32 protein-coding genes (2 of these 32 running past the window's edge) are annotated in these 57,671 nt (G+C 56.1%); 23 read left to right on the forward strand and 9 right to left on the reverse strand.

Annotated elements, in window-relative coordinates; all coding sequences use genetic code 11:
- The 10 genes from nuoF to ACFL9S_RS10015 all read left to right on the forward strand — a co-directional run.
- A protein-coding gene (gene nuoF / locus ACFL9S_RS09970) for an NADH-quinone oxidoreductase subunit NuoF (protein WP_405261704.1) crosses the window boundary here: on the forward strand, window positions 1–796 show its 3' portion. Its footprint begins 545 nt before the window's first position; the window shows 796 of its 1,341 coding nt (coding positions 546–1,341); the start codon falls outside the window, past its left edge; it ends in the stop codon at window positions 794–796.
- A 50-nt stretch (window positions 797–846) separates the two neighbouring features.
- Window positions 847–3,573 carry an NADH-quinone oxidoreductase subunit NuoG gene (nuoG, locus tag ACFL9S_RS09975; RefSeq protein ID WP_405261705.1) on the forward strand — a complete coding sequence of 909 codons (2,727 nt, stop codon included), beginning with the start codon at window positions 847–849 and terminating at the stop codon, window positions 3,571–3,573.
- A complete protein-coding gene (gene nuoH, locus ACFL9S_RS09980; RefSeq protein ID WP_405261706.1) occupies window positions 3,570–4,547 on the forward strand; it encodes an NADH-quinone oxidoreductase subunit NuoH in 978 nt (325 codons plus the stop codon). The genes nuoG and nuoH overlap by 4 nt, the downstream gene beginning before the upstream one ends.
- A gap of 12 nt (window positions 4,548–4,559) precedes the next feature.
- A complete protein-coding gene (nuoI, locus tag ACFL9S_RS09985; RefSeq protein ID WP_048915455.1) occupies window positions 4,560–5,102 on the forward strand; it encodes an NADH-quinone oxidoreductase subunit NuoI in 543 nt (180 codons plus the stop codon).
- A 10-nt stretch (window positions 5,103–5,112) separates the two neighbouring features.
- Window positions 5,113–5,667, forward strand: coding sequence for an NADH-quinone oxidoreductase subunit J (gene nuoJ, locus ACFL9S_RS09990; RefSeq protein WP_405261707.1), 555 nt, complete (start codon window positions 5,113–5,115; stop codon window positions 5,665–5,667).
- A complete protein-coding gene (gene nuoK, locus ACFL9S_RS09995) occupies window positions 5,664–5,966 on the forward strand; it encodes an NADH-quinone oxidoreductase subunit NuoK (RefSeq protein WP_405261708.1) in 303 nt (100 codons plus the stop codon). Before nuoJ ends, nuoK begins: the two co-directional genes overlap by 4 nt.
- Complete coding sequence (nuoL, locus tag ACFL9S_RS10000) at window positions 5,963–7,801, forward strand: NADH-quinone oxidoreductase subunit L (RefSeq protein WP_405261709.1); 1,839 nt, start codon at window positions 5,963–5,965, stop codon at window positions 7,799–7,801. Before nuoK ends, nuoL begins: the two co-directional genes overlap by 4 nt.
- Window positions 7,802–8,013: 212 nt before the next feature.
- Complete coding sequence (nuoM, locus tag ACFL9S_RS10005; RefSeq protein ID WP_405261710.1) at window positions 8,014–9,534, forward strand: NADH-quinone oxidoreductase subunit M; 1,521 nt, start codon at window positions 8,014–8,016, stop codon at window positions 9,532–9,534.
- Window positions 9,535–9,540: 6 nt separating this feature from the next.
- On the forward strand, window positions 9,541–10,998 hold the full coding sequence (nuoN, locus tag ACFL9S_RS10010; RefSeq protein ID WP_405261712.1) for an NADH-quinone oxidoreductase subunit NuoN: 1,458 nt from the start codon (window positions 9,541–9,543) through the stop codon (window positions 10,996–10,998).
- Between the two features lie 74 nt (window positions 10,999–11,072).
- Window positions 11,073–11,534, forward strand: coding sequence for a GNAT family N-acetyltransferase (locus ACFL9S_RS10015; RefSeq protein ID WP_405261713.1), 462 nt, complete (start codon window positions 11,073–11,075; stop codon window positions 11,532–11,534).
- A 52-nt stretch (window positions 11,535–11,586) separates the two neighbouring features.
- Here the strand turns inward: ACFL9S_RS10015 and ACFL9S_RS10020 are convergent, their stop codons facing one another.
- On the reverse strand, window positions 11,587–13,245 hold the full coding sequence (locus ACFL9S_RS10020; protein ID WP_405261714.1) for a glucan biosynthesis protein D: 1,659 nt from the start codon (window positions 13,243–13,245) through the stop codon (window positions 11,587–11,589).
- Between the two features lie 334 nt (window positions 13,246–13,579).
- Between ACFL9S_RS10020 and elaB the strand changes: the two genes are divergently transcribed.
- From elaB to ACFL9S_RS10060, 8 genes are all read left to right on the forward strand, one after another.
- Window positions 13,580–13,891, forward strand: coding sequence for a stress response protein ElaB (elaB, locus tag ACFL9S_RS10025; protein ID WP_405261715.1), 312 nt, complete (start codon window positions 13,580–13,582; stop codon window positions 13,889–13,891).
- A 159-nt stretch (window positions 13,892–14,050) separates the two neighbouring features.
- Window positions 14,051–15,307: an isochorismate synthase gene (locus ACFL9S_RS10030; protein WP_405261717.1), complete on the forward strand. Its 1,257-nt coding sequence runs from the start codon at window positions 14,051–14,053 to the stop codon at window positions 15,305–15,307.
- 85 nt (window positions 15,308–15,392) lie between these two features.
- Complete coding sequence (menD, locus tag ACFL9S_RS10035) at window positions 15,393–17,060, forward strand: 2-succinyl-5-enolpyruvyl-6-hydroxy-3-cyclohexene-1-carboxylic-acid synthase (protein ID WP_405261948.1); 1,668 nt, start codon at window positions 15,393–15,395, stop codon at window positions 17,058–17,060.
- Complete coding sequence (gene menH, locus ACFL9S_RS10040) at window positions 17,057–17,824, forward strand: 2-succinyl-6-hydroxy-2,4-cyclohexadiene-1-carboxylate synthase (RefSeq protein WP_405261718.1); 768 nt, start codon at window positions 17,057–17,059, stop codon at window positions 17,822–17,824. Before menD ends, menH begins: the two co-directional genes overlap by 4 nt.
- 9 nt (window positions 17,825–17,833) lie before the next feature.
- Window positions 17,834–18,691, forward strand: coding sequence for a 1,4-dihydroxy-2-naphthoyl-CoA synthase (menB, locus tag ACFL9S_RS10045; RefSeq protein ID WP_405261719.1), 858 nt, complete (start codon window positions 17,834–17,836; stop codon window positions 18,689–18,691).
- The gene (gene menC, locus ACFL9S_RS10050) at window positions 18,691–19,659 is read left to right on the forward strand and encodes an o-succinylbenzoate synthase (protein WP_405261720.1); all 969 of its coding nucleotides are present in this window, start codon (window positions 18,691–18,693) and stop codon (window positions 19,657–19,659) included. Before menB ends, menC begins: the two co-directional genes overlap by 1 nt.
- The gene (gene menE / locus ACFL9S_RS10055; RefSeq protein WP_405261721.1) at window positions 19,641–21,026 is read left to right on the forward strand and encodes an o-succinylbenzoate--CoA ligase; all 1,386 of its coding nucleotides are present in this window, start codon (window positions 19,641–19,643) and stop codon (window positions 21,024–21,026) included. The genes menC and menE overlap by 19 nt, the downstream gene beginning before the upstream one ends.
- An 86-nt stretch (window positions 21,027–21,112) precedes the next feature.
- Window positions 21,113–22,303: a nicotinamide mononucleotide deamidase-related protein YfaY gene (locus ACFL9S_RS10060; protein WP_405261722.1), complete on the forward strand. Its 1,191-nt coding sequence runs from the start codon at window positions 21,113–21,115 to the stop codon at window positions 22,301–22,303.
- Between the two features lie 121 nt (window positions 22,304–22,424).
- Here the strand turns inward: ACFL9S_RS10060 and yfaE are convergent, their stop codons facing one another.
- From yfaE to ubiG, 4 genes are all read right to left on the reverse strand, one after another.
- Entirely contained in the window at window positions 22,425–22,679 is a 255-nt protein-coding gene (gene yfaE / locus ACFL9S_RS10065) for a class I ribonucleotide reductase maintenance protein YfaE (protein ID WP_405261723.1), read from the reverse strand.
- Between the two features lies 1 nt (window position 22,680).
- Window positions 22,681–23,811 (reverse strand): class Ia ribonucleoside-diphosphate reductase subunit beta, encoded by a 1,131-nt coding sequence (nrdB, locus tag ACFL9S_RS10070; protein WP_133841419.1) that lies wholly within the window; start codon window positions 23,809–23,811, stop codon window positions 22,681–22,683.
- Window positions 23,812–23,903: 92 nt separating this feature from the next.
- Entirely contained in the window at window positions 23,904–26,189 is a 2,286-nt protein-coding gene (gene nrdA / locus ACFL9S_RS10075; protein WP_405261724.1) for a class 1a ribonucleoside-diphosphate reductase subunit alpha, read from the reverse strand.
- 474 nt (window positions 26,190–26,663) lie between these two features.
- Window positions 26,664–27,395: a bifunctional 2-polyprenyl-6-hydroxyphenol methylase/3-demethylubiquinol 3-O-methyltransferase UbiG gene (gene ubiG, locus ACFL9S_RS10080; RefSeq protein WP_405261725.1), complete on the reverse strand. Its 732-nt coding sequence runs from the start codon at window positions 27,393–27,395 to the stop codon at window positions 26,664–26,666.
- Between the two features lie 202 nt (window positions 27,396–27,597).
- Between ubiG and gyrA the strand changes: the two genes are divergently transcribed.
- Window positions 27,598–30,234: a DNA topoisomerase (ATP-hydrolyzing) subunit A gene (gyrA, locus tag ACFL9S_RS10085; protein ID WP_405261726.1), complete on the forward strand. Its 2,637-nt coding sequence runs from the start codon at window positions 27,598–27,600 to the stop codon at window positions 30,232–30,234.
- A gap of 67 nt (window positions 30,235–30,301) precedes the next feature.
- Here gyrA and ACFL9S_RS10090 read toward each other — a convergent pair whose 3' ends face one another.
- Window positions 30,302–31,318: an alpha/beta hydrolase family protein gene (locus ACFL9S_RS10090; RefSeq protein WP_405261727.1), complete on the reverse strand. Its 1,017-nt coding sequence runs from the start codon at window positions 31,316–31,318 to the stop codon at window positions 30,302–30,304.
- A gap of 76 nt (window positions 31,319–31,394) precedes the next feature.
- Here ACFL9S_RS10090 and ACFL9S_RS10095 point away from each other — a divergent pair, with 76 nt between their 5' ends.
- Window positions 31,395–32,378 carry a helix-turn-helix domain-containing protein gene (locus ACFL9S_RS10095; RefSeq protein WP_405261728.1) on the forward strand — a complete coding sequence of 328 codons (984 nt, stop codon included), beginning with the start codon at window positions 31,395–31,397 and terminating at the stop codon, window positions 32,376–32,378.
- 105 nt (window positions 32,379–32,483) lie between these two features.
- Window positions 32,484–35,336, forward strand: coding sequence for a two-component system sensor histidine kinase RcsC (gene rcsC, locus ACFL9S_RS10100; RefSeq protein WP_405261729.1), 2,853 nt, complete (start codon window positions 32,484–32,486; stop codon window positions 35,334–35,336).
- Window positions 35,337–35,472: 136 nt separating this feature from the next.
- Here rcsC and rcsB read toward each other — a convergent pair whose 3' ends face one another.
- The 3 genes from rcsB to ACFL9S_RS10115 are packed head-to-tail and all read right to left on the reverse strand — an operon-like array spanning window position 35,473 to window position 39,952.
- Window positions 35,473–36,120, reverse strand: coding sequence for a response regulator transcription factor RcsB (rcsB, locus tag ACFL9S_RS10105; RefSeq protein ID WP_062742930.1), 648 nt, complete (start codon window positions 36,118–36,120; stop codon window positions 35,473–35,475).
- Between the two features lies 1 nt (window position 36,121).
- A complete protein-coding gene (gene rcsD / locus ACFL9S_RS10110) occupies window positions 36,122–38,782 on the reverse strand; it encodes a phosphotransferase RcsD (protein ID WP_405261730.1) in 2,661 nt (886 codons plus the stop codon).
- 15 nt (window positions 38,783–38,797) lie between these two features.
- Window positions 38,798–39,952: an MFS transporter gene (locus ACFL9S_RS10115; RefSeq protein ID WP_405261732.1), complete on the reverse strand. Its 1,155-nt coding sequence runs from the start codon at window positions 39,950–39,952 to the stop codon at window positions 38,798–38,800.
- Between the two features lie 796 nt (window positions 39,953–40,748).
- On the opposite strand from ACFL9S_RS10115, the gene ACFL9S_RS10120 reads away from it, so the two are divergent.
- Together ACFL9S_RS10120 and ACFL9S_RS10125 are read left to right on the forward strand one after the other, a co-directional pair.
- A complete protein-coding gene (locus ACFL9S_RS10120; protein WP_405261733.1) occupies window positions 40,749–57,215 on the forward strand; it encodes an Ig-like domain-containing protein in 16,467 nt (5,488 codons plus the stop codon).
- Window positions 57,216–57,664: 449 nt separating this feature from the next.
- Window positions 57,665–57,671 carry the beginning of a hypothetical protein gene (locus tag ACFL9S_RS10125; protein ID WP_405261734.1) on the forward strand. Its footprint extends 239 nt past the window's final position, so the window shows 7 of its 246 coding nt (coding positions 1–7); the start codon lies at window positions 57,665–57,667; the stop codon falls past the right edge of the window.

Genomic DNA, 57,671 nt, shown 5'->3' on the forward strand with positions numbered 1-57,671 from the left:
AGAGACGGCGCTGATTAACTCGCTGGAAGGGCGCCGCGCTAACCCGCGTTCCAAGCCGCCATTCCCTGCCTCTGCGGGTGCCTGGGGCAAGCCGACCTGCGTTAACAACGTAGAAACGCTCTCTAACGTACCGGCCATTATCGCCAACGGCGTTGACTGGTACAAAGGCATTTCCACCAGTGAAGATGCCGGTACCAAGATGATGGGCTTCTCGGGTCGTGTGAAGAATCCGGGCGTATGGGAACTGCCGTTCGGCACCACCGCGCGCGAGATCCTCGAAGAGTATGCTGGTGGCATGCGCGATGGCCTGAAGTTCAAAGCCTGGCAGCCAGGTGGCGCAGGTACGGACTTCCTGACCGAGTCGCACCTCGACCTGCCGATGGAGTTTGCCAGTATTGGCAAAGCGGGCAGTCGTCTGGGTACGGCGCTGGCGATGGCCGTCGACCACGAAATCAACATGGTGTCGCTGGTGCGTAACCTTGAAGAGTTCTTCGCCCGTGAATCCTGCGGCTGGTGTACGCCATGCCGCGATGGCCTGCCGTGGAGTGTGAAAATTCTGCGCGCGCTGGAACGTAAGCAGGGTCAGCCAGGGGATATCGAAACCCTGCTGCAACTCTGCCGCCAGCTTGGCCCGGGTAAGACCTTCTGTGCGCATGCACCTGGTGCAGTAGAGCCACTGCAAAGTGCCATTAAATATTTCCGCGAAGAGTTTGAAGCGGGTATGGCGCCACAGGTATTCAGCAACGCGCACGCGATTAGCGGCATCCAGCCAAACCTGTTAAAGGCGCGCTGGTAAGCAAAGTTTAACGCCTGTGTTCGCACGGGCCTTACGGAAGCATGTTCACTATGGCTACAATTCATGTAGACGGTAAAGAATATGATGTTGATGGTGCAGACAACCTGTTGCAGGCCTGTCTCTCCCTCGGCTTAGATATTCCTTATTTCTGCTGGCATCCGGCGCTCGGTAGCGTCGGTGCCTGCCGCCAGTGCGCGGTGAAGCAATTTCAGAATGCCGAAGACACCCGTGGTCGCCTGGTTATGTCCTGCATGACCCCGGCGTCTGACGGCACCTTTATTTCGATCGATGATGGCGAAGCAAAAGAGTTTCGCGAAAGCGTCGTCGAGTGGTTAATGACTAACCACCCGCACGACTGCCCGGTATGTGAAGAGGGCGGTAACTGTCACCTGCAAGATATGACAGTGATGACCGGCCACAGCTTCCGTCGTTATCGCTTCACTAAACGTACCCACCGTAATCAGGATCTCGGCCCGTTCATCTCTCACGAAATGAACCGCTGTATCGCCTGTTACCGCTGCGTGCGTTACTACAAAGATTACGCGGATGGCACCGACCTCGGTGTGTACGGCGCGCACGATAACGTCTACTTCGGTCGCCCGGAAGACGGCGTGCTGGAAAGTGAATTCTCCGGTAACCTGGTTGAAATCTGCCCGACCGGCGTATTCACGGATAAAACGCACTCCGAGCGTTATAACCGTAAGTGGGATATGCAGTTTGCGCCGAGCATCTGCCAGCAGTGCAGCATCGGTTGTAATACCAGCCCGGGTGAGCGCTATGGCGAACTGCGTCGTATTGAAAACCGTTACAACGGTACCGTAAACCACTATTTCCTCTGTGACCGTGGTCGTTTCGGCTATGGCTACGTGAATCTGAAAGACCGTCCACGCCAGCCAATTCAGCGTCGCGGTGACGACTGGATCGCCCTGAATGCCGAACAGGCAATGCAGGGTGCGGCGGATGTACTGCGCCAGGCGAAAAAAGTGATCGGCATTGGTTCCCCACGCGCCAGCGTAGAAAGCAATTTTGCGCTGCGTGAACTGGTGGGCGCAGATAACTTCTCTACCGGCATTCCGGCAGGAGAACAGGCGCGTTTGGATCTGATGCTGAAAGTGTTGCGCGACAGCGGGATTCATACCCCGGCGTTGCGTGAAATTGAAAGCTACGATGCGGTGTTGGTGCTGGGTGAAGATCTGACCCAGACTGGTGCACGCGTGGCACTCTCAGTGCGTCAAGCGGTGAAGGGCAAGTCCCGTGAAATGGCTGCCGCACAGAAAGTGGCTGACTGGCAGATTGCCGCTATCCTGAATATCGGTCAGAACGCCAAGCATCCCCTGTTTGTGACCAACGTTGACCAGACCCGTCTTGATGACATCGCCGCCTGGAGTTATCGTGCCCCGGTGGAAGATCAGGCGCGTCTTGGTTTCGCCATTGCTCATGAGCTGGATGAAAGTGCACCTGTCGTTACGGATATTGATAAGTCACTGGCAGGCAAAATTGACGTTATCGTTCAGGCATTAGCCGGGGCGAAGAAACCGTTAATTATTTCCGGGACTAACTCCGGCAGCGAAGCGATGATTCAGGCGGCCGCTAACGTGGCAAAAGCACTGAAGAATCGTGGTGCTGATGTGGGAATTACTCTGCTGGCAGCCGCCACGAACAGCGTGGGTCTTGGACTGATTGGTGGTAAATCCCTTGATGTAGCCCTGTCCGAGCTGGAAAGCGGTGCGGCAGACGCAGTGATCATCATGGAAAACGATCTCTATCGTCACCTGCCAAAGGCGAAGGTGGATGCTGCACTGGCCAATACACCAAATGTGATCGTACTCGATCACCAGCGTACATCGACCACGGAAAAAGCAGGTCTGATCCTCTCTACCGCCAGCTTTGCAGAAAGCGACGGAACGGTAGTGAATCAGGAAGGCCGCGCACAGCGTTTCTTCCAGGTTTATGACCCGGCTTACTACGACGAAAAAGTCCAGATGCTGGAAAGCTGGCGCTGGCTGCATTCGCTGCAAAGCACCATTAACAGCCGCGAAGTGGACTGGAGCCAACTTGACCATGTGATCGATGCCTGCGTGGCTGCATTGCCGCAGCTGGCCGGAATCAAAGAAGCGGCGCCTGATGCCAGCTTCCGTATTCGTGGTCAGAAACTGGCGCGCTCACCTAACCGTTCAAGTGGCCGTACCGCAATGCGCGCTAACATCGATGTGCACGAACCGCGCCAGCCGCAGGACAAAGACACCATGTTTGCCTTCTCTATGGAAGGGAACAACCAGCCGTCTGCCGCCCGTTCGCAAATTCCGTTTGCCTGGGCACCAGGCTGGAACTCACCTCAGGCATGGAATAAATTCCAGGCGGAAGTGGGCGGAAGCCTGCGTAATGGCGATCCCGGCGTGCGTTTGATCGAAGCGGGAACCGTACAGCTGGGCTGGTTTGATACTGTGCCTGCTGCCTTCACCGGCGCGAATGATGTCTGGCGCGTGGCACCGTATTTCCACCTGTTCGGTAGCGATGAAATGACTCAGCGCGCCCCGGTTATTCAGCAGCGTATGCCAGAAGCTTACCTGATGGTTAACCCGGATGATGCTGCGAAGCTTGGCGTGAATGTCGGCACGGCCGTTGAGTTTACTTGCCAGGGCGAAACACTGCGCCTGCCGGTACGCTTCTCCAGCACGTTGCAGGCGGGGCAGGTCGGTCTGCCACTCGGTTTACCGGGTATTCCACCGTTCCTGGCGGGTAGCAACATCGACAATCTGCGGGAGGCAGTACAATGAGCTGGCTGACACCGGAAGTTATCGACGTGCTGATTGCCGTCGTTAAGGCGCTGATTATCCTGTTTGTGGTGGTCGGTTGTGGCGCATTTATGAGCTTTGGCGAGCGCCGTCTGCTCGGTCTGTTCCAGAACCGATACGGGCCTAACCGTGTCGGCTGGGGCGGTTCCCTGCAGTTGGTCGCTGACATGATCAAAATGTTCTTTAAAGAGGACTGGATCCCGCCGTTTACCGACCGCGTGATTTTTACCCTCGCTCCTATGATTGCTTTTACCTCGCTGTTGCTGGCGATGGCCATTGTCCCGGTGACCTCCACCTGGATGGGCGCAGACCTGAACATTGGTGTGCTGTTCTTCCTGATGATGGCAGGTCTGGCGGTATACGCGGTGCTGTTCGCGGGCTGGTCGAGTAATAACAAATACTCTCTGCTGGGTGCCATGCGTGCCTCTGCCCAGACCCTGAGCTACGAAGTGTTCATTGGCCTGTCTCTGATGGGCGTAGTGGCACAGGCGGGTTCGTTCAACATGGTCGACATCGTGAACAGCCAGACGCATCTGTGGAACGTGATCCCGCAGTTCTTAGGCTTTATCACCTTCTGCATCGCCGGTGTTGCGGTCTGTCACCGTCATCCGTTTGACCAGCCAGAAGCGGAACAGGAACTGGCCGACGGTTACCACATTGAATATGCCGGGATGAAATTCGGTCTGTTCTTCGTGGGTGAATACGTGGGTATCGTGACCGTTTCGTCGCTGATCGTAACGCTGTTCTTCGGCGGCTGGCACGGTCCGTGGCTGCCACCGATTTTCTGGTTCGCGATTAAAACAGCATTCTTCATGATGATGTTCATTCTGATTCGTGCTGCGTTGCCGCGTCCGCGCTATGACCAGGTGATGTCGTTCGGCTGGAAAGTATGTCTGCCGTTGACGCTGTTGAATCTGCTGGGCACTGCCGCAGTGATTCTGTACACGGCGCAGTAAGGGGTTAAGAACATGACATTAAAAGACCTTGTCGTTGGTTTCGGGACAACCGTACGCAGTATCTGGCTGATAGGCATGAATGCCTTCGCCAAACGCGAAACCATGATGTATCCGGAAGAGCCGGTTTATCTGCCACCTCGTTATCGTGGGCGCATTGTGCTAACGCGCGATCCGGATGGTCAGGAGCGCTGTGTTGCCTGCAACCTGTGTGCTGTTGCCTGTCCGGTAGGCTGTATCTCGCTGCAAAAAGCAGAGATGGCTGATGGTCGCTGGTATCCAGAATTCTTCCGTATTAACTTCTCGCGCTGCATTTTCTGTGGCCTGTGTGAAGAGGCTTGCCCGACCACTGCGATTCAGCTTACCCCAGACTTCGAACTGGGTGAGTTCAAGCGTCAGGATCTGGTGTATGAAAAAGAACACCTGTTGATTTCCGGTCCGGGTAAATACCCGGAGTATAATTTCTACCGGATGGCGGGTATGGCGATCGACGGTAAAGACAAGGGCGACGCTGAAAACGAAGCCAAACCTATCGACGTCAAGGGCTTGTTACCTTAAGGAGCCAGGCATGGAATTTGCTTTTTATGTTAGTGGTCTGGTAGCGGTGCTGGCGACGTTGCGCGTCATCACTCATACCAACCCGGTACATGCGTTGCTGTACCTGATTATTTCTTTGCTGGCAGTGTCTGCGGTGTTCTTTTCGCTCGGTGCCTACTTTGCGGGCGCGCTGGAAATCATTGTGTATGCCGGTGCGATTATGGTGCTGTTCGTCTTCGTGGTGATGATGCTGAATCTGGGCGGCCAGGAAGTCGAGCAGGAGCGCCAGTGGCTGAAACCGAGCATGTGGGTGGGGCCAGCTGCGCTCTCCCTGGTGTTGCTGGTGGTGCTGGTTTATGCCATCAGCGGTATTAATGACCAGGGTATCGATGGCACGATGATCGATGCGAAAGCAGTGGGTATCAGCCTGTTCGGCCCGTATGTTCTGGCCGTTGAGCTGGCATCAATGCTGCTTCTTGCGGGGCTGGTGGTGGCCTTCCACATCGGGCGCGAACAGCGTTCTGGTGAGGTGCTGAGCAACCGCCCAGGTGATGCGGCGAAAAGTAATAAAGAGGAGCGGGTATGATCCCTCTACAGCATGGACTTATTCTGGCAGCCATCCTGTTTGTCCTTGGGCTGACAGGCGTGATCATCCGCCGCAATCTGTTGTTTATGTTGATTAGTCTCGAAATCATGATTAACGCCGCAGCACTGGCGTTTGTGGTGGCGGGAAGCTACTGGGGACAGGCCGATGGTCAGGTGATGTTTATCCTGGCAATCAGCCTGGCCGCGGCTGAGGCCAGTATTGGCCTGGCGCTGCTGTTGCAGCTCCATCGTCGCAGCCAGACCCTCAACATTGATAAAGTGAGTGAGATGCGCGGATGAACCTTCTCTATTTAACTATCCTGTTTCCGCTGATTGGCTTCTTACTGTTGGCGTTCTCTCGTGGTCGCTGGTCAGAGAATCTGTCTGCTACCGTGGGGATGGGGTCTGTCGGTTTGGCAGCACTGGTGGCGGCTTATGCCGGCATCGACTTCTTTAATAACGGGCAGCAGGTCTTTAACCAGCCACTGTGGACCTGGATGCAGGTGGGCAATTTCAAAATTGACGTCAACCTGACGCTGGACGGCTTGTCGCTGACCATGCTGTCGGTGGTCACTGGCGTTGGTTTCCTGATCCACATGTTCGCGTCCTGGTATATGCGCGGAGAAGAGGGCTACTCGCGCTTCTTCGCCTATACCAACCTGTTTATCGCCAGCATGGTCGTTCTGGTGCTGGCCGATAACCTGATGCTGATGTATCTCGGTTGGGAAGGCGTGGGTCTCTGCTCTTATCTGCTGATTGGCTTCTATTACACCAACCCGAAAAACGGCGCGGCGGCAATGAAAGCCTTTGTCATCACCCGCGTGGGGGATGTGTTCCTGGCATTTGCGTTGTTCATTCTTTACAACGAGCTGGGCACGCTGAACTTCCGCGAGATGATGGAGCTGGCACCAGCGCACTTTGCTGCTGATAACCACATGCTGCAGTGGGCGACCCTGATGCTGTTAGGGGGTGCGGTCGGTAAATCTGCACAGCTGCCGTTGCAAACCTGGCTCGCCGATGCGATGGCTGGCCCGACGCCGGTTTCAGCTCTGATCCACGCAGCGACGATGGTTACCGCCGGTGTTTACCTGATTGCCCGCACGCATGGCCTGTTCCTGATGACGCCGGAAGTGCTGCATCTGGTCGGCATTATCGGTGCGGTCACGCTGGTACTGGCCGGTTTTGCCGCGCTGGTGCAAACCGATATCAAACGCGTGCTGGCTTACTCCACCATGAGTCAGATCGGCTATATGTTCCTGGCGCTGGGTGTACAAGCCTGGGATGCGGCGATCTTCCATCTGATGACCCATGCGTTCTTTAAAGCGCTGCTGTTCCTCTCTTCTGGTTCGGTGATCCTTGCCTGCCATCATGAGCAAAACATCTTCAAGATGGGCGGTCTGCGTAAAAGTATCCCGTTGGTTTATGTCTGCTTCCTGGTGGGGGGCGCGGCGCTGTCTGCGTTGCCGCTGATCACCGCAGGCTTCTTCAGTAAGGATGAGATCCTCGCGGGTGCGCTGGCTAACGGCCATCTGAATCTGATGATTGCAGGTCTGGCTGGGGCGTTTATGACCTCCCTCTACACCTTCCGTATGATCTTCATTACTTTCCACGGGGAAGAAAAAATTCACGCTCATGCTGGCAAAGGGATCACTCACCATCTGCCGCTGATTGTGCTGTTAATTCTCTCAACCTTTATTGGTGCGATGATTGTTCCACCGCTGAAAGGCGTGTTGCCGGAGACCAGTGAGCTGGCACACGGTAGCGTGCTGACGCTGGAGATTGCGTCTGGCGTGGTGGCAATTGTGGGCATCCTGCTGGCGGCTGCACTGTGGCTGGGTAAACGTACTCTGGTCACGGCAATTGCCAACAGCGCAGTGGGGCGTTTCTTCAGTACCTGGTGGTTTGCTGCCTGGGGCTTCGACTGGTTATACGACAAAGTCTTCGTGAAGCCTTATCTCGGCGTGGCCTGGCTGCTGTCGCGTGACCCGCTGAATTCAGTGATGAATATTCCTGCTTTGCTGGCGCGTGGCGCTAACAAAGGTCTGGTCGTCAGTGAGAATGGCTATCTGCGCTGGTATCTCGCCTCCATGAGCATCGGTGCCGTTGTGGTACTGGCGCTGCTGCTGGTGATCTAAAGGTTAGTGAGTGGGGTGAGCTTACTACTTACCCCGATACAAATACTCGAAAATTGTCTCTGGATTGAGGGCGTTATCGGCGAAGGAAGTTTGTTTACCGCCAGCGCGAAGCAAGCGCAGCATACTGAAGTATGTGAGCATTGCGAGCACTGCCGGGAAGCAAAATTCCGAGCAAGATAGCCCGGACAGAGAATAAAAAGGGAAAGACCGCCATGTTATTACCTTGGCTTATATTCATCCCGTTTGTCGGTGGCTTACTGAGCTGGCAGCTGGAACGCTTCGGGCCTAAGCTGCCACGCTGGATTGCACTGATCGCAATGGGGCTGACGTTTGTACTCTCGCTGCAGCTTTGGCTGCAGGGTGACTACTCTCTGACTCAGGCGGCCGGTTTGCCTCAGTGGCAATCTGAGTTCTCCGTACCGTGGATCCCGCGCTTCGGCATTGAATTCCATCTGGCACTGGATGGACTGTCGCTGCTGATGGTGGTACTGACCGGCCTGCTGGGCCTGATGGCAATCCTCTGCTCGTGGAATGAGATTGAAAAATGGCAGGGCTTCTTCCATCTGAACCTGCTGTGGATCCTGGGTGGCGTGATCGGCGTGTTCCTTGCCATCGACCTGTTCCTGTTCTTCTTCTTCTGGGAAATGATGCTGGTGCCGATGTACTTCCTGATCGCACTCTGGGGCCACAAAGCCTCCGACGGGAAGACGCGTATTACCGCTGCCACCAAGTTCTTCATCTATACCCAGGCCAGCGGTCTGGTGATGTTGATTGCCATTCTGGCACTGGTGTTTGTTCACTATAACGCCACGGGCATTTGGACATTCAACTACGAGCAGCTGTTAAAAACCCCAATGTCACATACCGTAGAGTATCTGCTGATGCTCGGTTTCTTCATCGCTTTCGCGGTGAAAATGCCGGTGGTGCCATTGCACGGCTGGTTGCCGGATGCACACAGCCAGGCACCAACAGCGGGTTCGGTTGACCTTGCCGGTATCTTGCTGAAGACGGCGGCCTACGGTCTGCTGCGCTTTGCACTGCCGCTGTTCCCGAATGCTTCTGCTGAGTTTGCTCCCATTGCCATGTGGTTGGGGATTATCGGTATCTTCTACGGCGCATGGATGGCGTTCTCGCAGTACGACATCAAACGTCTGATTGCTTACTCCTCGATTTCCCATATGGGCTTCGTGCTGATTGCTATCTACACCGGCAGCCAGCTGGCGTTCCAGGGGGCTGTCATCCAGATGATTGCGCACGGTCTTTCTGCTTCTGCGCTGTTTATTCTGTGTGGTCAGCTGTATGAGCGTCTGCATACCCGCGACATGCGTCAGATGGGTGGCCTGTGGTCACGTATCAAATGGCTGCCGGGTCTGTCACTGTTCTTCGCGGTCGCAAACCTGGGGATGCCGGGGACGGGTAACTTCGTCGGGGAGTTTATGATCCTGACGGGCAGCTTCCAGTCGGTGCCAGTGATTATTGTTATCGCGACCTTCGGCCTGGTGTTTGCTTCAGTGTACTCGCTGATTATGATGCAACGCGCTTACTACGGTGCGCCGAAGTCAGACACGTCGCTGCGTAGTATGTCTGCGCGTGAATTCCTGATGATTATGGTGCTGGTGGTCCTGCTGGTGTTGCTGGGTGTTTATCCGCAGCCGATTCTGGATACCTCGCATGCTGCGATGAGCAATATTCAGCAGTGGTTTACTGCTTCAATCTCAACTACAAGGCCGTAATTCGCCATGACAATAACTCCTCAACAATTGATCCCGCTTCTGCCGCTGCTGATCGTCGGATTGACGGTGGTAGTTGTGATGCTGTCCATTGCGTGGCGACGCAACCACTTCGTCAATGCGACGCTGGCCGTCGTTGGTCTTAACCTGGCGCTGTTTTCACTCTATTTTGTCGGCCAGGCAGGGCCAATGGATGTCACTCCGCTGATGCGGATTGACGGCTATGCCATGCTGTATACCGGGCTGGTGATCCTTGCCAGCCTGGCAACCTGTACCTTTGCCTATCCGTGGCTGGCAACCTACCCGGATAACCGCGAAGAGTTCTATCTGCTGGTACTGATCGCCGCTCTGGGTGGCGTGGTGCTGGCCAGTGCGAACCACCTCGCGTCGTTGTTCATTGGTATTGAGCTGATCTCGCTGCCGCTGTTTGGTCTGGTGGGTTATGCCTTCCAGCAAAAACGTTCGCTGGAAGCGGCCATCAAGTACGCCATTCTGTCGGCTGCGGCCTCATCGTTCCTGCTGTTTGGTATGGCGCTGGTCTATGCTGACTCCGGTAGCCTTGATTTTGCGTCACTGGGTAAAAGCCTGAATGACGGCGTGATCAATGAGCCGCTGCTGTTAGCGGGCCTGGGTCTGATGATCGTCGGCTTTGGCTTTAAACTGTCGCTGGTGCCATTCCATCTCTGGACGCCGGATGTTTACCAGGGCGCACCTGCACCGGTATCCACCTTCCTGGCAACCGCCAGCAAGATCGCCATCTTTGGCGTGCTGATGCGTCTGTTTATGTATGCGCCAATGGCGGATAACGAAGGTGTGCGCACGGTACTTAGCCTGATTGCCGTAGCCTCCATGCTGTTCGGTAACCTGATGGCAATCTCGCAGAGCAATATCAAGCGCCTGCTGGGTTACTCCTCTATCGCTCACCTCGGTTACCTGATGGTTGCCCTGATTGCGGTACAGACCCATCAGCTGTCGATGGAAACCGTTGGGGTTTATCTGGCCGGCTATCTGTTCAGCAGCCTGGGTGCCTTTGGTGTGGTCAGCCTGATGTCCAGCCCGTACCGTGGCCCGGATGCCGATTCTATGTACTCTTACCGTGGCCTGTTCTGGCACCGTCCGATCCTCGCCTCCGTCATGACCGTGATGATGCTGTCGCTGGCGGGTATCCCGATGACGCTGGGCTTTATCGGTAAGTTCTACGTGATTGCAGTGGGTGTGAGTGCGCACCTGTGGTGGCTGACCGGGGCTGTGGTCCTGGGCAGCGCCATTGGCCTTTACTACTACCTGCGTATGACGGTCAGTCTGTATCTGTCACCACCTGAACTGTCCCAGCGTGATGCGCCTGCCAACTGGGCATTTACTGCCGGTGGTGTGGTTGTGCTGATTTCCGCGATTCTGGTGCTGATATTGGGTATCTACCCGCAGCCGCTTATTTCGCTGGTGAAACTGGCACAGCCGCTGATGTAATTTGGTGCAAGACAGGTAATAATCGGGCCCACAGTGGCCCGATTTTTTTTGCTTCAGTCTGAGGAGTTACGTTGATGGATATCATCTGGCACGACCTGCATCACAGCGAACTCAATGTCGCCCAACTCTATCAGCTGCTGGCAATGCGTAACGCGGTATTTATCGTTGAGCAACAGTGCCCTTATCTCGATATTGATGGCGCGGATCTGATCGGGGAAAACCGCCATCTGCTGGGTATCCTCGACAATCAGCTGGTTGCCTGCGCACGTATTCTGATGCCTCAAGGCGAAGGTCAACCGGTCAAAATTGGTCGGGTGATTGTATCCGGTGAGGCACGCGGGCTGAACCTGGGGAGTCGGCTGATGGAGCAGGCCATGAACAGCTGCGAACGGCACTGGCCAGGGCAGCCGATCTTTCTTTCTGCACAGGCGCATCTGCACCGTTTCTATGCGCGTCTGGGGTTTGTTGCGGTCAGCGGGGAGTATCTGGAGGATGATATTCCGCATATTGATATGCAGCGTAGTCTGGAGCAGTAACTGTACGGGACGACCTTTTTTGGTCGCCCCGCATTCTTGGCGTTATCGTTGATTAACCGGCGGTCATAATCCGGTCATCGACGTATTTACGCTTGTCCGGTGGCGGCGGGACATACTGATACAGCCAGGTTTCGCTCAACGTCTCATCTTTAGTACGCAGGAACAGACGCATATTCACCGGATCGGTGGAGTCGCTGTCTGGATACCAGTCGAAGAGAATACGGTAACCATCAATCGGTTCAACGTAGAGGATCTCGACCTGCTTCAGCGTACCGGAAGTGACGTTAATTACCGGTTCAATACCTTTCGGTGCTGCGGCTTTCAGGTCACCACCCACAAAGTCGACCGCGAAACGGCGTGACCAGACGTTGGGATAATGCTCGCCAGGTGCCCAGCCTTCCGGGAAACCGCCCATGCCGGTACGGGTTGCGTTGACGCGTGACAGACCGCTACGAACCGGTGGCAGACCGCTCCAGTAAAGCTTGTAGGAGAAGCTGTGCTCGCTCCCGGCTTTAATTGCATCGGCTGGCTGCCAGAAGCAGACAATGTTATCCAGCGTTTCACCTGTGGTTGGGATCTCCATCAGGTTAATCGCACCCTTACCCCATTTACCCACCGGTTCCACCCACAGGCTAGGGCGCTTGTTGTACCAGCCAATCACATCCTGATAACTGTCGAAGTCATGATTAAGCTGCAACATGCCAAAACCACGCGGATTTTCATCCTGATAGGCATTAAACGTCAGGCGCTGCGGGTTGTTCAGCGGGCGGCAAATCCACTCACCGCTTCCGGTCCACATGGCCAGACGATCGGAGTCGTGGATCTGAGGATGGATGGTGTCGCACATGCGGCGTTCGTTATTGCCACAGCTGAACATGGTGGTCATCGGCGAGATACCCAACTGCTGGATATCCTTACGCGCATAAATGTGGTTTTCCACTTCCATCACCACACGTTTATCTTCGCAGTGAATGGTAAATTTAAACGCACCGGTGCAGCTCGGGCCATCCAGCAGGGTGTAAACCACAAAGGTCGTGTCATCGGCTTTCGGCGTTTCGAACCAGAAGGCAGTAAAGTCCGGGAACTCTTCTTTACCATTACTGAAGGTATCGATGGCTACGCCGCGAGCGGACAGACCGTACTGGAAGGTTTCATCGACCGCACGGAAGTAGCTGGCGCCCAGGAACGAGACGATGTCGCGTTTTGCCAGCTCCGGTTTTTTAAACGCACGGAAACCGGCGAAGCCGAGGTCGGTTTTGCCTTCCAGCTGTTTGGTGTCGACGTGAGCATTGTTGTAGTTAAACAACTCAGGGCGGAAGTGAATTTCACGCGCCTCACGGCTGGTGCCGTCAACGGAGAACATGCGGATACGGCGCTTAAAGCCCATCCCCACATGGAAGAACTGAACGTCAAGCTGACGGTTGTCGATGCCGTTCCACAGCGAATGATTGGCATCGTACTGGATTTCGTTATAGGCCTGCGGCGTCAATGTTGCCAGTGTTTCAGGCAACGGCGCCGGAGCACCACCATAGGCCTGTTTTGCCATGTCGGCGGCCATTTTTTTTAGCACATCAAAATCAAATCGCTTTGCGGAACCATCGGCAATCCCGTCTTCCGCCCAGGCAGCCTGGGAGAACAACGTGGATAAACCCGACATCCCACTGAGGGTTGCGAATGCCATTGACGCTTTCATAAACATTCTTCGATTCATGCCGGAAATAATTTCCTCAGGTGAACGGAGTTTGTAGTGACTGTCGTGCGTTTGCACGCATTCGCTTCACCGGATATCAGCCCGGTTACAGGGAGTTACGACAGCTTGCCTGGGTAATGATTCAGTTCACGCAAAATTTATCAGATAAATCTAGCTGCCGCAGTGGTTTCGCATGTGAATTAACGTAAATATCAGGAAAATAAGCACCCTTTGGCCCGAGTGACTGCCCCGAAGCGCGCCATTCTCAGTCGATTCCTGGCGGTTTTCATCAAACAGAGCGGCAAAAACTGTCTATAGTTACCTGACGAAGATTTTTCGCCCAAGGAGAATGGAAATGGCAACAACGACTGAACCACATGAAACTCGCCTGGATGACGATCTGGCGCTGCTCACTGAAACCCTGGAAGAAGTGCTGAAGTCGTCGGGCGATCCGGCCGATCAGAAATACGTTGAGCTGAAAGCGAAAGCGGAAAAATCACTGAACCAGGTGAAGTCCCGCATTAGCGATGCTTCCGATACTTACTATGTGCGTGCTCGTCAGGCCGTTACGCGTGCTGATGACTATGTTCACGACAAACCCTGGCAGGGGATTGGTGTCGGTGCCACTCTGGGCCTGGTCATCGGTCTGCTGCTGGCGCGTCGTTAAGTCAGTAGAAAACAGGCAGTAGAACAACACTCAGTAGCACAGCAGACGTCCTTCCGGGCGTCTGTTCATTTCCCCCCGCTGTTTCCAGATCAATATCCTGCCGTGCCAATCCCGTTAACATAACGTCCCATCTGTTTTCTACTTTCTGTTGAGGTCAGCGTGCACGTTGCTCAGGCGATAGAACAGCTTTGCATCCAGCTCGCGCAGGTGAGCGAGTCGGTGCCCGGCGAGCGGCAAATCAACGTCCGCATTTCCCCCGAAATCGATGCGCTGAGCTGGCTGGCTTCCCAGGCCTGCTGGCCACTGTTTTACTGGCAATCACGCAGCGGTGAGGAGATTGTGGCAGCCTGTGGCGCGCTTGAGCGCTATGACTCGGCAGCAGAAGCCTCCCGGCGCGTGCAGACTCTGCCGCCTGGCTGGCGGGTGTTTGGCGCTAACCGTATCTTTGGTGCCAGCGATCTGTTTCTGCCCGTCCTGCTGTGGCAGCAGGACAGCGCAGGGCAGCAGTTAACGCTTAATCTGGTCAGCGATACGTCGTTGCAGCAGGAAGCGCAGCGTTTGTTGCACTGGCTGGCGGACCTGCGTCCGGTGCAACCTGCGGCATCGTTGCCTCATTATCATCATGTACATCATGCCCCGGACAAAACGGGCTGGTTCCTGCAGATTAACCGCGCGCTTGCAACCATTGCGGACGGTGAACTCGATAAAGTGGTGCTGGCACGCGTTAGCGATTTCAGCCTGTCTGGTCCCTTGTCTGCCGCCGCCTTGCTGGCCGCCAGCCAGCGCATTAATCCGCACTGCTACCATTTTATGCTGGCCACGGAAGCCGGCCAGGCGCTGGTGGGATCCAGCCCTGAACGACTGTATGCGCGCCAGGGCAACCAGTTGAAAAGTGAAGCCCTGGCCGGAACCGCAGGGTTGCATCAGGCTGGGTTGTTGATGGATAAAAAAAACCAGTGGGAAAACAGCCTGGTGGTGGAGGATATTCGTCAGCGACTGGCGGATATTGTCTCTGAACTGGAAGTGATGCCCGCAGAGTTGCTGCCGCTGCGTCACCTGCAACATATACGGCGGCGGGTGCGCGCCCGGTTAATGCAGCCGGACGATGCGCAATGCATCGATCGTCTTCAGCCCACGGCGGCCGTTGCCGGGCTACCGCGCGCAGCCGCACAGGCTTTTATTCGCCAGCAGGAACCCTTCAGTCGCGGCTGGTACAGCGGGTCCGTAGGCTATCTGTCGCACTCGAAAAGTGAGTTTGCCGTGGTGCTCCGTTGTGCGCAGGTGACCGGTTCACAGGTCCGTTTATACGCCGGAGCGGGTATTGTCAGTGGCTCGGAACCGGAGCTGGAGTGGCAGGAGATTGAGCGCAAAGCGGCTACGCTGGGCACATTACTCACGGCGGAAAACCAGGGGTAAAACTGGCCCAAATCAAAAAGGGCATTAATTCAGCTGATTATAATAGCGCAAGGATTTTTGATCTGGAGTGGCTATGCAGCAAGAAATGTCGCACGCAACGTTTAATCGCCGCTGGGCTACCGTACTGCTGGAAACGCTGACGCGCCACGGTATACGGCATATCTGCATTGCTCCCGGATCCCGTTCTGCACCGCTGGCTCTGGCGGCGGCAGCCAGTGATAAATGGGTGTGTCATACCCATTTTGACGAGCGCGGCCTCGGCTTTCTCGCGCTCGGCCTGGCAAAAACCACCCATCAACCTGTGGCGATCATTGTCACTTCCGGCACGGCGGTTGCCAACCTCCATCCCGCGCTGGTCGAAGCGCATCTGACCGGAGAAAAGCTGGTCGCCATCAGCGCTGACCGCCCACCTGAACTGATTCACTGCGGGGCGAACCAGGCCATTGAACAGTCAGGTATTTTTGCTCCCCACGTTTCTGCTGCACTTAATCTTCCCCGGCCTTCACCCGCGATCCCCGCTCGCTGGCTGGTCTCGGCTGTTGATACCTTGCTGGCACAGCAGCAGCATGGCGGCGTGCATATCAACTGCCCCTTTGCTGAACCGCTGTATGGCGATGACAGTAGCGATTACCTTAGCTGGCAGGATGAACTGGGAAGCTGGTGGCACAGCAACGAACCCTGGCTGAAATATCCGCAGCGCAGCCAGACGCCGACCGAAGACGACTGGCTGCGCTGGCGTCAGAAGCGCGGGGTGGTGATTGTCGGGCGCGTCAGCGCTCAGCAGGGGCAGCAGTTGGCCGAATGGGCTGGGATGCTGGGCTGGCCGCTGCTGGGTGACGTGGTGTCACAAACCGGGCAGCCGCTGCCTGGTGCCGCATTGTGGCTGGGGCATCCTTCGGCACAGCTGGCGCTGAGTGAGGCGCAGATCGTGGTGCAGTTCGGCAGCAGCCTGACAGGGAAAAACCTGCTCAACTACCAAAACCGCAGCGGCACTGAGATGTACTGGCTGATTGACGTGTTACCGGGTCAGCGCCATCCGGGGAGCCTTGGCGGGCGACGTATTCAGGCCGATATTTCGGACTGGTTGCAGCACCATCCTGCGGCACCTCGTCAGCCCTGGTGCCCGCAGCTGGCGAGGCTGGCTGAACGGACCCGTGACTATCTGCAACAGCATTTGCAGCAGTTTGGCGAGGCACAGCTGGCGCATCGTCTGCCCGCACTGCTGCCGGAAAACGGTGCGCTGTTTATCGGCAACAGCCTCGCCATCCGCCTGGTGGATGCCTTTGCGCAGCTTCCTGCTGGCTATCCGCTGTATTGCAATCGCGGCGCCAGCGGCATCGACGGGTTACTGGCAACGGCAGCGGGCGTGCAACGTGGCACGGGCCAGCCGCTGCTGATTCTGCTGGGCGATCTCTCCGCGCTGTACGATCTGAATAGCCTGGCGTTGTTGCAGCAGGCCTCTGCGCCGGTGGTGGTTATCGTGGTGAACAATCAGGGCGGCCAGATCTTCTCTATGCTGCCGACGCCAGTCTCTGAACGTGAACGCTTCTTCACTATGCCGCCCAGGGTCGATTTTCGTCATGCGGCGGCACTGTTTGGTTTGCACTTTGCGCAGCCAGCCAGCTGGCAGGCACTTCAGCAGGCGGTTGAACAGGGTTTCAGTTCGGGCATCACCTTGATTGAGGTGGTGACAGACGGTGATGAGGGTGCACAAACCCTGGCGCGCTGCGCCAGCGAGGTGGTCCATTTATGATGCTACATGCGCACTGGCAGGGGCACCATCACAGTACGCGTCCGGTACTGGTATGGCTGCACGGTTTTCTCGGGAGTGCGACGGACTGGCAACCGGTTCAGCGCTATTTCAGCCACTGGCCGCTGCTCAGTATTGATCTACCCGGTCACGGCGGCTCACGTGCGCAGACCGTCAGCGGCTTTGATGATTTATGCCAGCGGCTCAACGCCACGCTGCACTATCACCAGGTCGATCGCTACTGGCTGATCGGTTACTCCCTCGGCGGACGTCTGGCGCTGTATCACGCCTGCCGCCACGCCGGTAACGGTCTGGCGGGATTGCTGGTGGAAGCCGGGCATTTTGGTCTTAGCAGCGCCAGTGAGCGCACCAGCCGCCGGGCGCATGACCAGGGCTGGGTGCAGTGTTTCCGCCAGCAGCCGCTGGAAGAGGCGCTGACCCAGTGGTATCAGCAGCCCGTGTTTGCCGAACTGACCGCTATTCAGCGGCAGCGCCTGGTCGCCCGGCGGCTCAACAATCGCGGCGAAGATCTGGCGGCGATGTTACAGGCCACTTCACTCTCGGTGCAGCCTGATCTGCTGCCGGAACTGCGTGAGAAAACCTTCCCGTTCCGCTATCTGTGCGGTGAATGGGATCAGAAATTTTTGCAGCTTGCTCAGCAGGCTGCACTTCCTCCTGCGGTCATCCCCGCAGCAGGCCATAACTCGCACCTGGCGAATCCCCTGGCATTTGCCCATCAACTTGCCCGCGTGCTCAATCATAATTAAGGAGCTGTGATGTTGTATCCAGATGAAAGCCTGCTGAGTGCCCCGGCGCAGTGGCGGGATTGCGGCGCTGAGTTCAGCGATATTCGCTACCATAAAACGGATGATGGTATTGCCAAAATCACCATTAATCGCCCTGAAGTACGCAACGCCTTTCGCCCGTTAACGGTCAGTGAAATCCAGCAGGCGCTGGATAATGCACGCCGCGATCCGGCGGTGGGTGTGATCGTACTGACCGGCGAAGGCGAACGGGCATTCTGCTCAGGCGGGGACCAGAAAGTGCGTGGCGATTACGGCGGCTATCAGGATGACGCGGGCGTTCATCATCTGAATGTCCTCGATCTGCAACGTCAGATCCGCACCTGCCCGAAACCGGTCGTGGCGATGGTGGCGGGCTATGCGGTCGGTGGTGGCCATGTCCTGCATATGATGTGCGACCTGACTATTGCGGCGGATAATGCCCAGTTTGGTCAGACCGGGCCGAAAGTGGGGTCCTTTGATGGCGGCTGGGGCGCGGCTTATATGGCGCGCATTGTCGGCCAGAAAAAGGCGCGTGAAATCTGGTTCCTGTGCCGGATGTACAGCGCACAGCAGGCGCTGGATATGGGGCTGGTGAATACCGTGGTGCCGCTGGCCGAGCTGGAAAAAGAGACGGTGCGCTGGTGCCGCGAGATGTTGCAAAACAGCCCGATGGCACTGCGCTGCCTGAAAGCGGCCCTGAATGCCGACTGTGACGGCCAGGCCGGGCTGCAAGAACTGGCGGGCAATGCCACCATGCTGTTCTACATGACGGAAGAGGGGCAGGAAGGGCGCAATGCGTTTAACGAGAAGCGTCAGCCTGACTTCAGCAACTTCCGGCGTAATCCCTGATGCGTCGCGCGACGTTATATGGTTATCAGATCGCGCTGGATGCCGGGGTGGTGTTACGAAATCAACGCTTAAAAACCCGTCAGGGGCTGCTGGTCAAGCTTGTGGAAGGAGAGGCGGAAGGCTGGGGGGAAATTGCCCCCCTTCCTGAGTTTAGTCACGAGACGCCGGAGCAGGCACAGCAGCAGGCGATGGACTGGCTGGCGAAGTGGTGTGATGGCGAGCTGCCCGCAGAGAGTGAGCTGCCTTCTGTGGCCTTTGGCCTCAGCTGTGCGCAGGCCGAACTGACCAACAGCCTGCCCGCCGAAGGGGAGTATCGTTTGGCGCAGCTGTGCAGCGGCGATCCGGATGCGTTGTTTCAGCAACTGCTGTGCCAGCCAGAACCGCTGGCAAAAATGAAAGTGGGCCTGTACGAGGCGATACGCGATGGCATGCAGGTCAATCTGTTGCTGGAGGCGTTACCGCACCTCACCTTGCGTCTGGATGCTAACCGCAGCTGGACGCTGGAAAAGGCGCTGAGCTTTGCCCGCTATGTGTCGCCGGCGCTGCGTTCACGCATTGCGTTTATCGAGGAGCCGTGCCGCGACAGGCAGCAAAGCCTCGCCTTTGCCGCTGAAACAGGGATTAACATTGCCTGGGATGAAACCCTGCGTGACCAGGATGATGCACTTTCCGCCGCGCCGGGTGTGGTGGCTGTGGTGATCAAACCTACGCTGACGGGCAGTATTCAGCGCGTGCAGCATCAGGTGTTACAGGCGACAGCGCAGGGATTAACCCCGGTGATCAGCAGTGCGCTGGAGTCCAGCGTCGGGCTGACCCAGCTGGCCCGTCTGGCGCACTGGCTGACGCCAGGCGTGCGGCCAGGCCTGGACACGCTGCAACTGATGCAGCAGCAGGTGCTGCGGGCGTGGCCCGGCAGCCTGTTACCGATGCAGGACAGAGAGGCGCTGCAATGTCTCTGGCAACGCTAACCGACTGGCCCTGGCGCGGCTGGCAGCGCCGTTGCCCGCAGGCGCGGGCGATTGATAATGGTGAGGTCACGCTCAGCTGGCAGCAGCTGGCACAGGCGGTGGCAGAGCATGCGCAGGGCTTTCATCAGCAAGGCGTGGCCGCCGGAGACTTAGTGGCGTTGCGCAGCGCGAACAGTCTGGCGGCGCTGCTGGCATGGCTCGGGCTGATGGCCTGCGGGGCGCGGGTGCTGGGGCTTAACCCTCAACTGCCGGATGCCCAGCTGGGCCAGTTGTTACCGGGGCTGGCACCGGACTTTGTGCTCGATCTGGCCGGGGGCGCTTGTCTGGAGATACCCACGCTGGCGCTGCGTCCGGTGGCAGGCGATGGCAGTCAGCCGTGGCAGCAGGATCAGATCGCCACGCTGACGCTGACCTCTGGCTCGACCGGGTTGCCTAAAGCTGCGGCCCACACCTTCAGCGCCCATCTGCACAGCGCGGCGGCGGTTGTCGGTCTGATGGCACTGACGCCCGGTGACCGCTGGTTATTGTCGCTGCCGCTGTTCCATGTCTCCGGGCAGGGCATCCTCTGGCGCTGGCTGCTGGCCGGGGCCACGCTGGTGATCCCCGATGATGCAGGATTGTATGCTGCACTGGCACGCAGCAGCGTCGCGTCTCTGGTGCCCACCCAGCTCTGGCGTCTGCTGCATCAGCCTGTTTTACCCGCCCGATTGCGTGCGGTATTGCTGGGCGGTGCGCAAATCCCCGCAGAGCTGACGCGCCAGGCCGAGGCTGCCGGGCTGCACTGTTATTGTGGCTACGGGATGACGGAAACCGCATCGACCCTCTGTGCCCGGCGCGCAGATGCACATCCTGGCGTAGGTGCGCCGCTGGCGGGCCATCAGGTGAAGATAGTGGACGGTGAGATCTGGGTACGTTCGCCTGCGCTGGCATCCGGCTACTGGTTACAGGGGGCGCTGATGCCGTTGACGGATCGGGACGGCTGGTTACGTACCGGTGACTGCGGGCGCTGGCAGCAGGGTGAGCTGCTAGTCGACGGACGGCGCGATAATCTGTTTTTTTCAGGCGGAGAGTCGGTACAGCCAGAGCAGATTGAACGAATCCTGGTGGCCCATCCGGCGGTGACGCAGGTATTTATTGTGCCAAAAGTGGATGCCGAATACGGTCATCGCGCGGTCGCACTGGTGGAAGGCAGTATTGGGCTGGAGACGCTGGCAGACTGGGCCGCGCCGAAGCTGGCGGGATATCAGCGCCCGGTCGCGTGGTATCCCCTACCGCCCGATCATGCCGGGGCGATTAAGCGCTCACGCGTGCAACTGAAGGCGTGGGTGGCAAACCAGACTCAGGCCTGTTTGAGATCACAAGTCTGAACGATTGGAAATGAACTGGAAATTGACGTTGTGTTTCTGCCGGGTGATTCTTACAGTGTAAAGCTTGAGTACACCCGGAGAACAACATGATAAGAGTGGAAATGCTCGCGACCGGCGACGAAGTGCTGCACGGACAAATCGTCGATACTAACGCAGCCTGGCTGGCTGGCGTACTGTTTGAGCAGGGCTTACCGATGACCAGCCGTCAGACGGTAGGGGACAGCTTGCAGGATCTGGTGACGGTACTGACCGAGCGCAGCAAAGTGGCTGATGTCTTGATTGTTAACGGCGGCCTCGGGCCAACCAGTGATGATCTGAGTGCGCTGGCCGCCGCCACCGCCGCCGGAGTAGAACTGCAAATGCATCCTGAGTGGCTGGCGAAAATGGAAGCCTTCTTTGCCAGCCGTGGCAAAGTGATGGCCGCCAGTAACCGTAAACAGGCAGAAATCCCACAGGGTGCGGAGATGATCGATAACCCGGTCGGCACCGCCTGTGGCTTCGCCATGCAGCTCAATCGCTGCTGGATCTTCTTCACGCCGGGTGTCCCTTCCGAATACAAGGTGATGGTGATGGATCAAATCCTGCCGCGCCTGAAAGCCCGCTTCCAGCTGCCCGAACCGCCTGTCTGCCTGCGGATGACCACCTTTGGCCGTGGGGAGAGTGACCTCGCCTCCGACATTGAACCTTTACCGCTGCCGGAAGGGGTGGTGATGGGTTACCGCGCATCCATGCCGATTATTGAACTGAAGCTGAACGGCCCGGCCTCTAAGCTGGCTGAGATGGAACAGTTCTGGCAGCAGGTGCGCGAGATTGCCGGTGACAGTGTGATCTTCGAAGGGTTTGAAACCTTACCTGAGCAGCTGGCGCGGCGTCTGAAAGAACATAAGCTCTCGCTTGCCGTCAGCGAGCAGTTCAGCGCCGGGCTGCTGCAATGGCAGCTTATTTCCGCCGGGGCGACTCTGGCTGCGGGCAACGTGTTGCCTGTTCAGAGTGAGTCACTGGGCCTGCTGGCGGCACGCAGTCAGCAGCTGGCGAAACTGAACCACGCCCGGTTGTCGCTGGTGGTCGGAAGTCTGGAAGACGATCGTCTGGGCTTTGCTCTGCACACGCCGGACGGCACGTTTGCGCAAAAAGTGAAGTTTAACGTTAGCCGACATGGTCTGAAAGCGCGGCAGGAGATGGTGGCAATGCTGGCGATGAACATGCTGCGCCGCTGGCTAAATGGTCAGTCGGTGACCACCGGGCACGGCTGGATTGATGTGGTGGAAACGTTGTAAAAGCGCCGGGCGAGGCATGCCTCGCCCCTACATAGTGCGCGGTGACGGTATTGATTATCGGAAATTTGTAGGGGTCGGGCATGCCCGACCCGATGTTGATGAGATTGCCCCGATCAACCCATTACAGGGCGATCTCAATATCCCCGTCGGCCTTGCAGCAGCAGGGTAAAATCTCACCCTGCTGAACAAACGCCAGCGGCGTCGTGCTGTAGCTGACTTCACCCTTCAGCAGGCGCGTGCGGCACGAACCGCAGTAGCCTTCGCGGCACTGATACTCCACGCACACCCGGTGGAACTCCAGGGCGGCAAGCAGGGAAGGGTGTTCATCATGACATTCAAGCTGCGTACCGGTGGTACGCAGTGTAATGCTCGCCATCTTACAGCTCGAAGTCGCTGAGATCGTCGGCGTTCACTTCAGAGTCAATCTGACCGACCAGGTAAGAACTGACTTCCACTTCCTGCGGCGCGACCTGCACGTTATCGGAAACCAGCCAGGAGTTAATCCACGGAATCGGGTTCGAGCGTGTTTTAAATGGCAGATCCAGACCGACCGCATTCATACGGATATTGGTGATGTACTCAATGTACTGCCACAGGATGTCTTTGTTCAGGCCGATCATCGAACCGCCGCTGAACAGATATTCTGCCCACTCTTTCTCCTGCTCGGCAGCCAGTACAAACAGGTCGTAGCACTCCTGGCGGCACTCTTTGGCGATCTCGGCCATTTCCGGGTCATCTTCGCCGCTGCGCAGCAGGTTCAGCATGTGCTGAGTCCCGGTCAGGTGCAGGGCTTCATCGCGTGCGATCAGCTTGATGATTTTGGCATTGCCTTCCATCAGCTCACGCTCAGCAAAGGCGAACGAGCAGGCAAAGCTGACGTAGAAGCGGATGGCTTCCAGCGCATTCACGCTCATCAGGCAGATGTAGAGCTGTTTTTTCAGGGCACGCAGGCTGACCGTGACGGTTTTGCCATTCACTTCGTGCGTACCTTCACCCAGCAGATGCCAGTAGCTGGTCATCTCAATCAGATCGTCGTAGTAGCCGGAAATATCTTTGGCACGCGACAGGATCTGCTCGTTGGTCACGATATCGTCAAACACCAGCGACGGATCGTTAACGATATTACGGATGATGTGGGTGTAAGAACGTGAGTGGATGGTTTCTGAGAATGCCCAGGTTTCAATCCAGGTTTCCAGTTCAGGAATCGAGATCAATGGCAGCAGCGCAACGTTTGGGCTACGTCCCTGGATGGAGTCCAGCAGCGTCTGATATTTCAGGTTACTGATAAAAATGTGCTTTTCGTGATCCGGCAGAGCCTGATAGTCGATACGATCGCGTGAAACGTCCACTTCTTCCGGGCGCCAGAAGAAAGAGAGCTGCTTTTCGATCAACTTTTCAAAGATGTCATACTTCTGCTGGTCGAAACGCGCCACGTTCACCGGCTGGCCGAAGAACATCGGTTCCAGCAGCTGATTATTTTTATTCTGCGAAAATGTGGTGTAAGCCATGATGTATTCCAGATGCGTTCAGGGTCGGGCATGCCCGACCCTTACAGAGTCAATGTGTCGCGTAGGGGCCAGGCAAGCCTGGCCCACGGAGATTAGATCTTACAGGCACCGCTTTCGCAGCCATCGTCCTGAATGGAAGGGACCAGGTCTTCCTGGGTATCTTCTGCACCGTCACGCGTGTTCTGATAATAAAGCGTTTTCACGCCAAACTTATAGGCAGTCAGCAGGTCTTTCAGCAACTGCTTCATCGGCACTTTACCGTTGGCAAAACGCGTCGGGTCGTAGTTGGTGTTCGACGAAATGGCCTGGTCGATAAACTTCTGCATCAGGCCGACCAGTTGCAGGTAACCGTCATTGTTTGGCATATCCCACAGCAGCTCGTAGCTGTCTTTCAGACGTTCGTACTCTGGAACCACCTGGCGCAGGATACCGTCTTTTGAAGCTTTAATGCTGATATGGCCGCGCGGGGGTTCAATCCCGTTGGTGGCGTTAGAAATCTGCGAAGAGGTTTCTGACGGCATCAGCGCAGACAGCGTGGAGTTACGCAGGCCGTGCGTTTTCACGGATTCACGCAATGCTTCCCAGTCGAGCAACAGCGGCGTATTACAAATCGCATCCAGGTCTTTCTTATAGGTGTCGATTGGCATAATGCCCTGAGAATAGGTGGTTTCATTGAACCACGGGCACGCCCCTTGTTCGATAGCCAGGTCGTTGGAGGCTTTCAGCAACCAGTACTGGATAGCTTCAAAGGTCTGGTGCGTCAGGACGTTGGCGCTGCCGTCTGAGTAGCGTACGCCATTTTTAGCCAGATAGTAGGCGTAGTTGATCACACCAATGCCCAGCGTACGACGTCCCATTGCACCGCGTTTGGCGGCCGGGATCGGGTAGTCCTGATAGTCGAGCAGGGCGTCCAGCGCGCGAACGGCCAGCGTGGCCAGCTCTTGCAGGTCGTCCAGGCTTTCAATCGCACCCAGGTTGAATGCGGAGAGCGTACACAGCGCAATTTCACCGTTTTCGTCGTTCACATCCAGCAGCGGTTTGGTTGGCAGCGCGATTTCCAGGCACAGGTTAGACTGGCGAACGGGCGCGATAGCCGGGTCAAACGGGCTGTGAGTATTGCAGTGGTCAACGTTCTGGATGTAGATACGGCCGGTAGACGCACGTTCCTGCATCATCAGTGAGAACAGCTCAACCGCTTTGATGCGCTGCTTGCGGATGCTGTCGTCCTGCTCGTATTTGGTGTACAGGCGCTCGAACTCTGGCTGATTCGCGAAGAAGGCATCGTACAGGCCTGGTACGTCAGACGGGCTGAACAGGGTGATATCTTCGCCCTTGAGCAGGCGCTGATACATCAGTTTGTTGATCTGCACGCCGTAGTCCATGTGGCGCACGCGGTTACCTTCAACACCACGGTTGTTTTTCAGTACCAGCAGGCTTTCGACTTCCAGATGCCACATCGGGTAGAACAGCGTGGCTGCCCCGCCGCGTACGCCGCCCTGAGAGCAGGACTTCACTGCGGTCTGGAAATGCTTATAGAACGGGATACAGCCGGTGTGGAAAGCTTCACCGCCACGGATCGGGCTACCCAGCGCACGAATGCGGCCAGCGTTGATACCGATACCGGCGCGCTGAGAAACGTATTTCACAATGGCGCTGGAGGTGGCGTTGATAGAATCCAGGCTGTCACCACATTCGATCAGCACGCAAGAGCTGAACTGGCGCGTTGGCGTACGCACACCGGACATGATTGGCGTTGGCAATGAGATCTTAAAGGTGGAGATCGCATCATAGAAACGTTTCACGTAGTCCAGACGCGTCTCGCGCGGGTAGCCAGAGAACAGGCAGGCCGCGACCAGAATGTACAGGAACTGGGCGCTTTCATAGATATCACCGCTGACGCGGTTCTGTACCAGATACTTACCTTCCAGCTGCTTGACCGCCGCGTAGGAGAAGTTCATATCACGCCAGTGGTCGATAAAGCCGTCCATCAGCTCAAACTCTTCCGCACTGTAGTCTTCCAGCAGGTGATGGTCATATTTGCCCATCTCAACCATGCGGGTGACCTGGTCAATCAGCTTCGGTGGCTCGAACTGGCCGTAGGCTTTTTTGCGCAGGTGGAAGATGGCCAGGCGGGCAGCCATGTACTGATAGTCAGGGGCATCTTTGGAAATAAGATCAGCAGCAGACTTAATGACAGTTTCATGGATATCAGAAGTGCGGATACCTTCGTAGAACTGGATGTGGGATCGCAGTTCAACCTGAGAGACGGAGACGTTTTGCAGTCCTTCGGCAGCCCAGTCGAGAACACGGTGGATTTTATCGAGATCGATACGCTCGGTGCGACCATCGCGTTTGGTTACAAGCAGACTCTGATTCATGTCGCGTTTTACCTGTCCTTAACAAATAATCCCCACGTTTATACACAGATCTCTCATTGTGAGTAACTCTGTGGATAAACACTACATATAGGGGGTGAGGGAAACCTTGATAACAATATGGTGAGTATTCTAGTAATTTTCACGTGGTTAACAAGGCTTGATTTTCGCTGGGAATTACGGTTGCAGGGCTGGATTTTTTCCTAAGTCCACGTTTCTCAAGGCCCTGGCTCAATGTCAATGGCTGGAGAAAATTTTTAGAATTTTGATTGAGCGCGGGTTTCTTGTTCAGCTTGAAAACTTCCGGTTTTGAGACGCTGAAAAAGTGCACATAAGAAAAGACCTCAAGGCCATTATGGCGTGATGGTGCGAGAATAACCTGATCTTGATGACAGGGATAAGACGAAAGCGATCTTATACCCGTCATCCTTCAAATTGCAGATGCGTTGGCTGCACCCGCTCGCCCATCACAACATCTTATGACTCGATGATGCTGTGCGTATGCACCATATAGTTCACGTCAACGCCCGGAGCCAGTTTGAAGTGGTTGGTGATCGGGTTGTAGTGCAGGCCAATAATATGACGTTCGCGCAGTGGCGTTTCATCGACCCAGTTCAGCAGTTCTGCCGGACGGATAAACTTTTTGATGTCGTGTGTGCCGCGCGGCACCATACGCAAAACGTATTCCGCACCGATGATTGCCATCAGCCAGGATTTGCTGTTGCGGTTCAGGGTCGAGAAGAAGACCTCGCCGCCCGGTTTCACCAGACGGGCGCAGGCATGGACCACGGAGCGCGGATCGGGCACGTGCTCCAGCATCTCCATGCAGGTCACCACATCGTACTGCCCGGCGAACTGCTCAGCGTGTTCTTCCACCGTCTGCTGGACATAATCAATGGTCACGCCGCTTTCCAGAGCGTGTAAGCGGGCAACCTGCAACGGTTCCGCCCCCATATCCAGCCCGGTGACGTTGGCGCCTTCACGCGCCATGCTCTCGGCGAGAATGCCGCCGCCGCAGCCAACATCCAGCACTTTTTTACCAAACAGTCCGTCAGCGTGCTGGGCAATCCAGCCAAGGCGCAGCGGATTAATCCGGTGCAGTGGCTTAAATTCGCCTTCCAGATCCCACCAGCGTGAAGCAACCGCTTCAAATTTAGCGATTTCACCGTGGTCAACGTTCTGCGTAGCCGCGTTTTGTTCTGATTTCATTGGGTTATTACTCCAGCCAAAGTTTGTCGCAGTATATACCCGTCATACTTCAACTTGCATCTTTGTTGGGCGCGCTACGGGCCGGAGAGGCGCAGAATGCAATAAAGCGGCCAATGCAACGCTTTCCATTCAACACATGACTGCATTGTGATATACTTTCGCACCTTTGAATCCGGGAATAATACAGAAGGAAAGCGCCTCCATGAGCGACCTGGCCCGCGAAATTACACCGGTCAATATCGAAGAAGAGTTAAAGAACTCCTATCTGGATTATGCAATGTCGGTCATCGTTGGCCGTGCGCTGCCAGATGTCCGTGATGGCCTGAAGCCGGTTCACCGCCGTGTGCTTTACGCTATGAACGTCCTCGGTAACGACTGGAACAAAGCTTATAAAAAATCCGCCCGTGTCGTCGGTGACGTCATCGGTAAATATCACCCTCATGGCGACACTGCCGTGTATGACACCATCGTGCGTATGGCGCAGCCGTTCTCGCTGCGTTACATGCTGGTGGATGGCCAGGGCAACTTCGGTTCCGTTGACGGCGACTCCGCTGCTGCGATGCGTTATACCGAAGTTCGCATGTCCAAAATCGCTCACGAATTGCTGGCGGATCTGGAAAAAGACACCGTTGATTTTGTGCCTAACTATGATGGCACAGAGCAGATCCCCGAAGTTATGCCGACCCGCGTTCCCAACCTGCTGGTTAACGGTTCCTCAGGGATCGCCGTCGGGATGGCCACGAATATTCCTCCGCACAACCTGACCGAAGTGATCAACGGCTGTCTGGCCTACATCGACGACGAAAACATTACCGTCGAAGGGCTGATGGAGCACATCCCAGGCCCGGACTTCCCGACCGCCGCTATCATCAATGGCCGCCGTGGCATTGAAGAAGCCTATCGCACGGGCCGTGGCAAAATTTACATCCGCGCCCGTGGTGAAGTGGAAGTGGATGCGAAGACCGGCCGTGAAACCATCATCGTGCATGAAATTCCTTATCAGGTGAACAAAGCGCGCCTGATTGAGAAAATTGCCGAACTGGTAAAAGAAAAACGTCTGGAAGGCATCAGCGCCCTGCGCGATGAGTCTGACAAAGACGGTATGCGCATTGTGATCGAAGTGAAGCGCGATGCCGTTGGCGAAGTGGTTCTGAACAATCTGTATTCACTGACCCAGCTTCAGACGTCTTTCGGCATCAACATGGTGGCACTGCACCAGGGCCAGCCAAAGATTATGCCGCTGAAGGATATTCTTGAAGCCTTCGTGCGTCACCGTCGTGAAGTCATTACCCGTCGTACCATTTTCGAACTGCGCAAAGCGCGTGACCGTGCTCATATCCTTGAAGCTCTGGCCGTGGCGCTGGCGAACATCGACCCGATTATCGAGCTGATCCGTCGTGCCGCTTCACCTTCTGAAGCGAAAGCAGGCCTGATTGCGCGTCCGTGGGCGCTGGGTAATGTTTCCGCGATGCTGGAACGTGCCGGTGACAATGCAGCCCGCCCTGAGTGGCTGGAAGATGAGTTCGGTATCCGCGATGGTCAGTACTATCTGACCGAGCAGCAGGCTCAGGCGATCCTTGATTTACGCCTGCAGAAACTGACCGGACTTGAGCATGAAAAACTGCTTGATGAGTACAAAGAGCTGCTGGCACAGATTGCAGAGCTGTTGCGCATTCTGGGCAGTTCCGAGCGTCTGATGGAAGTGATCCGCGAAGAGCTGGAGCTGATCCGCGATCAGTTCGGCGATGAGCGTCGTACCGAAATCACCGCTAACAGTGCCGACATCAACATCGAAGACCTGATCAACCAGGAAGATGTTGTGGTCACCCTGTCGCATCAGGGCTACGTGAAGTATCAGCCATTGACTGATTACGAAGCGCAGCGCCGTGGTGGTAAAGGCAAATCGGCTGCACGTATTAAAGAAGAAGACTTTATCGACCGCCTGCTGGTCGCCAACACCCATGACACCATCCTCTGCTTCTCAAGCCGTGGCCGTCTGTACTGGATGAAGGTTTATCAGCTGCCGGAAGCCAGCCGTGGTGCACGTGGACGTCCAATCGTCAACCTGCTGCCGCTGGAAGCCAACGAACGTATCACCGCGATCCTGCCGGTACGTGAGTACGCAGAAGGCTTCAACATCTTTATGGCGACCGCCAGCGGTACTGTGAAGAAAACCGCCCTGAAAGAGTTCAGCCGCCCACGCAGCGCCGGTATCATTGCCGTCAATCTGCGTGATGACGACGAACTGATCGGCGTGTCACTGACCAACGGTAGCGATGAAGCCATGCTGTTCTCCGCCGCCGGTAAAGTGGTGCGCTTCGCAGAGAGCGCTGTTCGTGCGATGGGTCGTACCGCCTCTGGCGTGCGCGGCATCAAACTGGCAGAAGGCGATCGCGTGGTGTCACTGATTGTTCCGCGTGACGATGGTGCCATCCTGACCGTGACGCAGAACGGCTACGGTAAGCGTACGGCGAATACCGAGTATCCAACCAAGTCGCGTGCGACGCAGGGCGTGATCTCGATTAAAGTCACCGAACGTAACGGGCCGGTCATTGGTGCGGTACAGGTTGTCGATAGCGATCAGATCATGATGATCACCGATGCCGGTACGCTGGTGCGTACCCGCGTGTCTGAAGTGAGTGTGGTAGGGCGTAACACCCAGGGTGTTATCCTTATCCGTACCGCTGAAGATGAAAACGTGGTCGGCCTGCAACGTGTGGCTGAACCGGTAGCGGAAGATGAACTTGATGCTATCGACGGCAGCGTCGCGGAAGGGGATGACGACATCGCCCCGGAAGTGGAAAGCGACGACGAAGCACCAGAGGCTGATGACGAGTAATCGTTAAGCGCCTGATAAAAAAGCCGGTTCATGATGAACCGGCTTTTTTTTGCCTGAAAAACAGGGCTTACTCTGCGTTCCGGGGAGCGAGGAAACCGTGGTTTTGCATAAACTGGCTGACGGCGGCCAGGGTTTGCTGGTGGATCGCTTCCCTCTGTGCCTTCGGGGTTTCACAAATAAAGGCCTCTCCTTCCTCTGCCAGAATCGCTGCGGCTTTCGGCTGGCACAGCGGCAGGAAGTCGAAGTGCCCGGCATCAGGCAGTGTGATCAGCGGCAACTTAAGGCGATCCACGCCGAGCGTCATCTTCCCGGTGGCGCGAATAAAATAGTCTGCGGCAATAGTCAGCAGCGGGATGTGGATGTTATCCAGACTGCTGCGGGTTAGCACGTAGCTCATGCCCGGATCGATCGCTATCACCCACTTTACTCTCACATCGCGATAGCTGGCCGCCAGGCGCTGGTCGTTGGTGTTTTCCAGTCTGACGCCATCACGATAGTAAAACTGACAGTCGGGCATCTGTGGCATCGTCTGGCAGTAGTGGTTCATCTGCTGGCGGTTGGTACGGGCACCGGCCAGCGCCAGCACGCTGTATCCGCCTTTAGAGTGGCCAATTGCCCCGATTTTTTCGGCATCAATCGCCCGCTGCCAACGTGGGGCCTGAAGATAGTGGGTCAGCATAAAAGAGAGATCGGTTATCTGAAGGGTCAGATCGGTTTTTGGGCTGGAATTCCCCGTGGTACTGCCGGGATGGTTGGCGGCAATCACGATGGCACCGCGCGCTGCCAGAGGAACGGCCAGCCAGGCGAGGCTGGCATTATTACCTCCGCTGCCGTGGCTCAACACAATCAGCGGGAAACGGCCCGGTGCCAGTGGCGCACTAGCGATAGCAGAGAAGCCCGAAAAGACGCCGCTTGCTGCCTGCATCTGAGGAGTCTGATCGCTGTGGCTGGGGTAAAAAATACGCACATTCAGCGTGCGGGCGCTTTGGCTATCGACGATCGCTTCCTGCTGGCTGCCGACGGAATAGCACCAGGCCGGGAGGCTCAGTGCCCATAACATTATGGAAATAATTAAACGCATCATATTCACTCATCGTGTAGAAAAAGCCTATTATCAGGAGATTACAGGCGCCAGGCGTCCTCGATCGCGATAGAGTCCTATGCTGATACCGGTTAATTTTTTGCTCAGTCTGGTGTGCGTGCTGCTGCTGGTGCAGCGCCGTGACATGGGCCACCTGTTTCAACTGCTGCTGTGGCTGTGCCTGGTACACAGTCTGATTGCCGGGCTGGCTATCATGTTGCCTGGGGAAAAGGTGTGGCACGGGTTGCAGCCCATCACCGCGTCGGCACTGCCGCTGATGTGCCGTCTGGCGCTGGCGCAGGCCACCGGGCAGAGCATACGCGCATGGCGCAGCGCTCTGGTGGTCGTGCTGATGATCGCCTGCGTGCTGTGGCTGCCGCAGGGAATTGACTGGCTGCTGCCCGCTATCTGGCTGGGCTGTGCCGCCCTGATGTGGCTGCGGCTGCAATCGGGCAGCGATGTGCTGCCGGAGGCGGCACTGAGCGAGAGCATTCTGACGTTGCAGGGCTGGCGTCTGCTGGCGTTATTGCTGGTCGTGGTGGCTTTACTGGATGTCACCGTGTCCTGGCTGATGGCGTTTGCGGCGGCGGCGGGAACCCCGGCGCTTTTGTTGGCCGGCAATCTCACCATCGCGGCTGTAATGTCGTTGCTGCTGCTGTTAGGCCGATCGCCCGCTGCAGCGCCTGTCGTCAAAGTGGTGCGGGAAGCCCGCGCAGAAGACCCGGATATTATGGCCCGTATTGATGCACTGATGCAGGCCGGACTGTACCGGGAACCTCAACTGAATCTTGCACGACTGGCGCGCAAAGCCGGAATTCCGACGCGGCAGGTCTCCGCTGCGGTGAATACCCTCCATCAGCAGAGTGTGTCTCAGTATGTGAATGGCTGGCGTATCCGTGAGGCGGGAGAGCGGCTTGCGGGCAACCAGCAAACGGTGATTGAGGTGATGGAGAGCGTTGGTTTCCAGACCAAATCCAACTTTAATCGTGAGTTTCGCCGCATCACGGGTAAAACGCCGACGGAGTGGCGCAAAGATGCCTGGGAACAGGCTGAAAATCACTGAAATAGCGGGCTGCGGGCGTGCTGATAACTGGCTTTTTTACCATGCTGACGCTACTGTATCGGCAATCATTTTCTTTTGTCCGTTATGGCTGCCAGTGGGTTACGCTTGAAATATCTTGTCTCTTTCCGAACGACGTTAAAGATTTCCCGCTATCTGTTCCGCGCCCTGGCGTTGATGCTGTGGACGCTGGGCGCATTGCTGACCACGTTCTATATCATTAACGTCATACACGAAAGAGAATCGCAGGTACGTCAGGAGTTTAATACCAGCTATGACCAGGCGCAGTGGTACGTGCGTCACTCGGCAGATGTAATGCGCGAGCTGAAGTTCATTGCTGAAAATCGCCTGAATACCACGACCAGCACGCCTGATGCCTTGAGCGGTATCTCCTCCGGTAAAGCGTCGCCGCCGCAGTTCTACCCGCTGTATGCCGATTCCGACTGTAATGCGATGAGCAATACCTGGCGTAACTCGCTGGAACCCCTCAGTTATTTCCTGAATTTCTGGAAAGAGAATTTCGCTTCTGCCTATGAACTGAATCGGGTGTTTTTTATCGGTGGTGAGAGCACCTGCCTGGCGGATTTCGGCCTGGGAACGGTGTCGGTCGATCGTGAGCGAACGTTGAAATCGCTGCGCGAACGCATCCTGAAATATCGTAATGGCAATGACGACGAGCGTAAAAACAGTCTGTTTTGGATCTCTCCGGCGGCGCAGCCTGGCATCGGCTATTACTACATGATCACGCCTGTGTACGTGGCGAATAAGGTCACGGCCCTGTTGGGTATCGAACAGAGTATCCGAATGGAAGACCTGATCCTGCCGGGCAGCCTGCCGGTGACCGCTACGCTGGTGGATCAGAATAATCAGCGGCTGCTCTCTTCCGCGCGTAATGGCCCGGATTTCTCGGCGGACGATCTGCCCGATGATGCCGCATGGTTTGGTTATGTTGCCGGCTACAATCAACTGATTATGAAGAAAAGTCTGTCGCCGTCTTCGCTCAGTATCGTCTACTCGGTGCCGACGAATGTGATGATCGAACGGCTGAAAATTTTGATTATCAACGCCCTGTTGCTGAACCTGATCAGTGCGATTGTGCTGTTCACGCTGGCATGGTTGTTTGAACGCAGAATGTTTCTTCCCGCCGAAGATAACGCCCATCGGCTGGAAGAACACGAGCAGTTTAACCGTAAAATTGTCGCCTCGGCCCCGGTCGGGATCTGTATTTTACGCACCAGCGATGGCACCAACATCCTCAGTAATGAGCTAGCCCATAATTATCTCACCATGCTGACCCAGGAAGATCGGCTGCGTTTAACCGAGATTATCTGCGGGCAGCAGGTTAACTTTGTCGATGTGCTGACGGGCAGTAATACCAACCTGCAAATCAGCTTTGTCCATTCGCGCTACCGCAATGAGAATGTGGCGATCTGCGTGCTGGTTGACGTCAGTGCTCGTGTCAAAATGGAAGAGTCATTACAGGAGATGGCCCAGGCCGCAGAGCAGGCCAGCCAGTCTAAATCCATGTTCCTGGCGACGGTCAGCCACGAGTTGCGTACGCCGCTGTACGGCATTATCGGTAACCTCGATCTGCTGCAAACCAAGTCTCTGCCGTCGGGTGTTGAGTCACTGGTGACAGCGATGAACAACTCCTCCAGCCTGTTGCTTAAAATCATTAGCGATATCCTCGACTTCTCCAAGATAGAGTCCGAGCAGCTGAAAATTGAACCTGCTGAGTTCTCCCCGCGTGAAGTGGTGGCGCATATCACCTCAAACTATCTGGCGATGGTAGTGAAGAAGCGTCTGACGCTGTGGTGCTTTGTCGACAGCGATGTTCCTGCCACGCTGGAGGGTGACCCGATGCGTTTGCAGCAGGTGATCTCCAACCTGCTGAATAACGCGATTAAGTTCACCCATACTGGCGGGATCATCTTGCAGGTTTATGTGAAAGATGGATATCTGGCTTTTCGCGTACGCGACAGCGGCGTGGGGATCCCGGCGAAGGAGTTAACGCGTCTGTTTGACCCGTTCTTCCAGGTCGGCAGCGGCGTGCAGCGTAACTTCCAGGGAACCGGGCTGGGGCTGGCTATCTGTGAGAAGCTGATCAATATGATGGACGGCGATATCGAGGTCGACTCTGAGCCTGGCATGGGCAGCCAGTTTATTATCCGCATTCCGCTGTATAACAGCCGGGCGGTGGCACCCGAGTTGCAGGATAGCCTGCATGATAAACAGTGCTGGCTGGCATTGCGTAACGAGCAGCTGGCCATTTTCCTGACGCGCCTGCTGGGGGAAAACGGTATTCAGGTGGAGCGCTACGAAGGTGAGGCGGCGGCAGATGACGTCATTATTACCGATCATGATTTCCTGCCGGTGCAGAGTGTACGTGCCACCATCCGCTTTGACAGTCGCCATAATGATGCACCACAACATCTGGGCGCAGGGCACTGGGTTTGTGCCACCACCACGCCGCACGAATTACCTTCACTGCTGGGAAGGATCTACCGCGTGGAGGCGGATCAGCCAGAAGGGCTAATGGCGGTACAGGCGAAAGAAGCGCAAATCGCTACGCATGATGACATCCTGATCCTGGTGGTCGACGATCATCCGATCAACCGTATGCTGCTGTCCGATCAGCTTGGGTCGCTTGGCTACCGGGTGAAAACGGCGCGCGATGGCCTTGATGCGCTGAACGTGATTAGCCGTAACGATATTGATATCGTGTTGACCGACGTGAATATGCCGAATTTGGATGGTTATGGTCTGACGCGACGTTTACGCGAACTGGGGAAAACTTTCCCGGTGGTGGGCGTGACGGCGAATGCGTTAGCGGAAGAGAAGCAGCGCTGTATTGATGCAGGAATGGACAACTGTCTGTCGAAGCCCGTGACAATGGATACGTTACAGCAGGCGTTGACGTTATATGCGGAGCGGGCAAGGAAGGGCAGGGAGAAGAGCTGAAGATAAGGGCTGACCGAAACAGAAGGTCAGTCATTGAGATGAATATCGTCGGCTGGACGGGCTGACCGAAACAGAAGGTCAGCCCCTACAGAAGGGGCGACCATTTGTTCCGGTCGCCCCGTCATTCGCACTAAACTTAATCTTTAACTGGTGACATGCTCACTGATGACAGATAGTTCAGCAGCGCAATATCATTATCCACACCCAGTTTCATCATCGCTGATTTCTTCTGGCTACTGATCGTTTTGATACTGCGGTTCAGTTTCTTGGCAATTTCGGTCACCAGGAAGCCTTCAGCAAACAGGCGCAGCACTTCGCTCTCTTTCGGTGACAGACGTTTGTCGCCGTAACCACCCGCGCTGATTTTCTCCAGCAGTTTTGCCACGCTGTCCGGCGTATATTTTTTGCCTTTCTGCAATGCTGCCAGAGCTTTAGGCAGGTCGGTTGGCGCGCCCTGTTTCAGTACAATACCTTCGATATCCAGATCCAGCACTGCACTGAGAATGGCCGGGTTATTGTTCATGGTCAGAACAATAATCGACAGGTCAGGATAGTGACGCTTGATGTATTTGATCAACGTAATGCCATCGCCATATTTTTCGCCTGGCATAGACAAATCTGTCACCAGAACGTTGGCATCAAGCTTAGACAAGCTGTTAATTAATGCTGTGGAGTCTTCAAACTCACCGACAACATTGACCCATTCAATTTGTTCGAGCGACTTACGAATGCCGAACAGAACAATAGGGTGATCGTCGGCAATAATGACATTCAGGTTGTTCATATTATTGGTTACCTTGCTGCAGCAGGTCATTGACGTAATTGTCAATTTCACTGGTGGTATTTTCAATGTTTGAATCGTCACACTGTTCAATGTGATGTTCTAACGTTTCACAAAACTGCTTGCCGGGTAGCAAATTTAACATGGCAAACACGCCTTTCAGCCGATGCGCAGTCTGAGCAAGCGCAATAAAGTCCCTGTTTGCGGCCTCATTATACAGTCTCTTGACATCATCGGGTACTGTATCGACGAAAAGCTGAAAGTAACCACTGGCGAAGAGTTGAGCCGTTTCCTGTTGTTCCGCATTTTCGTCCCCCAGCTCGTCCTGAGCCAGCTGCTGTTCAATCAATGTCAGCAGCGCATCCTGCATCGCGCTACTGATATTGAAATTGACCCGGTACTGATTGGATGAAATCTGGCTGAAACCGGGTTCATCACTGGTGAGCAGTAATGACCACGGTGTTAAGTGCTCAGGTTCATCCGTGACCAGTACATCGTGTTCCTGACCGGAGAAACGTTCGTCTGGCGTAATGCAATTCGCGCCCCAGTCTTCAAGCTGATGAACGACGATTTTACGCACGTCATCAACGGTAATATCAATCAGGGCATTGACGCCCTCCAGCAGCTTCTCCTCCTGCTCCAGCTGAGGTTCCAGCGGGGTATGGAGCTGGATGCTGTAGCGTGTGCCGATATCCGGGCTGGCGCTGATTTCCAGGTGGCCGCCTAACTGTTTGCACAGTTGTTTACACAGGAAGAAGGCCATGCCAGAGGCCTGACCATAACGGTCCTGATGAGTCTCACCCAGGTAGGGGAAATCAGTATTCGACATTTCGTCAGCGGAAAGACCCGCGCCGGTATCAACAATCTCAATCGTCAGGCGATCCGGGCGTTCGTCCGGGGCGCTAACGGTCATGCTCACCCGGCCCCACGTGGTGGTGGTCACGGCATAGTGCAGCAGCGTAGAAAGGATCTTACGGATCGCCCGGCGATCGCCAAAACGTGTCTCATCGCTGCTGCGGTGATTGGCGATCATCAGCGTCAGACCTTTGCGGCGCATGACGGGCAGCAGCTCGCTCGCCAGTTCATCCAGCAGGGTTTGCAGATTGAAACTGCCTGCATCCGGTGTCCAGTCGAGGGTTTCCAACTGATTCAGCAGCACAATATCATCAACCAGACGGCTGAGAGCCTGCGAGGCGTCCAGCGACGTACCCACCTGTTCATCCGGGTGCGCTGATGCCAGCGCTTGCAGGCTGGCGATCACCCTGCTCAGCGGACGCTGCAACGCGTGGCCGAGATTCTGCAACAGCTGCTGGCGTGACTGATGATTCTTATCCAGCACCTGCTGCGCTTTTTGCAGTTTTTTGTTCACCAACAGCTCACGATCCTGATCGCGCATCATAAACACCTGCGTATGCGGTGAAATCATGCTGCGGGCATGGCGGATCTCATACACCTCATTGTTGACCGTGGCCTGCAACACGCCCTGATGCTGATCGGACATATTGATGATCTTTTGCAGATTGAGATGCGGCAACAGGTGTTCGGCAATTTTATTGCTGATAATGGTGCGGTTATTGGCAAAATCATACACCAGCAGCCCCACCGGCAGCGTCCCGACAATCTCTTCGTTCAACAGACGCAACGACTCCAGCTCCGCGCTCTGATTCTCACTGGGGCGCAGCGACTGCTGACGCAGCAGAAACAGGCCAGCCAGCGACATCAGCAGCAGCGCAAGGTTAGCCAGCAGCGGCCACAGCAGATTACGCAACGTATCTACCACTAAACCGTTTATCGGTACACGATAGATCAGCTGTAAGGGGGTGCTGGCCAGTGAACCGGCAATTTCGATATTAGGGTTGACCCAACTGATGCGGGTGCTGTTGCTGCTGTCCTGATTATCATCCCCTTCGGCAACCGGAGTGGTGTCCTGCTTGAGCTGGAAATTTTCCAGCGGCATATTCAGCGGAATAATGTCGTTCACCGGCAGATCGAAAGCCACCACGGTCGCCAGATGCCCAGGCTGATTGAAGGTGGTGCGCACGGTGAAGTAGTGGTCATTCTGCCAGGTAAAGCGGCGCAGTGGCGAAAAGCTCTCACGCTCGTCCAGCGCATTCGCCTGTTGCAGCATCTCGGCGCGGCGCGCCTCAACGATGTTGCTGATGGCGCTCTCTTTATAGCGTGAAGCCATATCTTTTAACGGCAGGGTAGAGACCAGGATCAGGCTGTTGTCCTGCCCGTTGAGGAAATACATCGACCAGGTACTGTTCTCGGCGCCCCATAAGGTATCGAGATAGTTGGACATGCGCAGTGTCATATCCAGCGTGCCGCTGTCGTGCGAACCAAAAATTAACGCTTCGGTTTTACGCCGGGTTTTTTCCAGATAATAGACATCCTGACGCAGGCGAGTTTCCTGCAAACTGTTGCCAGAGGTGCCCGCCGCATTGGCCGCCAGGTTTTCATAAATCTGCCAGGTAGCGAAGCGATAAGTATCAATGCGCTTTTGCATCGCGTGGGTAATATCAGCCATCGCGTAGCGCTTTTCTGTCAGCCAGGCGTTAACTGCATTGTGGATCATAAATCCGGTTGCCAGTACCAGCACCAGAATAAACAACGCAAAGAAGCGCGAAACATTGCCGGAAGTCAGTGGAAATTTATAAGGCAACATGCAGTAAAACCCCGGTTAACGAGTAATCTGTCGGGCGCTGGCAGCGACGACCAACAGCAGCGCCGCAATGCCGCTAAATGCGACGGACAGGCTGGATAATTGTGAAATAAAACCGACCAACGCAGGCCCCGCAAGAATGCCGGCGTAACCGATAGTGGTCATTGCCGCGATCGCCAGATTGGCAGGCATCACCTGCTGTTTTCCCGCCGCGCTGAACATAATCGGCACGGCGTTAGAAGCACCAAACCCGACCAGCAGGAAACCGATCAATGTCCAGATCGCATCCGGTATCGCCACCGCCAGCACCAGTCCAGCCGCTGCACATAAGGAGCCGCAGAACAGCGTCGCCGTGCGGCCGAAAACGTTGACGATGCGGTCGCCAAACAGGCGGCCAATGGTCATGGCAATGGAGAATACCGCGTAACCCAGCCCGGCCTGCGCGGCGGGCAGGTCGCGACTATGGGTCAGGAACAGCGCGCCCCAGTCAAGAATGGCACCCTCGGTCAAAAACAGAATAAAACAGAGTACGCCAAGGAACAGCACCCAGCCGCGCGGCACAACAAACAGCGGCGTATCCGGCTGGTGCAAACGCTGGCTGAGCAGATGCCGCTGGCAGTACAACCACAGCAGGACCAGCAAGACATTAATCATCAGGATGGAGACCAACGGAGAGGCGCCCAGCGCCAGCGCGGCACTGACCAGCCCGGCCCCAACAATCCCGCCTGCGCTGAAGAAACCATGGAACCCGGACATCATCGCTTTGCGGGCAGTTTTTTCCACTTCGACGGCCTGGATATTCATCGCCACGTCAATCAGGCCGATGGCGGCACCAAAGATCATCAGTGCCAGTGCCAGCGTAAAGGGGGTAGAGAGCGTTGCCAGCAGGGGCAACATTAGCAGCAACAACAGGCTGCCGGTCGCAATCACGCGTTTGCAGCCCAGACGGCCGACCAGCATCCCGGTCAGCGGCATAGCAATCAACGAGCCCAGGCCAAGAAACAGTAGCAACGTACCCAGGGAGCCGTCGGTTAACAGGGCGCGGTCTTTCGCATAAGGAACCAGGGGAGCCCAGGAGGCCATACCGATACCGGCGATTAAAAATACTGCGCGCGTGGCACGCTGTGTTGCCAGCGCTTTCGCCTCTGAGGCAGGGTCTTCCAGTGTCGTCATTTTATCCATTTTGCCCGTCGCGTAATCAACCCCATTTTTTACCACAATTGTTGCCAGTTAAGAAGATAAACCCTGCCTGCGAAGGCGATGCCGGGGCAGACTACAACGCAAAAAGACAGGAAGGGAAAGGTTAATAACCTGGATAAATAGGGGGGTGAATCGGAATGGTCCCTTAAAGCCAAATTTTAAGAAGACTCCTGGCTGGAGGGGAGGGTTTAGCATTAACTCAAATTATTGGCTGAGCACGTAAAAAGCCGTTTTTGATTACCGCGCATAATATGTTCCTGGCGGTTTTTTAACCGCACTCCCCTTGTGCTTACGGTCACGAATCAACATGAAATTTTCGCGTCATTAACCCTGCGTGATTACCTGCGTTGAGTCACCTTTATGTCAAAAGGTGTCTAAATGGGTGTCATCAGAATTTTTTTTCTGGTAACTAAATCAGATCATTAATCCGTGCTGGCATTATTTTTCCAGCATTTTTTGACAATTTATCGGTTCCTGTACTAAACCATTAAATTAAAATAATTAATCGTAACGATGGATTTTTATCAAGCCAAACATTCGTTTTATTAATTATATGTGTGTAAGGACGTAAACAAAAAATAAGTCAGTTCTGGTAAGTTTGAGCCATTTTGTTCAGGGGGAATCACTCTCTGACTGTGCATCAGGTGAAAGGTAACGCCCAACACGGCGTGAAAAATTTTGTTTAACGTGAGAAGAAAGTGAAGTTTTTTTTCACTTTCACGCGTTGAGCTTTTAAATCCTGTTATCTGGTGTACATGAGGTTACTAAAATGGCACAGCTCAATGATGGCCGCGTAGATATTCTCTCACGCGACGATGGATCGATCCTTTCCCAGGCCAATGCGGGCTCGTCCAGGACCGTTCTTCTCAATCAACCCAGCATTGTCAAAGTGCATGGCACACGCGAAATGGTGGCCGAATACGAGCGCCAGGGTAACGACCTCATCCTGCACATGAAAGATGGCACCACCGTACGCTACCAGCAGTTCTTCTTCGATGACGTCGATGGCGATCACAGCGAACTGGTGTTCGATGACGGGGTTAAACCGCCGGAACATGCCCTGTTCCCGGTGACCAACGAGTTTGCCGATGCGCAAACGGCAATGGCGTTAACGCCAACGTATGAATCTTTAGGCAGTATTGAACCCCTGCTGCTGGCCGATACCGGTGCCGGCCCTGGCCTTGTCACGGCGGCGGGTCTGGGTGCGCTTGGTCTGGTAGGGGTGGGTGCCGCCGCGTTTGGTGGTGGTGGTGGTGGCGGCGGTGGTAATGATGGCGATAACGGCGGCGGGACGAATCCGCCCACCCCCCCGGTTAACACACCGACACTGACCATCGGCACCTTTGCTGGCGATAACGTTCTGAGCGCCGCTGAAAAAGAGACCACCCAGCTGTTAAGCGGCACCACCACCAACGTGCAGGCCGGACAAACGGTGGTGATTATCCTGAACGGCGTCACCTATAACGCCACGGTCCAGGCCAACGGCAGCTGGAGTGTGGCTGTGCCGGTTTCGGCCTTAGAGGCGCTGGCGAACGGTTCAGCGACCATTTCAGCCTCGGTGACCAACACGGCAGGTCAGTCGGCCAACGATACGCATAACTTCACTGTTGAAACCTCTCCGGCAGCAAATGTGCCGCAAATTGCCATTGCTATTTTTGCCGGTAACGATGTGCTCGACGGCGCGGAAAAACTGACCGCACAGACCCTGAGCGGCACGACGGTTAACGTGCAGCAAGGGCAAACCGTGACGGTTACGCTGAACGGGAAGACCTACACCGGGACGGTTGATGCTGACGGTGCATGGAGCGTGTCGGTCCCGGCGGCCGATCTTACCCTGCTGTCCACGGGCAGTGCGACAGCTTCTGCGACGGTGACCAACACAGGCGGTATTTCTGCCAACGCTACTCACAATTTCAACGTGCAGGCAAGCGCCACCCCAAGCGTCAGCATTACGTCGCCAGTCAGTGACGATGGCTATCTGAGTGCGGATGAAGCACAGGGAACGCTCATTCTGCAAGGGTCTGCAAGCGGTGTACCTGTAGGCACTGCGGTATCTGTTACCCTCGGCGGGCACAGTTATCCTGCTGTCACTCAGGCTGACGGCAGCTGGACGGTCACGGTGCCGTCTGCCGACCTGCAACAGCTCCCACAGGGCTCGAATCTGATCGTTGCCAGCATTACGCTGGCGAATGGCACCGTTATTGAAAACAGCACCACGGTTTCGGTGGATGTGATCACCACTGCGCCTGTCGTGCAGGTTGATCTGCCGTTTGGCGATGGCGTGTTAAGCGGCGCGGAAATCGGTCAGCCGCAGACTGTCACCGGGCATACCGGTGTGACAGGCCCGAATCAGACCGTTTCGATCGATTTTAACGGTACGAACTACCCTGGCACGGTCAATAACGACGGGAGCTGGACTGTCACTATTCCGGCGGGGTCAGTAACAGATCCAACGCAAGGGACATTACCGCTGGTGGTGAACGTCACCGACCCGGCGGGTAACACGGGTATCAACACAATCCAGGTGACAGTGGATAATACCCCTCCGGTTGTCACCGTCGCGCCGTTTGACAGCGCGCTGAATGCTGCCGATATCACGCAACCGTTGGTCATCACTGGCAACAGCGTGGGGGGTAAGTCTGTAACCGTTTCTCTGGATGGGCAGACGTATACCGTTCCTGTGGATTCTGACGGCGTCTGGAGTGTGAATATCCCGGCGTCGGCGTTACAACAGCTCGATCAGGGTAATAACGACCTGATTGTCACCTCCACCGACAAATACGGTAACACCTCCGCTGAAGCCACTCTCCCGCTGACGGTGGATACGCTGGCACCGACCAACGTCACGCTGACGCCTGTCACTGACGATAACTACGTTTCCCCTGCTGAACTGGCTACCCTGACCCTCCAGGGCACGGCAGAAGAGGGCAGCATTATTCGCGTGTTTATCGGTACGCGGGAACTGACCCAGACCAGCGCCGGTAACAATAACACATGGAGCATTGTCCTTTCTGACGCAGACAAAGCCGCGCTGGCCGATGGAAGCTACCCGATCAGAGTGGTGGCAACCGATGCAGCCGGAAACGAAACGACGGTATTCGGTAATGTGACGCTGGCCGTTGAGCCGGGCAGCCAGCCGTCGATCCAGGTGAATGACTTTGCCGGAGACAACATTCTGCAAAATGCAGAACTGGGTGTCGATCAGGCGCTGAGCGGTCGCGTGTTCAACGTTGAGGAAGGCCTGCCTCTGATCGTCACGTTCAACGGCGAGCAGTACTCGACGACAGTGCTGGCAGGGGGGTTATGGAGTGTCATCATTCCTGCTGATGCACTGGCGGGGCTGACTAACGGTGAGTTTGTGAATTACGGTGTGTCCGTGTCCAATAATGCCGGTATCAGTGCCCTGTATAGCGGCAATTATCCCGTGGCCAACGATCCGGCCGTCGTGACGCTGGCCATTGCACCGATCAGTGGTGATAACTGGATCAACGCGACGGAAGCACAATCACCAGTCATCGTTAGCGGCAGCAGTCAGAATCTGCAAGGTACTGAGTTAAACATCATCTTCAACGGTAAAATCTATAGCGCCACCGTAGGGCCAGACGGTAAATGGAGCACTGAGATCCCTGCTGCTGACCTGATAGGGATCGCCAACAATAATTATAATGTCTTAGTCACTTCAGCAGACGATAGTAGCGTCAGCGCAACAGTGACTCTGGGTGTACGGACTGACTTCCCGGACAATGTCACCGTCAATGCCGCATTTGGCGGCGATAATATTCTTAATCTGACCGAGTCAAACTCGCCGCAGACGATTACGGGCAATACCGGATTGACGCTGCCGGATCAGACTGTCAGCGTGCAGCTTAACGGGAACACCTATCTTGCCACGGTGGATACCACCACCGGTGCCTGGAGTGTGAACGTACCTGTAGCCGATTTGAAGGCGCTGCCGCAGAATAGTAACGATTTGATTGTCACGGTGCGCGATGCCGCAGGCAATGTGGTGACGCATAATGCCAGCATTAACGTAGACACCGGGACGCTTGCACCGGATGTGAATCAGGTTGCGGTAGATGGCGTCGTTAACCGCACCGAGCAGGGCCAGCCGCTGGCGCTATCGGGTACGGCGGAAGCGGGCAGCATCATTACCGTAATGCTGAATGGTGTAACCTATACCACTGCCGCAGACGGTAATGGCAGCTGGGGCTTGAGTATTGCGCCTTCGACGCTGCAAACGCTCGCGGATGGTCAATACGATATCCGCGTCACCGCGCGCGATAGCGCCGGGAACGAAGCGACTACGCTGGTGCCGATCACCCTTGATACTGCCTCAACGCCTGTAACGGTTGCCCCGATTTCCGGCGATGGCTACCTCAATGCGCTGGAGCACAATGCGGCACTGGATATTACCGGTACCACGGAACCGGGTGCCAGCGTGATCGTGCGTGTGAATAATGTGGATTACCCGGCCACTGTGCAACCTGACGGTAACTGGACGGTGACGCTTCCTGCTAACGTGGTGTCGGGTCTGGCCGATAGCACCTATACCGTGACAGCGACAGCTACAGACAGCACCGGTAACACCGGCAGTAGCAGCCAGCCACTGACGGTCATTGCGGGCAGCGGTTCACTGCCGGGCATCACAGTCGGTGCGTTTGCGGATGATAATATCCTCGACGGTGCGGAAAAAGGGCTGTCTCAGTTTGTCACCGGGAATACCGTCAATGTCCAGGCGGGCCAGACGGTCACGGTCAGCCTGAACGGTAGCCAGTACACCGGCTTTGTGCTGTCTGATGGCAGCTGGAGCGTACTGGTTCCGGCCTCGGCGCTGCATAATCTGGCAAATGGCACGGACAATTATACGGTCAGCGTCAGCGATGTTGCCGGTAACCCGGCCAGCACCAATGGCAGCTTCACCGTTGATAATACCTTCAGCGCCATCGCCATCGGGGTGATCAGCGACGACAATACGCTGAATGCCGCCGAGGCGCTGTTGCCGCTCTCGATCCACGGTTTCAGCCGCTTTGTTGCCTCAGGCAGTTCTGTATCGGTGTCGTTCCGCGGAAAATTCTATCTCACCACCACCAACAGTGACGGCAGCTGGACGGTCACGGTTCCGCCAGCAGACCTGGCAAATCTGACCAATACCACGCTGACAGTCACTGCCAGCACCGTTGATATCAATGGCAATACCATCACCGTTGAGCATGCGCTGAACAGTGAAGTACTGCCGGGCTTCCTGCTGGAGGTCAATCCGCTGTTTGGGGATGATTATCTTAATGCGGCCGAAGCGGCGAATGCGCAGACCCTGAGCGGTACGACGGGCGTGGAAGGTGCAGGCCAGACGGTCAGCATTGTCATTGGCGGTATTACCTATGCTGGCACCGTTGATACGCTGGGTAACTGGAGCGTTTCGGTGCCTTCCGCTGTGCTGCAAACTCTGCCACAGGGTGCGAACGATGTCTCTGTGACAGTCAAAGACGGCGCGGGCAACAGCATCAATCAGAGCTTCCCGTATACCGTTGATACCGTTGCGCCCGTGGTGACGTTGAATGCGGTGGCAACGGATAACCGCATCAGTCAGGCGGAACAGAATCAGATTCAGACGCTCAGCGGCGTAGGTGAAAACGGTGACCGCATCAGCGTGACACTGAATAACCAGACCTATGAGGTCACCGTAACAAACGGAAGCTGGTCGATTGATCTGCCGGTTAACGACCTGAAAGCGCTGCCGGGCGGCAGCAACACCCTCCAGGTCACCAGTACTGATACGGCGGGCAACACCACTACCGTGATTCGCACGATTGAGGTTGACGGTGCGCCGCTGACAATCAATCCGGTGGCCGGTGACGATGTGGTGAATGCGCAGGAGGCAGGTGCCGGGATCATTGTGACCGGTAGTGTGCCGGAGGGGACCACCACCGTGGTCGTCACCTTCAATAACCAGCCTTACACCGCGGTGGTTGGCAGTGACGGTCAGTGGAGCGCCACCATTCCGGGTACGGCGTTCACCGGCTTACCTGATAGCAGTTATACCCTGTCGGTTGTCGCCACAACGGCAGGTGGCGACAGCGTGACGCTGCCGCGTCCGATTGTGCTGGATACCACGCCACCGGTGTTTGATATCGCGGTGGTGTCTGATGGCTACCTCAATGCCAGCGAACTGGCGCAGCCACTGGCGATCAATGGCACGGGAACCGCAGGCGACAGCGTTCGCGTTACCCTGAACAACAACGTCTATCTCACCACCGTTGATGGTGACGGCAACTGGTCGGTCAGCGTGCCTGCGGGCGACCTCGCGGGGCTGGGTAACACCAGTTACCCGATCAGCGTGGTGGTAAAAGATCCGGCGGGCAATACCTCAACGCAAACCAGCAATCTGGTTGTTGACGTGACTGCACCGTTGCTGACTCTGGATCCGGTGACCGGCGACAACATTATCAACGCCAGCGAACAGCAGAGTGGCATCTCCATTACCGGTATGGGGGAAAATGGCGCAACCATTGTGGTGACGCTGAACAGCAAAACGTACCAGACCACTGTCGGTATTAACGGACAGTGGTCGGTGGATGTGGACGCTACTGACCTGGGCGCCCTGACGGGTAGCAGCTATCCGGTCAGCGTGGTGGCAACCGATGCGGCGGGTAACCAAACCATCAAGACGGGCACCGTGCAGATCAATACTACGCAGCCGACGATCACCGTCGATCTGTTTACCGGAAACGGTATTGTTGATGGGGCAGAGCAGCATGTCAGCCAGAAACTGACCGGGACCACCACCAATGTGGAAGAGGGGCAGCGCGTTACCCTCACTTTAGGGGGTGTCACCTACAGCGGCCTGGTGCTGGCCAGCGGTGCATGGAGCATCGATATTCCGGCAACTGTGCTGGAAACGTTAAGTAACGGGCAGCAGAACTACAGCGTGTCTGTCAGCAACAGCGCCAATACAACGATCACCCAAACCGGCAGCTTCGAGGTGAATAACCTGCTTTCCGGCCTGGCGATCAGCCCGATCAGCGGTGATGGTTTCCTCAATGCGCAGGAAGCGTTACAGCCGCTGGTGATCAGCGGGACCTCGGCCAATTTCGATGCCGGCACCGTATTGACGATCAGCCTGAACGGTATTCCGCTGGGGACCACCGCCGTGGTGGATGCCAACGGTAACTGGACATTAACGCTACAGCCAGGCACGGTCACTTATACCAATGGCCCGCTGGTGGTCAGTGTCTCGGGTGAAGATGCGACGGGAGCGGTGGTGAACGGCAGCAGCACGCTGGATGTGCATCTGACCAATCTGCCTGTTGCGGCGGTGAATCCTCTGTTTGGCGGTGATGCGGTGCTCAATGCGCTGGAGGCAGGTACGGCACAAACCGTCACCGGAAGCACCGGGGTTTCTGGCGACGGTCAGACCGTTTCCGTGACGCTGGCAGGCATCACCTACACCGGTATTGTTGATGGCAGCGGAAACTGGAGTGTGGTGCTGCCGGGTACCGCTCTGGCAGCATTACCGCAGAATAGCAACAGTCTTCTGGTGCAGGTCAGCGATGTGGCAGGTAATCCGTCTCAGATTACCGCGACCTTTAACGTTGATACCCAGGCACCGAACGTAACCGTTAATCCTGTTGCGGGTGATGGTGTGCTCAATGCGGTAGAGCAAGGCAGCGATCTGGCGATCAGCGGCACCGGGGAAAACGGCAGCACGATTGTGGTGACTCTGCACGGCGTCACCTATCCGCCGGTCATCGTGAGTGGCGGCGTCTGGACGGTCAACATCCCGGCAGCCAATTTACAAGCGATCCCGGATGGTACTTACCCGAATGATCTCAGCGTAACGGCAACGGATGTGGCGCAGAACAGCACCACTGTCACCAGCCCGCTGGTGGTGAAAGCGGATGCGGCCGATCTGCCAACCATTACGGTGAATACGTTTGCCGGTAACAATATCGTTGACGGCGCGGAACAGCAGACCAGCCAGTTGCTGTCGGGCACCACCACCCATGTTGAACCGGGCCGGACGGTGACCGTGACTATTGGTAATCAGGTGTTCAGCCCGCTGGTGCAGTCGGATGGCAGCTGGAGTGTCAGCATTCCGTCCGGCGCACTGCTGGCATTGCCCAATAATCAGACCACCATTAACGTTGCGGTAAGCGATGCGGCAGGTAACCCGGCCAGCAATAACCTCAATGTGACCATTAATAATCTGGCATCGGGGATCAGTATCGATCCGATCAGCGATGGCTATCTCAATGCCGCTGAGGCGCAGCAGCCGCTGATTGTCACCGGCCATACGGCCAACGTGGCGCAAGGCAGCTCGCTGGTGCTGAATATTAACGGTACCAACTATTCGGCGATAGTCGGCAGCGGCGGCGCATGGAGTGTGCTGGTGCCTGCGGGCGCGCTGGCAGGGCTGCCTGATGGCCAGGTGACCGTCACCGCCAGTGCAGTGGATGCCAGCGGTAATCCGGTGTCCAGCAGTTCAACGTTGAACATTCAGGTCCACAATCTGCCGAACATCAGCGTCGATAACCCGTTTGGCGATGGCACATTGAACGCCAGCGAAGCCTCACAGGGGCAGACGCTGCATGGTACCAGCGGCGTGACGGGTGCAGGACAGACCGTCTCCGTATTGATTGGGACAACCACCTATACCGGTACGGTTGATAGCAATGGTAACTGGAACATTCCTCTGTCACCCGCCGTCTTGCAGCAACTGCCACAAACGGGTGTAAACCTCGTGGTCACCGTCACCGATGCCGCAGGGAACAGCAGCAGCAAGCCGGTGAGTGTCGCGGTCGATACGGTTGCGCCAACGATCTCTCTGAATGCGATTTCTACCGACGGCGTGATCAATGCCAGCGAAGCCACGCAGGATGTCACTATCAGCGGTAGCAGTGTCGGAGCACAGATCGGCCAGACAGTGACCGTGGTGTTCAATGGACAGACTTACTTCACCACCATCACGGATGCTAATGGCAGCTGGGCGCTGGATATTCCGGCCGGATCGCTGACCGGTGTAGTCAACGGCGTCTATACGCTGACGGCCACCGTGACGGATGCCGCAGGCAATACGTCGCTGCCAGCCACTACCGATGTCACCCTGTCTGTCAGCTCATTGCAGCCGACCATCAATACGCCGTTTGGTGATGGTTACCTCAGCTACGATGAAGCCCATAACGTCAATGGTCAGACACTGAGCGGCACCACCGGCTCGACCGGTGCCGGGCAGACGGTGACCGTCACCCTTAACGGCCAGGATTACGCCATCACGGCGGACACCAACGGGAACTGGGAACTGCCACTGACCAGCACCCAATTACAGAACCTGGGCGAGGGCAGTCTGACCATCACGGTGGAGGTGACTAATGGTCAGGGGAATACCGGCACCATTGACAGTTCCGCCATCGTTGACCTGACCGCCCCGACGCTGGACTTTGTCGTTTCAGGTGACAACGTCATTAATCCGACTGAAATTCAGCAAACCGTTACCCTCCAGGGCAGTGCCTCGCCGGATGAAGCGGGCCAGCAGGTCAGTATTATCTTCAATAACACGCTGCCTGCTTACCTGGCGACCGTGCAGGACGACGGCAGCTGGCGCTTTGACCTGCCAACCAGTGCAACCCAGGGGCTGGCGGATGCATTCTATACCGTCACGGCAACGCTGACTGACAAAGCGGGCAACGTCACCGAAACGACGCACCAGGTGGAAGTCAGAACAGACGTGGACACGTTGCCGACAATTACCGTGGATGCGATCACCGGTGATGACTATCTGAACACTGAGGAACTGGGCGAAGTGCTGCAATTGAGTGGCACCACCACCAATGTGCAGGATGGCCAGATCGTCACCATCACCTTCAACGGGCAGACCTTTGACGCGACGGTGACGGGAGGACAATGGAGCTATGACGTGCCTGCAAACCTGGTTGGTACCATCGGTGATGGACCACAGCAGGTCAGCGTGACGGTCACGGATATCTATGGCAACGTCGCCAACAACACCCATGATTTTACCGTGATTGCCCGTGGGGACGATCTGCCTTCCATTATCATCAATCCGGTCACCAGCGATGACATGATTGACTACAGCGAGTCGCAAAATGCGAATGGTATTACCGTCACCGGTAGCAGCAAGCATATTCCGGCCGGTGAAACCATTACCGTGAGTGTTAATGGAAAAGACTATCTGGCGACCGTCGACAGCGAAGGTAACTGGACAGCCAACATTCCGCAGGCTGATGCGCAAAATCTGCCGCAGAACAGCAATACCATTACTGCGACGGGCAATGATGTAGCAGGCAACACTGCGAATGCCAGTGACACGTTCACCGTTCACAGCGAACCGCCGTTCTTGAGCATCGATGCCAATCTGGTGACCGACGGTATCCTTAGCCTGGCCGATGCCCTGACCGGGCTGGTGCTTAGCGGCACCGCGCCAGCCAATCTGAGCGTGGATATTAAACTGGGTAGCGGACAGGATGCCAAAGTGTACAGCGTGCAGGTGAATGAAACCGGCCACTGGACAACCACCATCCCGAGCGCTGACCTGCTGGCGCTGGTGGACGGCGAACTGGGGATCAGTGTCTCCGTCAAGGATGCCTACGGCAACACTACGGAGCAAATCCTCAACGTTGACGTGGATGTGCATGCCGTTACTGAGCTGACGCTGGATACGCCATTCCTTGACGGGCTGCTGAATGGTCTGGAAGCAACAGGAGAACAGGTTATCACCGGTACGGTAGGTAACCTTCCTGTTGGGGCGAGCCTGGTCGTCAGCGTGGGTACGCTGACAGGGCTGCCGGTGACGCTGAATGGCGACGGAACCTGGACAGCCACCATCCCGGCAGGTGTTCTGGTGGCTCAGGGTAATGGGATCATTCAGGTCAGTGTTTCAACCGAAGATGCCGTGAACCCGGTTAGCATTTCTGCCGATGCCGAACTGGTGCTGACCACCACGCTGAGCCCAACGATTACCACGCCGTTTGTTGATGGTCTGCTGGATATTGCAGAGGCTGGAGTCGAACAGGTACTGTCAGGTACAACGGGCCTGGTCGGTGAGGGACAAACCATTGAGCTTACGATTAACGGCGTGCCATATAACGCGACCGTAGATGCCAACGGTATCTGGACTGCCACCTTAACTCCGGTACAGCTGCTTGCGCTGGGCAACAGTACGGGGACAGGCCATGAAATTGTGGTCATCATTCATGATGCAGCGGGTAACAGTGCAGAGACCTCGCTGGACGTTCCCGCCATTGTTGTTGGCTTGCCAACGGTGACCATTAACCCTCTGTCACTGGCAGTCGACAGTATTCTGACGAAAGATGAGGTAGCTGCAGGGATTACCTTGGGGGGAACCGTCACCTTTGGTGGTACCGCAGCCACCACTCATGTGATTGTGAATGTAAACGGCACACCTATTGAGGCAACGATTAACGGTGACGGCACCTGGAGTCTGCCGCTTTCGGGAAGCGTGCTGGCCACCTTGCCGGATGGTAACTGGCCAATTTCGGTCACGGTGACCGATGGCGTGGGCAACACGGGGCAAGCGCCGGGTACGTCACTGACGGTGGCGATTAATAATGTACCTGCACCCACTATTACCACGCCGTTTGTTGATGGCTTACTGAATCTTGCGGAAGCCAGCGAATCTGTGGGCCAGGTGTTGCGTGGCTCAACCCATCTGACTGGCGGCGGTCAGACGGTGACCGTCAGCATCGATGGCGGTACGCCAGTGAATGCCACAGTGACCGCCGATGGCAACTGGTCGCTGGACTTGACTTCACAACAACTGCTCGACCTCGGCAGCGGCCTGCACACCATCAGCGTCACGGCATCCGATGTCTATGGCAACGAATCAACGGTGGGTGGCAGTTACACGGCCGCCTTAACACTACCCGTACCGGTGTTTGAAACCCATTTCACTAATGATGCATTAGGTATCACTGCTCTCAACGGTGCTCTCACTCTGGAAGGATCAACCGGTGTGACGGGGGCGAATCAGGGCGTCGTGCTGAAAGTAGACGTTAATGGCATTAGCTATACCGGTACGGTAGACACGAATGGTCACTGGGTCGTCGAACTGCCTGCTGGCGCGCTAAGCAGTCTGAGCACTGGACCTCATGATATTAGCGTGACGGTGACCGATGCCGCAGGCAATACCTCAACTGAAACACTGAACTTCACCGCTTATGCCACATTGCCACAGCCGAGTGTTGGCCTGGCATTCGTTGACGGGTATCTCAACGCCAGCGAGCTGACAAATGGCGGTACGTTGTCAGGCTCAACCGGGATAATGAGCGCAGGTCAGTCAGTGAGTATCGATATTAACGGGCAAACAATCCCGGTAACAGTGGCGTTAAACGGCAGCTGGTCAATCACCCTTGGCACGGCCGTGCTGACGGGTCTGAGTGACGCCTCACATGAATTCACCGTAACCGTTACTGATCCAGGGGGGAACATTGCGTCGATCACGGAGAGTTTCATTGTTGATACCACCGTGCCAACGATCACCGATCTGGTCTTTGCCGGGAATGATAGCCTGAATTATCTGGAAAGTCTGACCACGCAAACGCTCACCGGTAAGGTGAATGCCGCGGACGCGGGTTCCACCGTCACCTTAACGATTGGTACTGGTCCCAATGCGCAGGTGTTAACCGGTTCGGTGCTGGCTGACGGCACCTTTAGCGTCAATGTTTCGGTGAGCGCATTAACCGCACTGGTCACTGCGGGGGGGGCATACAGCGTGTCGATCACCGATGCGGCTGGAAACCAATCCGGTGTCAGTGGGTCGGTTGGGATCGATCTGACTCCACCGTTGACGCCATCCGTTACTCTTAATCCGGTGACGGGTGACAATATTATTAATATTGCCGATGGAGCAAGTGTCACTCTGACGGGATTACTGCATAACGCAACGCTGGGGGCAGGAACCCTGACCATTACAGTGGGGGGTACGCAGGTCAGTTCCATTCCTATCTTTGCTACTGGCATTAACGATACATGGACGACAACACCGATATTGACCTCGGCGTTTGTGCAGGGTTCGGGTTCTGTGAGTGTTGAAGTCACCTATACGCCAAGTGTCGGACAGGCGGTGAGCAGCACGACCACGGTAGTGGTTGATACCGTGGCACCAACCCTGACGGTGGGGGCCTTCGCTGGAAATGATGTGCTGATTGCCAGTGAAGCCGCTGTTACACAGATGATTAGCGGGACATCGTCTGAAGTCGGGGCGACGGTTTCCGTTACCCTCGGGTTGAAAACGTATACCGCAGTGGTTCAGGGACCCCTGGTCAATGGTGTCGGTAACTGGTCGCTGAATGTCCCGGCAGGGGATCTGCAGGGGCTGTTGCAGACGGTGAGCTCAATTACCGCGACGGTGACGGATAGCGCGGGTAACACGACCATCACATCACATCCGATTGTGGTAGATACCATTGCGCCAGTCCTGAGTCTTGGTGTGCTGGCGGGCGATAATGTTATCAACAGTGGTGAGTTGGCGGATATCCAACTGCTCAGCGGTAGTGCTGTGGGGGCCGAGAACAGGACCGTTGACGTTTATCTGGGGAACACACTGCTCGCGACAGCCGCAGTCGGGACTGATGGTCTCTTTTCCATTCCGTTCGGCCCGGCGATGCTGGCGCTGCTGGCTAACGGCACGAACGTGCTGAGGGTGACGGTGGCAGACGCCAATGGTAACGAGAGCAGCTCGTCACTGACGGTCAGTAAAATACTGAATGCCGATTTGGCGCTGACAGTAGCCCCATTGTTTGACAATGGTTATCTGAGCAAAATCGACCTTGGTTTGCCTCATACGATTACCGGTACCGCTACTTCAGCGATAGGCGGTACGGTATCGCTGTCGATTGGCGGACAAAATCTCACGGCCATAGTAGGCCAGGATGGGAAATGGTCACTGTCCGTGCCCGCGTCTGCGTTGACCAATATTACCGATGGTTCGCTGTCGCTGAATGTGGTGCTGACGGATACGGTTGGAAATACCGTCTCGGTACCTCAAACGGTGACCGCGATTATTGATAATGTGCCCGTTGTGGGTGCGCTCACTGGCCTGTTTGGCGGTGATAACAGGATCAACGTTGCAGAGGCCACGGACCAACTGGGTCAGATCATCGGGGGTAACCTGCTCAATACGGCAATAGGCTCAACGGTAACCGTTACCTTGGGTGTGAAATCTTATACCACTACCACGCTGGCGAATGGTGCCTGGAGTGTCACCCTCTCTCCTGCCGATCTGCAGGCACTCGGTACGGGCAATGTGTCGCTGGGTGTGACGGTGGTGGATCCGGCAGGTAACACCGCCAGCAACACGGCGACGATCGGTGTCTTTAATAAGGCGCCGGAAATTGCGCTGGACACCATCTTCGGTGACGGCGTGCTGAGTATTGCCGACGTAACGAACTTCGCCAGCCAGCTGATCAGCGGTACGGTGAAAAACGTGGCAACCGGCACGGTTATTTCACTGAATTTGGGTGGGTTGGTCACGGTACAGGCAACGGTGGATGTCAGCGGCAAGTTCAGCACCACTCTGACGCAGGCACAGATCCTCTTGTTGACGGGCGTGCCTTCCCTGACGGTCACGGCCTCGGTGACGGATGTGGCGGGTAACCACGCTGAAGTCACCTCCGGGCTGCAGTTAAGCCTGACCGCGCCAACCCTGAATCTCAATCAGGCAACGCTGTTTGGTGATGGTCTGCTGAATGCGGCGGACGCCCTGACCACCCAGTTGATCAGCGGTACCACCACCGCCGGTTCCCGCGTGGTGGTGACGGTCGGTAACAGCACCACACCGCTGGTCTCTGCAACCGCAGATGCTGGCGGGCTGTTCAGCCTCGGGTTAACCCCATCGCTGCTGGCGAGCCTGGCAGACGGCGCACTGTCGTTGAAGGTAACGGTCACCGATACGGCGGGGAACACCACCAGCAACACACTCAATGCCACCGTGGGTATTCATGCTCTGCCGTCGGTTACGCTTAACCCGCTGTTTGGCGACGGAGTATTAAGTGTGGCGGAGGCGCTCTCCTCCGCAGGACAGCTGTTGAGCGGGCATGTGAATAATGTCCCAACCGGGACCGTGGTCAGTATTAAAGTCGGTGGCCTGACCTTGCAGGGGAGCACCGATTCCAGCGGCGACTTTGGCATTACACTGACTTCGGCGCAGCTGCTGGGGTTGACTACCGGGGGACTTACGGTGTCGGCGACGGTGACGGATGCCGTCGGTAACACCGCCAGCAGTAGCGCAGGTGTCACTATCGGGGTTTCTGTTCAGCCTACGCTGACGGTGGGTACGCTGTTTGGTGATGGCGTTCTGAGTGCTTATGAACTGGCAACAACACAGACGGTCAGCGGTACCTCCACGGCGGTGGCTGGCTCAACGGTCACCTTTACGCTGAATAACCATCTTTATACCGCCACCGTTGGCAGTAGCGGCAGCTGGAGTACCACATTACTGAAAGCCGATCTCGTCGCGCAGTCCAACGGAACACTGACGATTAACGCCACCGTGACTGACCCGTACGGCAACACGCAGACGGCCAGTAATAGCGCCAATGTCATTGCCAAGAGCACGCCAACCATTACCTTTGGCACGCTGTTTGGTGATGGTGCCTTGAATGCGGTAGAAGCCCAGACGACGCAAACTATCTCTGGTACCACGTTCAACGCGGAAGGCTCGACGATTCTGGTCCATGTCGGCACGCAGACGTACAGCACCGTGGTGGCAGCCAACGGCAGCTGGAGCATATCGGTTCCGTCGGCAGATCTGAAAGCGCTGCCGGATACCACCACCTCCATCAGTGCCGATCTGGTTAATGGTGCGGGTACCAGCACTGGCACGATTGCGGTTCCGGTGATTGTTGGCACCCATACCACGCCAACGGTGACGCTGACCAACACGGCCGGTTTCAGCGACGGTTACCTTAACCTCTCCGAATCGGGTACGGCACAAACGATATCCGGCACATCCACCAATGCGGCAGGAGGCCAGGTCACAGTTAACCTTGAAGGGACGCTTTACACCGGCACGGTGGCCAGTAACGGCACCTGGAGTGTGTCCATCCCGTCTTCAGGGCTGACTTCTCTGGCAGACGGGCAGCATACCGCGGCAATTAGCATCGCTGACCGGGCGGGTAACACCACCAGTACCAGCACCAGCTTTAACGCGGTCACCCACAATCTGCCGGCCATCGGGGTTGATCCAATTGCCAGCCTGTTAAGCGTATTGCTGACCGGGTTGACCATTTCGGGCGGCACCCTGCGGCTGGCGGCTGGGACAACGGTGAATATCACCCTGTCGCAAAGCGGGCAGACACAGACAATGTCCACCACGGTGGGAGCCAACGGGCGCTACAGTGCTAAGTTCGTCGGTGGTTTACTCAGCGCATTGAATCTCAGCTCGGTGGTCACGGTAACAGCCGTTGATGCGGCAGGTAACCCGGCGTCCACGGTCACCACGCTGCTGCTGGGTTCTCTGTTGCCGCTGGCGACCACGGCATCAGTGATGATGGCGGTGGCGTCCGATGAATCCCTGGCATCAATCGATACCTCCTCAGTCAGCACCACCAGCAGTAGTGAAGAGAGTACGACTGCTACCGTGCATACGGCGGCAAGGGTGGACTCAACACTGGTGACCGACAGCGATACCAGCAGCACCGACAGTGCCACCACCACTACGGCCAGTACCACGGCCAGCAGTGAAACAGTGGCATCGACAACGGATGACGGCAGCTACACCATCGGCGGGGTGACCATTACCCTGGCAGATGGTCAAACCTTGCACGGTGATTCCGTGACGGGTAGCGTCGGTAACGACACCATCACGGTGAGTACGCTGGACTTCACGCACATTGATGGTGGTGCAGGGACGGATACGCTGGTATTGAACGGTGAGCATATTACGCTGGATCTCACCTCGCTCGGCCTGAAAATCGAGCATGTGGAGATTATCGACCTCGGCACCTCGGGCAATAACAGCATCAAGCTGGACTTGAACGAAGCGCTGAATATTACCGATAAACAGAGTGATGATCTGCTGATCAAAGGGACGCTGGGTGACCAGGTGACGCTGGCGAATACTGACGGTGGCGTCTGGGCCACCACCGGGCAACGTACGGTAGAAGGACAGACTTTTGACGTTTATCACAACTCGGCGTTGTCGTCAGACAACACCCTGGGCGATGTGCTGATTCAGCATAATCTCCAGGTCCATGTCGTATAACGAAAAAATAACGCCTGCGCGGGTCGCATTCCCGCGCAGGGCGTCTAAAGTTAAGGAGAAGTGATAGATTGGTAGCAAAGCAACCAAAACAGCGGCTTCGGCCGCTGTTGTTGTTTGTGGTCCTGAATAAACCAGCCAATGGTTTTTTAAAAGTGAGTAAAGCAGTAATTACAATAAGATATAGGGGTCTTGACGCGGAGTTATTCCAGATTTCGGCCAGCAGTAATGCGCTGATGACAAGGCTAACGTAGGCCGCGCCAGCGCGACTATAAATAGTTATTTTACTCTTTTTCCTTGTTATGGATCACCTTGTGATCCGTTGTACACCAGGTGAAGCTCGGCGCGAATCTTGTCGCGCTGGCTGATGTTTTGCGTGAAAAAAACGGCCTCTGGCTGGGCTTTTCTTTGCAAACGCTGACTCACTTACCGGGTACACAAGGGGATACACCATGACTC

The sequence above is a fragment of the Erwinia sp. AnSW2-5 genome (genome assembly GCF_045107195.1).
GTDB lineage: Bacteria > Pseudomonadota > Gammaproteobacteria > Enterobacterales > Enterobacteriaceae > Erwinia.

What these genes read in the sequence shown, in the direction of transcription:
- nuoH (WP_405261706.1), top strand. Translation starts at nt 3,570, where the DNA reads ATGAGCTGGCTGACACCGGAAGTTATCGACGTGCTGATTGCCGTCGTT.
- ACFL9S_RS10015 (WP_405261713.1), top strand. Translation starts at nt 11,073, where the DNA reads ATGGATATCATCTGGCACGACCTGCATCACAGCGAACTCAATGTCGCC.
- elaB (WP_405261715.1), top strand. Translation starts at nt 13,580, where the DNA reads ATGGCAACAACGACTGAACCACATGAAACTCGCCTGGATGACGATCTG.
- ACFL9S_RS10120 (WP_405261733.1), top strand. Translation starts at nt 40,749, where the DNA reads ATGGCACAGCTCAATGATGGCCGCGTAGATATTCTCTCACGCGACGAT.
- ACFL9S_RS10095 (WP_405261728.1), top strand. Translation starts at nt 31,395, where the DNA reads ATGCTGATACCGGTTAATTTTTTGCTCAGTCTGGTGTGCGTGCTGCTG.
- nuoK (WP_405261708.1), top strand. Translation starts at nt 5,664, where the DNA reads ATGATCCCTCTACAGCATGGACTTATTCTGGCAGCCATCCTGTTTGTC.
- nrdA (WP_405261724.1), bottom strand. Translation starts at nt 26,189, where the DNA reads ATGAATCAGAGTCTGCTTGTAACCAAACGCGATGGTCGCACCGAGCGT.
- ACFL9S_RS10115 (WP_405261732.1), bottom strand. Translation starts at nt 39,952, where the DNA reads ATGACGACACTGGAAGACCCTGCCTCAGAGGCGAAAGCGCTGGCAACA.
- rcsD (WP_405261730.1), bottom strand. Translation starts at nt 38,782, where the DNA reads ATGTTGCCTTATAAATTTCCACTGACTTCCGGCAATGTTTCGCGCTTC.
- menD (WP_405261948.1), top strand. Translation starts at nt 15,393, where the DNA reads ATGTCGCACGCAACGTTTAATCGCCGCTGGGCTACCGTACTGCTGGAA.
- ACFL9S_RS10020 (WP_405261714.1), bottom strand. Translation starts at nt 13,245, where the DNA reads ATGAATCGAAGAATGTTTATGAAAGCGTCAATGGCATTCGCAACCCTC.
- menC (WP_405261720.1), top strand. Translation starts at nt 18,691, where the DNA reads ATGCGTCGCGCGACGTTATATGGTTATCAGATCGCGCTGGATGCCGGG.
- ACFL9S_RS10060 (WP_405261722.1), top strand. Translation starts at nt 21,113, where the DNA reads ATGATAAGAGTGGAAATGCTCGCGACCGGCGACGAAGTGCTGCACGGA.
- menB (WP_405261719.1), top strand. Translation starts at nt 17,834, where the DNA reads ATGTTGTATCCAGATGAAAGCCTGCTGAGTGCCCCGGCGCAGTGGCGG.
- menH (WP_405261718.1), top strand. Translation starts at nt 17,057, where the DNA reads ATGATGCTACATGCGCACTGGCAGGGGCACCATCACAGTACGCGTCCG.
- yfaE (WP_405261723.1), bottom strand. Translation starts at nt 22,679, where the DNA reads ATGGCGAGCATTACACTGCGTACCACCGGTACGCAGCTTGAATGTCAT.
- nuoG (WP_405261705.1), top strand. Translation starts at nt 847, where the DNA reads ATGGCTACAATTCATGTAGACGGTAAAGAATATGATGTTGATGGTGCA.
- nrdB (WP_133841419.1), bottom strand. Translation starts at nt 23,811, where the DNA reads ATGGCTTACACCACATTTTCGCAGAATAAAAATAATCAGCTGCTGGAA.
- nuoJ (WP_405261707.1), top strand. Translation starts at nt 5,113, where the DNA reads ATGGAATTTGCTTTTTATGTTAGTGGTCTGGTAGCGGTGCTGGCGACG.
- nuoL (WP_405261709.1), top strand. Translation starts at nt 5,963, where the DNA reads ATGAACCTTCTCTATTTAACTATCCTGTTTCCGCTGATTGGCTTCTTA.
- rcsB (WP_062742930.1), bottom strand. Translation starts at nt 36,120, where the DNA reads ATGAACAACCTGAATGTCATTATTGCCGACGATCACCCTATTGTTCTG.
- ubiG (WP_405261725.1), bottom strand. Translation starts at nt 27,395, where the DNA reads ATGAAATCAGAACAAAACGCGGCTACGCAGAACGTTGACCACGGTGAA.
- menE (WP_405261721.1), top strand. Translation starts at nt 19,641, where the DNA reads ATGTCTCTGGCAACGCTAACCGACTGGCCCTGGCGCGGCTGGCAGCGC.
- nuoN (WP_405261712.1), top strand. Translation starts at nt 9,541, where the DNA reads ATGACAATAACTCCTCAACAATTGATCCCGCTTCTGCCGCTGCTGATC.
- ACFL9S_RS10090 (WP_405261727.1), bottom strand. Translation starts at nt 31,318, where the DNA reads ATGATGCGTTTAATTATTTCCATAATGTTATGGGCACTGAGCCTCCCG.
- nuoI (WP_048915455.1), top strand. Translation starts at nt 4,560, where the DNA reads ATGACATTAAAAGACCTTGTCGTTGGTTTCGGGACAACCGTACGCAGT.
- gyrA (WP_405261726.1), top strand. Translation starts at nt 27,598, where the DNA reads ATGAGCGACCTGGCCCGCGAAATTACACCGGTCAATATCGAAGAAGAG.
- nuoM (WP_405261710.1), top strand. Translation starts at nt 8,014, where the DNA reads ATGTTATTACCTTGGCTTATATTCATCCCGTTTGTCGGTGGCTTACTG.